At 61.2% G+C, this 54,970-nt stretch carries 56 protein-coding genes (1 of these 56 cut by a window edge); 27 read left to right on the forward strand and 29 right to left on the reverse strand.

Features of this window, described 5'->3' with window-relative positions; all coding sequences use genetic code 11:
• Positions 1–499, reverse strand: a 499-nt coding sequence (locus ACN0YJ_RS09870; RefSeq protein WP_417496088.1) for an aldo/keto reductase, incomplete at its 3' end; no start/stop codon positions are given.
• Positions 500–502: 3 nt separating this feature from the next.
• Positions 503–739, reverse strand: coding sequence for a BolA family protein (locus tag ACN0YJ_RS09875; RefSeq protein ID WP_091770638.1), 237 nt, complete (start codon positions 737–739; stop codon positions 503–505).
• Between the two features lie 229 nt (positions 740–968).
• Between ACN0YJ_RS09875 and ACN0YJ_RS09880 the strand changes: the two genes are divergently transcribed.
• Entirely contained in the window at positions 969–1,970 is a 1,002-nt protein-coding gene (locus ACN0YJ_RS09880; RefSeq protein WP_417489004.1) for a M28 family peptidase, read from the forward strand.
• A gap of 82 nt (positions 1,971–2,052) precedes the next feature.
• Here the strand turns inward: ACN0YJ_RS09880 and purL are convergent, their stop codons facing one another.
• A complete protein-coding gene (purL, locus tag ACN0YJ_RS09885; protein WP_417496089.1) occupies positions 2,053–4,278 on the reverse strand; it encodes a phosphoribosylformylglycinamidine synthase subunit PurL in 2,226 nt (741 codons plus the stop codon).
• Positions 4,279–4,373: 95 nt separating this feature from the next.
• Between purL and ACN0YJ_RS09890 the strand changes: the two genes are divergently transcribed.
• Both ACN0YJ_RS09890 and ACN0YJ_RS09895 read left to right on the forward strand, forming a co-directional pair.
• Entirely contained in the window at positions 4,374–4,580 is a 207-nt protein-coding gene (locus tag ACN0YJ_RS09890) for a hypothetical protein (protein WP_417489002.1), read from the forward strand.
• Positions 4,581–4,592: 12 nt separating this feature from the next.
• Positions 4,593–5,126 carry a type II toxin-antitoxin system HicB family antitoxin gene (locus ACN0YJ_RS09895; protein WP_417489001.1) on the forward strand — a complete coding sequence of 178 codons (534 nt, stop codon included), beginning with the start codon at positions 4,593–4,595 and terminating at the stop codon, positions 5,124–5,126.
• Between the two features lie 15 nt (positions 5,127–5,141).
• Here the strand turns inward: ACN0YJ_RS09895 and purQ are convergent, their stop codons facing one another.
• The 3 genes from purQ to purC form a co-directional block, all read right to left on the reverse strand.
• Complete coding sequence (gene purQ, locus ACN0YJ_RS09900) at positions 5,142–5,804, reverse strand: phosphoribosylformylglycinamidine synthase subunit PurQ (protein ID WP_417496090.1); 663 nt, start codon at positions 5,802–5,804, stop codon at positions 5,142–5,144.
• Positions 5,805–5,817: 13 nt separating this feature from the next.
• Positions 5,818–6,057: a phosphoribosylformylglycinamidine synthase subunit PurS gene (purS, locus tag ACN0YJ_RS09905; RefSeq protein WP_417478261.1), complete on the reverse strand. Its 240-nt coding sequence runs from the start codon at positions 6,055–6,057 to the stop codon at positions 5,818–5,820.
• Positions 6,058–6,214: 157 nt separating this feature from the next.
• Positions 6,215–6,982, reverse strand: a complete 768-nt coding sequence (gene purC, locus ACN0YJ_RS09910; protein ID WP_417478260.1) for a phosphoribosylaminoimidazolesuccinocarboxamide synthase — start codon at positions 6,980–6,982, stop codon at positions 6,215–6,217.
• A 221-nt stretch (positions 6,983–7,203) separates the two neighbouring features.
• On the opposite strand from purC, the gene ACN0YJ_RS09915 reads away from it, so the two are divergent.
• The gene (locus tag ACN0YJ_RS09915; RefSeq protein ID WP_417478259.1) at positions 7,204–7,527 is read left to right on the forward strand and encodes a DUF1476 domain-containing protein; all 324 of its coding nucleotides are present in this window, start codon (positions 7,204–7,206) and stop codon (positions 7,525–7,527) included.
• Here the strand turns inward: ACN0YJ_RS09915 and ACN0YJ_RS09920 are convergent.
• From ACN0YJ_RS09920 to ACN0YJ_RS09960, 9 genes are all read right to left on the reverse strand, one after another.
• Positions 7,524–7,973, reverse strand: coding sequence for a thioredoxin domain-containing protein (locus ACN0YJ_RS09920; protein ID WP_417496091.1), 450 nt, complete (start codon positions 7,971–7,973; stop codon positions 7,524–7,526). The two genes, ACN0YJ_RS09915 and ACN0YJ_RS09920, sit on opposite strands and share 4 nt — an antisense overlap.
• 227 nt (positions 7,974–8,200) lie before the next feature.
• Entirely contained in the window at positions 8,201–8,494 is a 294-nt protein-coding gene (locus tag ACN0YJ_RS09925; RefSeq protein WP_417496092.1) for a GIY-YIG nuclease family protein, read from the reverse strand.
• Positions 8,495–8,596: 102 nt separating this feature from the next.
• A complete protein-coding gene (locus tag ACN0YJ_RS09930; protein ID WP_417496093.1) occupies positions 8,597–9,151 on the reverse strand; it encodes a pyridoxamine 5'-phosphate oxidase family protein in 555 nt (184 codons plus the stop codon).
• A gap of 41 nt (positions 9,152–9,192) precedes the next feature.
• Complete coding sequence (purB, locus tag ACN0YJ_RS09935) at positions 9,193–10,494, reverse strand: adenylosuccinate lyase (protein ID WP_417496094.1); 1,302 nt, start codon at positions 10,492–10,494, stop codon at positions 9,193–9,195.
• 732 nt (positions 10,495–11,226) lie between these two features.
• On the reverse strand, positions 11,227–12,444 hold the full coding sequence (locus tag ACN0YJ_RS09940; RefSeq protein WP_417496095.1) for a threonine synthase: 1,218 nt from the start codon (positions 12,442–12,444) through the stop codon (positions 11,227–11,229).
• 40 nt (positions 12,445–12,484) lie between these two features.
• Positions 12,485–14,242 (reverse strand): amidohydrolase, encoded by a 1,758-nt coding sequence (locus ACN0YJ_RS09945; RefSeq protein WP_417496096.1) that lies wholly within the window; start codon positions 14,240–14,242, stop codon positions 12,485–12,487.
• 67 nt (positions 14,243–14,309) lie between these two features.
• The gene (gene radC / locus ACN0YJ_RS09950; protein ID WP_417496097.1) at positions 14,310–14,951 is read right to left on the reverse strand and encodes a RadC family protein; all 642 of its coding nucleotides are present in this window, start codon (positions 14,949–14,951) and stop codon (positions 14,310–14,312) included.
• 43 nt (positions 14,952–14,994) lie between these two features.
• A complete protein-coding gene (map, locus tag ACN0YJ_RS09955) occupies positions 14,995–15,831 on the reverse strand; it encodes a type I methionyl aminopeptidase (protein ID WP_417496098.1) in 837 nt (278 codons plus the stop codon).
• Between the two features lie 89 nt (positions 15,832–15,920).
• Positions 15,921–17,603 carry a M28 family metallopeptidase gene (locus tag ACN0YJ_RS09960; RefSeq protein WP_417478251.1) on the reverse strand — a complete coding sequence of 561 codons (1,683 nt, stop codon included), beginning with the start codon at positions 17,601–17,603 and terminating at the stop codon, positions 15,921–15,923.
• A gap of 220 nt (positions 17,604–17,823) precedes the next feature.
• On the opposite strand from ACN0YJ_RS09960, the gene ACN0YJ_RS09965 reads away from it, so the two are divergent.
• From ACN0YJ_RS09965 to ACN0YJ_RS09975, 3 genes are read left to right on the forward strand one after another with little or no spacing between them, the layout of a single operon-like run.
• On the forward strand, positions 17,824–18,396 hold the full coding sequence (locus tag ACN0YJ_RS09965; protein ID WP_417478250.1) for a DUF7010 family protein: 573 nt from the start codon (positions 17,824–17,826) through the stop codon (positions 18,394–18,396).
• Positions 18,397–18,423: 27 nt separating this feature from the next.
• Positions 18,424–19,512: a sensor histidine kinase gene (locus ACN0YJ_RS09970; protein ID WP_417496099.1), complete on the forward strand. Its 1,089-nt coding sequence runs from the start codon at positions 18,424–18,426 to the stop codon at positions 19,510–19,512.
• Positions 19,505–20,107, forward strand: a complete 603-nt coding sequence (locus tag ACN0YJ_RS09975; protein WP_417478248.1) for a response regulator transcription factor — start codon at positions 19,505–19,507, stop codon at positions 20,105–20,107. Before ACN0YJ_RS09970 ends, ACN0YJ_RS09975 begins: the two co-directional genes overlap by 8 nt.
• 7 nt (positions 20,108–20,114) lie before the next feature.
• Here ACN0YJ_RS09975 and ACN0YJ_RS09980 read toward each other — a convergent pair whose 3' ends face one another.
• Positions 20,115–20,579, reverse strand: coding sequence for an acyl-CoA thioesterase (locus tag ACN0YJ_RS09980; protein WP_417478247.1), 465 nt, complete (start codon positions 20,577–20,579; stop codon positions 20,115–20,117).
• The gene (gene sfsA, locus ACN0YJ_RS09985) at positions 20,579–21,283 is read right to left on the reverse strand and encodes a DNA/RNA nuclease SfsA (RefSeq protein ID WP_417496100.1); all 705 of its coding nucleotides are present in this window, start codon (positions 21,281–21,283) and stop codon (positions 20,579–20,581) included. Before sfsA ends, ACN0YJ_RS09980 begins: the two co-directional genes overlap by 1 nt.
• Positions 21,284–21,347: 64 nt before the next feature.
• On the opposite strand from sfsA, the gene ACN0YJ_RS09990 reads away from it, so the two are divergent.
• Together ACN0YJ_RS09990 and ACN0YJ_RS09995 are read left to right on the forward strand one after the other, a co-directional pair.
• The gene (locus ACN0YJ_RS09990) at positions 21,348–22,130 is read left to right on the forward strand and encodes a competence/damage-inducible protein A (protein ID WP_417496101.1); all 783 of its coding nucleotides are present in this window, start codon (positions 21,348–21,350) and stop codon (positions 22,128–22,130) included.
• Positions 22,131–22,260: 130 nt separating this feature from the next.
• Positions 22,261–24,057 carry a vWA domain-containing protein gene (locus ACN0YJ_RS09995; RefSeq protein WP_417478244.1) on the forward strand — a complete coding sequence of 599 codons (1,797 nt, stop codon included), beginning with the start codon at positions 22,261–22,263 and terminating at the stop codon, positions 24,055–24,057.
• 100 nt (positions 24,058–24,157) lie between these two features.
• Here the strand turns inward: ACN0YJ_RS09995 and ACN0YJ_RS10000 are convergent, their stop codons facing one another.
• On the reverse strand, positions 24,158–24,709 hold the full coding sequence (locus ACN0YJ_RS10000) for a hypothetical protein (RefSeq protein WP_417496102.1): 552 nt from the start codon (positions 24,707–24,709) through the stop codon (positions 24,158–24,160).
• A 295-nt stretch (positions 24,710–25,004) separates the two neighbouring features.
• Between ACN0YJ_RS10000 and ACN0YJ_RS10005 the strand changes: the two genes are divergently transcribed.
• The 3 genes from ACN0YJ_RS10005 to ACN0YJ_RS10015 all read left to right on the forward strand — a co-directional run bounded on the left by ACN0YJ_RS10005 (position 25,005) and on the right by ACN0YJ_RS10015 (position 27,850).
• On the forward strand, positions 25,005–26,549 hold the full coding sequence (locus tag ACN0YJ_RS10005; RefSeq protein WP_417496103.1) for a hypothetical protein: 1,545 nt from the start codon (positions 25,005–25,007) through the stop codon (positions 26,547–26,549).
• Positions 26,550–26,979: 430 nt separating this feature from the next.
• On the forward strand, positions 26,980–27,195 hold the full coding sequence (locus tag ACN0YJ_RS10010) for a helix-turn-helix transcriptional regulator (protein WP_417496104.1): 216 nt from the start codon (positions 26,980–26,982) through the stop codon (positions 27,193–27,195).
• A 91-nt stretch (positions 27,196–27,286) separates the two neighbouring features.
• Positions 27,287–27,850 (forward strand): hypothetical protein, encoded by a 564-nt coding sequence (locus ACN0YJ_RS10015; RefSeq protein ID WP_417496105.1) that lies wholly within the window; start codon positions 27,287–27,289, stop codon positions 27,848–27,850.
• Positions 27,851–28,291: 441 nt separating this feature from the next.
• On the opposite strand, the gene ACN0YJ_RS10020 is transcribed toward ACN0YJ_RS10015, so the two are convergent.
• Complete coding sequence (locus ACN0YJ_RS10020) at positions 28,292–28,498, reverse strand: hypothetical protein (RefSeq protein WP_417496106.1); 207 nt, start codon at positions 28,496–28,498, stop codon at positions 28,292–28,294.
• A 161-nt stretch (positions 28,499–28,659) separates the two neighbouring features.
• Here ACN0YJ_RS10020 and ACN0YJ_RS10025 point away from each other — a divergent pair, with 161 nt between their 5' ends.
• On the forward strand, positions 28,660–29,046 hold the full coding sequence (locus ACN0YJ_RS10025; RefSeq protein WP_417496107.1) for a hypothetical protein: 387 nt from the start codon (positions 28,660–28,662) through the stop codon (positions 29,044–29,046).
• A gap of 130 nt (positions 29,047–29,176) precedes the next feature.
• Here ACN0YJ_RS10025 and ACN0YJ_RS10030 read toward each other — a convergent pair whose 3' ends face one another.
• Positions 29,177–29,983, reverse strand: coding sequence for a metallophosphoesterase (locus tag ACN0YJ_RS10030; protein ID WP_417496108.1), 807 nt, complete (start codon positions 29,981–29,983; stop codon positions 29,177–29,179).
• A 2-nt stretch (positions 29,984–29,985) separates the two neighbouring features.
• The gene (locus tag ACN0YJ_RS10035) at positions 29,986–31,062 is read right to left on the reverse strand and encodes a hypothetical protein (protein WP_417496109.1); all 1,077 of its coding nucleotides are present in this window, start codon (positions 31,060–31,062) and stop codon (positions 29,986–29,988) included.
• Between the two features lie 327 nt (positions 31,063–31,389).
• Here ACN0YJ_RS10035 and ACN0YJ_RS10040 point away from each other — a divergent pair, with 327 nt between their 5' ends.
• Entirely contained in the window at positions 31,390–32,277 is an 888-nt protein-coding gene (locus tag ACN0YJ_RS10040) for a DNA adenine methylase (protein ID WP_417496110.1), read from the forward strand.
• Here ACN0YJ_RS10040 and ACN0YJ_RS10045 read toward each other — a convergent pair.
• Positions 32,240–32,965, reverse strand: coding sequence for an HNH endonuclease (locus tag ACN0YJ_RS10045; protein ID WP_417496111.1), 726 nt, complete (start codon positions 32,963–32,965; stop codon positions 32,240–32,242). The genes ACN0YJ_RS10040 and ACN0YJ_RS10045 overlap by 38 nt on opposite strands.
• A gap of 696 nt (positions 32,966–33,661) precedes the next feature.
• On the opposite strand from ACN0YJ_RS10045, the gene ACN0YJ_RS10050 reads away from it, so the two are divergent.
• From ACN0YJ_RS10050 to ACN0YJ_RS10060, 3 genes are all read left to right on the forward strand, one after another.
• Complete coding sequence (locus ACN0YJ_RS10050; protein ID WP_417496112.1) at positions 33,662–34,138, forward strand: MarR family winged helix-turn-helix transcriptional regulator; 477 nt, start codon at positions 33,662–33,664, stop codon at positions 34,136–34,138.
• Between the two features lie 53 nt (positions 34,139–34,191).
• Positions 34,192–35,277: a tyrosine-type recombinase/integrase gene (locus ACN0YJ_RS10055; RefSeq protein WP_417496113.1), complete on the forward strand. Its 1,086-nt coding sequence runs from the start codon at positions 34,192–34,194 to the stop codon at positions 35,275–35,277.
• A 931-nt stretch (positions 35,278–36,208) separates the two neighbouring features.
• On the forward strand, positions 36,209–37,345 hold the full coding sequence (locus ACN0YJ_RS10060; RefSeq protein WP_417496114.1) for a site-2 protease family protein: 1,137 nt from the start codon (positions 36,209–36,211) through the stop codon (positions 37,343–37,345).
• Between the two features lie 36 nt (positions 37,346–37,381).
• On the opposite strand, the gene ACN0YJ_RS10065 is transcribed toward ACN0YJ_RS10060, so the two are convergent.
• From ACN0YJ_RS10065 to ACN0YJ_RS10075, 3 genes are all read right to left on the reverse strand, one after another.
• Positions 37,382–38,869 (reverse strand): methyl-accepting chemotaxis protein, encoded by a 1,488-nt coding sequence (locus ACN0YJ_RS10065; protein ID WP_417496115.1) that lies wholly within the window; start codon positions 38,867–38,869, stop codon positions 37,382–37,384.
• Positions 38,870–39,214: 345 nt separating this feature from the next.
• Positions 39,215–41,311 (reverse strand): TonB-dependent receptor, encoded by a 2,097-nt coding sequence (locus tag ACN0YJ_RS10070; protein ID WP_417496116.1) that lies wholly within the window; start codon positions 41,309–41,311, stop codon positions 39,215–39,217.
• 63 nt (positions 41,312–41,374) lie between these two features.
• The gene (locus ACN0YJ_RS10075) at positions 41,375–41,887 is read right to left on the reverse strand and encodes a DUF2946 family protein (protein WP_417496117.1); all 513 of its coding nucleotides are present in this window, start codon (positions 41,885–41,887) and stop codon (positions 41,375–41,377) included.
• Here ACN0YJ_RS10075 and ACN0YJ_RS10080 point away from each other — a divergent pair.
• From ACN0YJ_RS10080 to ACN0YJ_RS10095, 4 genes are all read left to right on the forward strand, one after another.
• A complete protein-coding gene (locus ACN0YJ_RS10080) occupies positions 41,886–42,509 on the forward strand; it encodes a DNA-3-methyladenine glycosylase family protein (RefSeq protein WP_417496128.1) in 624 nt (207 codons plus the stop codon). The genes ACN0YJ_RS10075 and ACN0YJ_RS10080 overlap by 2 nt on opposite strands.
• A gap of 57 nt (positions 42,510–42,566) precedes the next feature.
• Entirely contained in the window at positions 42,567–42,809 is a 243-nt protein-coding gene (locus ACN0YJ_RS10085) for a type II toxin-antitoxin system ParD family antitoxin (protein WP_417478237.1), read from the forward strand.
• A gap of 76 nt (positions 42,810–42,885) precedes the next feature.
• Entirely contained in the window at positions 42,886–43,119 is a 234-nt protein-coding gene (locus ACN0YJ_RS10090) for a type II toxin-antitoxin system RelE/ParE family toxin (RefSeq protein ID WP_417496129.1), read from the forward strand.
• Positions 43,120–43,253: 134 nt separating this feature from the next.
• Positions 43,254–44,216 carry an NAD(P)H-dependent flavin oxidoreductase gene (locus tag ACN0YJ_RS10095; protein WP_417478235.1) on the forward strand — a complete coding sequence of 321 codons (963 nt, stop codon included), beginning with the start codon at positions 43,254–43,256 and terminating at the stop codon, positions 44,214–44,216.
• 5 nt (positions 44,217–44,221) lie between these two features.
• On the opposite strand, the gene ACN0YJ_RS10100 is transcribed toward ACN0YJ_RS10095, so the two are convergent.
• Complete coding sequence (locus tag ACN0YJ_RS10100) at positions 44,222–44,881, reverse strand: HAD hydrolase-like protein (RefSeq protein WP_417496118.1); 660 nt, start codon at positions 44,879–44,881, stop codon at positions 44,222–44,224.
• 82 nt (positions 44,882–44,963) lie between these two features.
• On the reverse strand, positions 44,964–46,082 hold the full coding sequence (ald, locus tag ACN0YJ_RS10105; protein ID WP_417478233.1) for an alanine dehydrogenase: 1,119 nt from the start codon (positions 46,080–46,082) through the stop codon (positions 44,964–44,966).
• Positions 46,083–46,317: 235 nt separating this feature from the next.
• Between ald and ACN0YJ_RS10110 the strand changes: the two genes are divergently transcribed.
• Positions 46,318–46,794: an Lrp/AsnC family transcriptional regulator gene (locus ACN0YJ_RS10110; protein WP_417478232.1), complete on the forward strand. Its 477-nt coding sequence runs from the start codon at positions 46,318–46,320 to the stop codon at positions 46,792–46,794.
• A gap of 69 nt (positions 46,795–46,863) precedes the next feature.
• The gene (gene queF, locus ACN0YJ_RS10115; protein ID WP_417488975.1) at positions 46,864–47,325 is read left to right on the forward strand and encodes a preQ(1) synthase; all 462 of its coding nucleotides are present in this window, start codon (positions 46,864–46,866) and stop codon (positions 47,323–47,325) included.
• A 189-nt stretch (positions 47,326–47,514) separates the two neighbouring features.
• Here the strand turns inward: queF and ACN0YJ_RS10120 are convergent, their stop codons facing one another.
• Both ACN0YJ_RS10120 and ACN0YJ_RS10125 read right to left on the reverse strand, forming a co-directional pair.
• Complete coding sequence (locus tag ACN0YJ_RS10120) at positions 47,515–48,702, reverse strand: OprO/OprP family phosphate-selective porin (protein ID WP_417496119.1); 1,188 nt, start codon at positions 48,700–48,702, stop codon at positions 47,515–47,517.
• A gap of 197 nt (positions 48,703–48,899) precedes the next feature.
• The gene (locus tag ACN0YJ_RS10125) at positions 48,900–49,526 is read right to left on the reverse strand and encodes a nitroreductase (protein WP_417478229.1); all 627 of its coding nucleotides are present in this window, start codon (positions 49,524–49,526) and stop codon (positions 48,900–48,902) included.
• A gap of 115 nt (positions 49,527–49,641) precedes the next feature.
• Between ACN0YJ_RS10125 and ACN0YJ_RS10130 the strand changes: the two genes are divergently transcribed.
• The 4 genes from ACN0YJ_RS10130 to ACN0YJ_RS10145 all read left to right on the forward strand — a co-directional run.
• Positions 49,642–50,283, forward strand: a complete 642-nt coding sequence (locus tag ACN0YJ_RS10130; protein ID WP_417478228.1) for a TetR family transcriptional regulator — start codon at positions 49,642–49,644, stop codon at positions 50,281–50,283.
• Positions 50,284–50,380: 97 nt separating this feature from the next.
• Positions 50,381–51,508 (forward strand): efflux RND transporter periplasmic adaptor subunit, encoded by a 1,128-nt coding sequence (locus ACN0YJ_RS10135; protein ID WP_417496120.1) that lies wholly within the window; start codon positions 50,381–50,383, stop codon positions 51,506–51,508.
• Positions 51,505–54,648: an efflux RND transporter permease subunit gene (locus ACN0YJ_RS10140; protein ID WP_417496121.1), complete on the forward strand. Its 3,144-nt coding sequence runs from the start codon at positions 51,505–51,507 to the stop codon at positions 54,646–54,648. Before ACN0YJ_RS10135 ends, ACN0YJ_RS10140 begins: the two co-directional genes overlap by 4 nt.
• 25 nt (positions 54,649–54,673) lie before the next feature.
• Positions 54,674–54,970 carry the 5' portion of an NUDIX domain-containing protein gene (locus ACN0YJ_RS10145; protein WP_417496122.1) on the forward strand. 294 nt of this gene lie beyond the right edge of the window, so only the first 297 of its 591 coding nucleotides appear in the window; the start codon lies at positions 54,674–54,676; its stop codon lies off the right edge, out of view.

Genomic DNA, 54,970 nt, shown 5'->3' on the forward strand with positions numbered 1-54,970 from the left:
CCCGCCCACCGAAGCCGCGGGCCTCGCCCGCCGCTCCGAGTCCCGGCCCGCGGCCCCCCCCGCCGACCCCGCGGATCATGCCGCGCCCGCGCAGGGCGTCGAGCCGCCGTAGCAGCCGGTCTGACAGTTCGGCCGCCGAGGGACCGTGCAGCAGCAGGAGGTCGATATAGGGCGTCTGCAATCGCTCCAGCGATCCGCGCAGGGACATCTCCACCGCGCCGGCGGAGAAATCGCGGTGGCGGTGGAGATCAATGCCGGCCTTGGTGGCGATGTAGAGCTTGTCGCGCGTCTGGCCGCGCAGGGCCTGGCCGAGCCGCCGTTCGCCCTCGCCGCGGCCATAGGCCGGGCCGGTATCGAACAGATTGATGCCCAGATCGATCGCCTCGGCGATCAGGCGTGCGGTCTCGCGCCGTGAGACGGCGGGCGAGGCATGCGGTCCGGTGACACCGAAGCCGAGGCGTGAAAAGGGTGTCGCTGAGGCGTGGGGGGTATCGCTCATGCGTCAGGCGTCGGGGGTGCGGGTTTCCAGTGCCAGGGCATGCAGCTCATTGCCCATTTTCGAGCCCAGCGTCGCATAGACCATCTGGTGCTGGGCAACGCGCAGCTTGCCGCGGAAGGCCTCGCTGGTGACGACCGCTTTCCAGTGATCATTATCGCCGGCCAGATCCTCCAGCTCGATTTCGGCGTCGGGCAGACCGGCCTTGATGTGGGCGATAATCTCTTCAGCGGGCATGGGCATGGTGGAGCATCCTGGTGGGGCGGTGATCACGAAATCCGGCGTCCGGCCGGTCAAGGCGTGTCCGCCTCTTACAGGAGCCGACGCTATCCGTCACCGTCGCCGAGGGGAAGCCCGTGATCTGTCGGGCAGCAGCGGCGCCGAATTGCGGGTCTGAGAGATTGCGGATATTTCAGTGGGGTTGGCGGTGCGTGCATGCCACTCTGGGGACAACGTTATTCGGGGAAATTTCATGCGCTATCACGCCTTGCTGGCAACAGCCGCTCTTGCCGTCTTCACCATCGCCTGCCAGTCGCCCCTCGGCTTTGCCGCCACCGGGCCGGCGACCGCCGAGTCACCACCATCGCCCGGCGTCAGTGCGCCGGCGATGGACCGGGCCCAATTGCTCGAGGATCTGCGCATTCTCGCGGCCGATGACATGGAAGGCCGTCTGGTCGCCACGGCGGGCAGCGAACGCGCCCGCGCCTATATCATCGCCCGCTTCGAGCAAATCGGGCTTGAGCCGATCGGCGACAGCTTTGAATCCACGTTCGAATTTGGCCGGCCCAATGGCTGGTCACCGACCACGACCGGCACCAATATCGTGGCGCGGCTGCGCGGTACGGGCGAGAGCGGCCGGGTGATGGTTGTCAGTGCGCATTATGACCATATGGGCATGCGCGGCGGCGAGATCTGGAATGGCGCCGACGATAACGCCTCCGGAGTTGCGGGTCTGCTGGCCACGGCGGCGAGCTTTGCCGCCGCACCGCCGCAGCACGATATCATCTTCGCGGCCTTCGACGCCGAGGAGCACGGCCTGCAAGGCGCGGAAGCCTTTGTTGCCAATCCGCCCGTGCCGCTCGAGACGATTACGTTCAACCTCAATCTCGACATGCTCGCCATGTCGCAGGAACGGATCCTCTGGGCGGTCGGAACCTATCACTACCCCTTCCTGATTCCGATCGTGGATGCGGTAGCGGCGCGCTCCAATGTCAATCTGCCGATGGGGTTTGATGAGCCATCCGAGGATCATGGCGCCGACTGGACCCAGGCCACCGATAGCGGTGAATTCCACGCCGTCGGCATTCCCTTCATCTATCTGGGCGTCGATTATCATCCGCATTATCACGAGCCGACCGATACTTACGAGAATATGACGCTGGACTTCTTCCAGGACGCCTCCGAGACGGTGGTCGATTTCGCACGCGAGGCGGATCGCCAGCTCGACATGATTGGCGAGGCCTCGGGGCGCTGACCGGGCACGGTGCCGCCCGACATGAAAACGCCCGGTCAATGACCGGGCGTTCTTGTTTTTGAGCTGTCAGGGGCGGGACGGTCTATTCCGCCGCCACCACGGCCTTGCTCATCAGGCCGGGCAGCCAGCCTTCCCAGGCACTGCGCAGGCGTGACAGTTCGAGATTGTGGGCGCCATTGACGGTGATCGCCGTGCCGCCACCCAGGCCGACCACCTGGATCGGGATATCATCGGCCTTGGCATCCTGCAGGATGGCGATGGCGTCTTCCTTCTTCGCAGCGATCAGATAGCGCGCCTGGTCCTCACCAAACAGGAAGCCGTGCATCGGTACATCGCCTTCATGCGCCAGCTTGATGCCGATATCCGAGGCCAGCGCCATATCCGCAGCCGCGCAGGCGAGGCCGCCATCGGACAGGTCGTGACAGGCGGTCAGGCGGCCGGAGCGGATCTGGCCGCGCACGAAATCGCCATTGGCTTTTTCCGCATCCAGGTCGACATGCGGTGAACCGCCATCTTCGCGGCCTTCCACTTCCTTGAGATAGATCGAGGCGCCCATCGCGCCGATGGTCTCACCGACCAGCAGCAGGATATCGCCTTCCTGGAGGCCGCCAAACTGGCCGCGCTTGTCGATATCAGGGATCAGGCCGACGCCGCCAATGGCCGGCGTTGGCGGAATGGCGGCACCATTGGTTTCATTGTAAAGGCTGACATTGCCGGACACGACGGGGAAGTCGAGCTTGGCGCACGCTTGCGCCATGCCATCGATACAGCCGACGAACTGGCCCATGATCTCGCGCCGTTCCGGATTGCCGAAATTGAGGCAGTCGGTGATCGCAATCGGATCGGCCCCGGCGGCGGTGAGATTGCGCCAGGCTTCGGCGACGGCCTGTTTGCCGCCCTCATAGGGATCGGCCTGACAATAGCGCGGCGTGCAGTCCGTGGTGATCGCCAGTGCCTTATTGGTGCCATGGACGCGCACAATGGCGGCGTCGGACGGGTTTTGCGAGCTGGCGACGGTGTCGGCCATCACATGGCGGTCATATTGCGACCAGATCCAGGCTTTCGAGGCCATGTCCGGCGAGCCCATCAGCTTGAGCAGGATCTCGCCCATATGCGCCGGCCTGGCGACATCGCTGGCGGTGATCTGAGCGCGCACTTCGGGCGCATGCCAGGGCCGGTCATATTTCGGCGCATCATCGGCGAGGGGCGCGATCGGGATATCGCAGACGGTCTCGCCCTTATGGGTGAGGACCATGCGCTTGCTGTCGGTGGTCATGCCGATGACGGCGACATCGAGTTCCCATTTCTCGAAAATGCGCATGGCGACGTCTTCGCGGCCCGGCTTCATGATGACCAGCATGCGCTCCTGGCTTTCCGAGAGCATCATTTCATAGGTCGACATATTGGTTTCGCGTTGCGGCACCTTGTCCATGTCGAGCTCGATGCCGATCCCGCCCTTGTCAGCCATTTCGACCGAGGAGGAGGTCAGGCCGGCCGCGCCCATATCCTGGATCGCGGCGATGGCATCGGTCGCCATCAGTTCGAGGCAGGCCTCGATCAGCTTCTTCTCGGTGAAAGGGTCGCCGACCTGGACGGTGGGGCGTTTTTCCGCGCTGTCATCGTCAAATTCGGCCGAGGCCATGGTTGCGCCGTGAATCCCGTCGCGGCCGGTCTTGGAGCCGACATAGACGATGGGCTGTCCCGGCTCGGCGCCGCGGGCGTAGAAAATCTTGTCGGCATCAGCCAGGCCGACGGCCATCGCATTGACGAGGATATTGCCGTTATAGCCGGCGTGGAAATTGGTCTCGCCGCCGACCGTCGGCACGCCGACGCAATTGCCATAGCCGCCAATCCCGGCAACGACACCGTCGACCAGCTGCCGCGTCTTGGCATGATCTGGCGCGCCGAAGCGCAGCGCATTCATCAGCGCCACCGGGCGGGCGCCCATCGTGAAAACATCGCGCAGGATACCGCCGACACCGGTCGCCGCGCCCTGATAGGGCTCGATATAGGAGGGGTGATTATGGCTTTCCATCTTGAAGATAGCGGCCTGACCATCGCCGATATCGATCACACCGGCATTCTCGCCGGGGCCCTGGATCACCTTGTCACCCTTGGTCGGCAGCTTGCCGAGATGCAGGCGCGAGGATTTGTAGGAGCAATGCTCCGACCACATCACCGAGAAAATCCCCAGCTCAACAATATTCGGAGCCCGGCCGACCCGGTCAAGGATGACCTGGTATTCCTCGGTCGAGAGCCCGTGTTCCTTGACGATTTCGGCGGTGATGTTTTCGGCGTATTGAGTCATAATGCAACCTCTGGGACATTTTGGCATCGACGCACACTTTTGTGCGCACAGTATTGCGTTTTATGCCGCGTGACCCTATATCGGAGGAAGGTCCAATGAACGGCAAGGAATTTCTACGTCGGCTGAGCATCTACGCGAAAGCCAATAGTCTGGATGTCGAACTTTCACCCCAACAGGGCAAGGGCGGGCATCAGTTGGTCAGGCTCGCCGGCCGACCGACCACGGTAAAGACCGGCGAGATTGGCAAAGGGCTTTTGGCCAAGATGCTCAAGGACTTGAACGTGCCGAAGGGTAAGTTTTGAAGGAGGCAGACCATGCCGGATACGAACTCTGTAGTCTTCGCCTATCCGATTTTGCTTGAACCAGATGAGGACGGACGCCTGGTCGCGACCAGTGTCGACTTCCCCGAACTGGCGACCGATGGTGCCGATATCGGCGAGGCGCTGGCTAATGCCAGCGACGCGCTTGATTTGGTGATTCGCGAACGCCTGCGGCAAGGCGAGCCCGTTCCCGATCCGTCGCCCCGTCGCACACCTGGATATGTGGCCTGTCCCGAACACGTGACTGCCTATCGTGTCGCCTTGTCGCGCTGGGCGCTTGGCCGTGGCCGCGGCGCGCAAAAAGAGTTGGCTCAGCTTTTGAACAAGGGTGAAACGCATGTGCGGCGCCTGCTTTCGCCTGAGGGCGGGGCATCGATGAAAAGTTTGGTGGGTGCGCTCGCGGCAATCGGATTCCGCGCTGAACCGACGCTGGCACTGACGCTCCATGGCCGCATGTTGGGCGCGCCGGGGACGCCGCGACCAAAACAGGCCCCCGTCGTTTCCAATCGCCAGAAACCCGCTGCCTGATGCACTCGGGGGAGCCTAAGCGCTCCCCAGCAAGCTCTCAAACAGTGCCAGCCCGTCCGTGCCGCCATGCTTGGCGTCAACGGCGCGTTCCGGGTGGGGCATCATGCCGAGGACATTGCCTTGCTCATTGATGAGGCCGGCGATGTCATTGGCGGAGCCATTGGGATTGGCGCCGTAGCGCATCACGACCTGGCCTTCATTCTCGATCCGGATCAGCGTTTCGGCGTCGGCGAAATAATTGCCGTCATGATGCGCGATCGGGATGCTCAGCTTGGCATTGGCCGTATAGCGCGAGGTGAAGCGCGTATTGGCGTTGGCGACGGTGATGGGCGTGTCTTCGCAAATGAATTTCAGCCGCGCATTGCGCATCAGCGCGCCGGGCAGCAGGCCGCACTCGGTCAGGATCTGGAAGCCATTGCACACGCCCAGGATTGGCGCGCCGGTGGCGGCGTGGGCGATGATCGCCGGCATGATCGCCGAATGTGAGGCCATGGCGCCGCAGCGCAAATAGTCGCCATAGGAAAACCCGCCGGGCACCATGACGAATTGCGTGCCTTCGGGCAGGGCGGTTTCCTGGTGCCAGACCATGGCGGGCGCACTGCCGGTGACGCGCTGGATGGCATCATGGGCGTCGCGGTCGCAATTGGACCCGGGAAAGACGATGACGGCGGATTTCATGGGCAGGCCGCTCCTATTCCAGCTCGATCGAGTAGCTCTCGATCACTGGATTGGACAGGAGTTTGGCACACATCTCGTCGACGCGGACCCGGGCGGCCTCGATATCCTCGCCGGTCAGGTCAAGCTCGATCAGCTTGCCCTGGCGCACGGAGGCGACCTCGTCATAACCCATATTGTGCAGCGCGCCGGCAACGGCGGCGCCCTGTGGGTCGAGAACGCCGGGCTTGAGGTAGACGTGGATTTTCGCTTTCACGGGAACGACTCGCTTCTTTTAAGGCCTGCCTTGGATGCGCCCTGCATAATGCGGGCGGCGGACCGATGCAATCAAGCTGAGCCGGTCAATGTGGCTGGCCGGCATGAAAACGCCCCCGGCGAAGCGGGGGCGCTCCCGATCCTGTCTTGCCGGCGGACTATTTGCCGGCTTCGTCCGGAGCATCGGGCACCGAGCGCGGCATATCCTTCATCACGCCGAGACGGCGGGCGACTTCGGCATAGGCTTCCGTAACATTGCCGAGATCGCGGCGGAAACGGTCCTTGTCCATTTTCTCGTTGGTTTCCATGTCCCACAGGCGGCAGCTGTCGGGGCTGATTTCGTCCGCCAGCACGGTGCGGACCATATCGCCTTCATAGAGGCGGCCGAATTCGAGCTTGAAATCGACGAGGCGGATATTGACCGCCGCAAACAGGCCGCAGAGGAAATCATTGGTGCGCAGGGTCAGCGCCATCATGTCGTCGATTTCCTGCGGCGTCGCCCAGTTGAACGAGGTGATGTGGTCTTCCGACACCATCGGATCGTTGAGCTCGTCCTTCTTGTAATAAAACTCGACGATGGCGCGCGGCAATTGCTGGCCTTCCTCGATGCCCAGCCGCTTGCTGATCGAACCGGCAGCAACATTGCGGCAGACCACTTCCAGCGGAATGATCTCGACCTGGCGCACCAATTGTTCGCGCATATTGAGACGGCGGATGAAATGCGTCGGGATGCCGATATGGCCCAGCTGGACCATGATATATTCGCTGATGCGATTATTCAGCACGCCCTTGCCTTCGAGCGTGGCCTTCTTCTCGCCATTCAGCGCTGTCGCATCATCCTTGAAATACTGCACCAGCGTGCCCGGCTCGGGACCTTCATAGAGGATCTTGGCCTTGCCTTCATAAAGTTTCTTGCGGCGGGACATGGGCGGCGCTCCAGTCGGGGTCCGGGTCATGTCCGGACCAAAAATGCGCGACGCGGCCCGAATCGGAGACCGGACCGCGCGTTGATGAGTTAAATTATCCGCCCTTTGACTTATTCGCAATGCCTTGCTGCGGTGCGGCATGGCCTGTGCCGGAGTGATTGATTTCAGGCGGTGGGCAAGCTAACCAATCACTCAACAACTCATCCCCAAGGAGAGCCGACATGTCTGGCATTGATGATCGCGAATCCGGTTTTGAAAACAAGTATGCCCACGACCAGGAACTGGACTTCAAGGCCAATGCCCGGCGCAACAAGTTGCTCGGTCTCTGGGCCGCTGAACTGATGGGCCTCGATAGCGAAGAAGCCCTGGCCTATTCAAAGACGGTGATCGTCGCCGACTTTGAAGAAGCCGGCGATGATGATGTCTTCCGCAAGGTGCGCGCCGATTTCGACGCCAAGAAGGTCGATGTCTCCGACCATCTCCTGCGCAAGCAGATGGATGAATTGCTGGCGACGGCCCGCCACCAGATCCAGACCGAAACCTAGGTCTGCTCTGACGCGGCACCGGTTGTCACCGACAGCCAGCGATCGATGGCCTCGCGGATATGGTCGCGGTCGTAATTGGTCGTGACAATCTCGAACACTGTGCCGGTCTCGCGGTCCATCAGGACCATGAAACCGGTGCGGCCGACCAGCTCGTCATAGAGCTCGGTAATGTCGGCCTCGATGGCCAGGTCGCGCACGCGTTCACGCTGGCCGAGGGTGAAGTCGAAGCGGACAAATTCGATCGCGGCGTCATTGTAGTCCGGACGGACATCATCGATGCGCGGCTCCAGTATCCGGCACGCACCACACCAGGATGAGCGAAACATCGCCGCCACCAGGCGCGGCCTTTCCTCAACCGCTTCGGCCTGGGCAGACCAGTCTCCCCGCAGGAAATTGGGACCGAGAAACACACCCAGCAGGGCGAGGACAACGAGGGCGGTGCGCATGCGACGGGCTCCGTTTGATGCTTGGGGGGACGATAGGGCATGAGCGAGCGAATACGAGTCGCATACCCATCACACATTCGTCACTTCCCACCCCGTCTTCCTGACGAAAGTCAGGACCTCGAGCCAGCAAGTGCGACACGCTATGACATCGAGGCCCTGACTTTCGTCAGGGTGACGGGGGGTGGTTTTTTGGGCGGTGCAGATTCGCTCGCGCAAAGATCGTCGACCTATTGATTGATCATCTCATACAGATCCCGCCAGCGCGGATTCTCCGTCTCCACCAGTTCAATCTTCCAGGCCCGGCGCCAATTCTTCAGCCGCTTCTCGCGCGTAATTGCATCGGCCATGGTCGCGCCAAATTCGAGCCAGACGAGGTTGTAGATCTGGTAGCGAGCGCAATGCTTCGAGCCGCGCCCCTCGCGATGCATCCAGACGCCCATGGCGATGTCATTGGTGACGCCGATATAGAGCGCGCCGCGACGGCGGCTGGCGAGCATGTAGACACAGGGCTGGGTACCCATTGGCTCGAGGTCCTGACTTTCGTCAGGAAGACAATATGGGAGGTGTCTTGAAAGGCAATTAAAAGTTGCAAATCTCAAAGCATAGCCATTTCGGCGACTGCTCTAGCCTTCCTCCGGCCGGACCAAACCCGGCAGGCCGTCAATCGAGAGTGCGTTGCCGGCATAGCGGCGTTCGCGCCATTCTTCATCGCTGCGGTGTTGGTTATAGCGCAGCAGCTGGTCGCGTTCGCCCTTGAATTCATACAGCGGCACGCCCCAGCCGCAGCTGTCCCGGATGAGCGAGATCCGGGCGGTGATGATGGCGCGGGCCTTGGGGAATTCACCGAAGAGGGCGAGCTTCTCGTCAAAGCCCGGATCGTCGAAACACACCGCATGGCCCTTGCCATAGAGCCGCAGGATATTGGCGGCGCCGTCCATGGCGCAGAACATGAAGGTGATGCGGCCATTCTGGCGCAGATGCGCCACGGTCTCGATGCCCGAGCCGCCGAGATCGAGAAAGGCAACCTCGTGCGGGCCGAGAATGCGGAATGTGTCATGGCCCTTGGGCGACATGTTTACATGGCCATGGCCCGAGGGCGCGGTGGCAACGAAGAACATTTTCTGCGCTTCGATGAAGGCCGTCAGCCGCTCGTCAATGCTGTCATAAACCTTGCTCATGAATGCCTCCTTCGGCTGGCCGAAGGATAGGCATAGTCGCGTCAGTCGGCAAACACCCGTGCGAAAATCGTCTCGACATGTTTGAGGTGATAGGCCTCGTCGAAACAGGCTTCGATTGCCGCATTGCTCATATGCGAGGTGACTTCCGGATCGGCCTTCAGATGGTCAACCAATTGCCCGCCCTCATCCCAGGTTTTCATCGCATTGCGCTGGACGAGGCGGTAGCTGTCCTCGCGGCTCACCCCGGCCTGGGTCAGGGCCAGCAGCAGGCGCTGGGAGTTGTGGATGCCGCCCTGGGCGTCGAGATTTTCCTGACAGCGATCAGCATGCACGATCAGGCCTTCGACCATGCCGGCACAGCGCTGCAGCGCAAAGTCGAGATGGCCATTGGCGTCCGGTCCAATCCCGCGCTCGACCGAGGAATGCGAGATATCGCGCTCATGCCAGAGCGCCACGTTTTCCATGGCCGGCGTCACGGCGGAGCGCACCAGGCGCGCGAGTCCGGTGAGGTTTTCGGTCAGGATCGGATTGCGCTTGTGTGGCATCGCCGAGGAGCCTTTTTGCCCCTTGGAGAAATATTCCTGCGCCTCGCGCACTTCCGAGCGCTGCAAATGGCGCACCTCAACGGCGAGGTTCTCGATTGCCGAGGCGATCAGCCCCAGTACGGCGAAATAATTGGCATGGCGGTCGCGCGGGATGACCTGGGTCGAGATCGGCTCGACCGACAGGCCCATCGCGCCGGCCACGTGCTCCTCGACGCGCGGATCGATATTGGCAAAGGTGCCGATGGCGCCGGAAATCGCGCAAGTGGCGATCTCGTCACGCGCCGCAACGAGGCGCGCCCGATTGCGTTTGAACTCGGCATGGAAGCGGGCAAATTTCAGCCCCATCGTCGTCGGCTCGGCATGGATACCGTGCGAGCGGCCGATACAGACGGTGAATTTGTGCTCCATCGCCCGCGTCTTCAGCGCCGCCAGCACGCGGTCCATGCCCTCAAGCAAAAGATCGGCACTGTCGCGCATCTGCACGGCGAGGCAGGTGTCGAGCACGTCGGATGATGTCAGCCCCTGATGCACAAACCGGCTCTGCTCGCCGACATGTTCCCCCAGATGGGTCAGAAAGGCGATGACATCATGTTTGACCTCGGCCTCGATCTCATTGATCCGCTCGACATCAAATTCGACATCCTTGGCTGACCATACCGCCGCCACAGCCGATTGCGGCACCACACCCAGCTCCGCCAGCTTCTCGGTCGCATGCGCCTCGATCAGATACCAGATCTTGTACTTGTTCTGGTCAGACCAGATGGCGGCCATTTGCGGGCGGGTATAGCGGGGGATCATGGGCGGTGCGCTCCGTGCGTGCGGGAGAAGCGCGGGAGATGCGTTATGGCGCGCGAAACGTCAAGGGGAGGGCGGCTTCCTTCTCCGTGAGGAGAAGGTGCCCCGGACTTGATCCGGGGCGGATGAGGCGGGCAAACGCCCACGTCCGCGATTGGCAATAGCGGTGCCAGTTCTGAGATGTGCACATGGCCCGCCTCACCCGCCCTGCCGGGCACCCTCTCCTCGCGGAGAGGGAAGGGGCGCGCCGCAAAGATGAACGCAATTATGTGAAATCGCGAGCACTGTCTGCCAGTCTGCCATTGTGTCACGGGCGGCCGTGGAGCCGCCTGCAGGCTTGTAATTCCGGGGTGGCAGAGGCCGTGGCAGCCTGTCACCGACTGTCACGCACTGCCACGCCCGGGAGGCGGTCCGGACGGGGAAATTCTTCATGCGCCAACAATGTCAAAGAGCGAAAGGCGCGCGATTATAGCGCAGGCTGGACTGGGGGCGGATAGGGGGTCGCTGGCCCCCTCGGGAGCGGGGCCGCACGTCCTTCTCCGTGAGGAGAAGGTGCCCCGGACTTGATCCGGGGCGGATGAGGCGGGCAAACGCCGAGATCGGTGATTAGCGAGAGCGGTGCCAGTCCGCAGATGTGTACATGGCCCGCCTCACCCGCCCTGCCGGGCACCCTCTCCTCGCGGAGAGGGAAGGGGCTGGCGTGCCCCGGTACAGAGGTGCCATTCCCTCCGCACCTCACATCGCCCCCCAATCCACCTCAGCGTTGCGATCCAGCACTCGCGACCCATCCGGCATCGCATACTTCAGCCCCGAGCCACAGTTGAACAACACGCAATCGGCGTCGCGCTCGATCAGCCCGTCATTCATGGCTTTTTCCATCGCGGCCAAAGTTGCGGCGCCTTCGGGGCAGAGCAGGAGGCCGTCTTCGCGGGCGCACCGCACGCGGGCGGCTTCGATGGCGGCCTCTGAGACGGCGATGGCGAAGCCTTCGCTCTCCTTGCAGGCGTCGATGATCAGGAAATCGCCGATGGCCTTGGGCACGCGGATGCCCATCGCGGCGGTTGTGGCGTCGAGCCATTCTTCGGCGTGGCGTTCGCCTTTTTCCCAGACTCTGACGATGGGGGCGCAACCCTCGGCCTGGACGGCGATCATTTTCGGGCGGCGTTTGCCGATCCAGCCCAATTGTTCCATCTCGTCGAAGGCTTTCCACATGCCGATCAGGCCGGTGCCGCCGCCGGTGGGGTAGAAGATCGCGTCGGGCATGCGCCAGCCGAGCTGGTGGGCGAGCTCGAGGCCCATCGTTTTCTTGCCCTCGATCCGGTAGGGCTCTTTCAGGGTGGAGAGGTCAAACCAGCCCATCTTCTCCTTGCCGGCGGCGACCAGGGCGCCGCAATGATGGATCAGGCCGTTTACGCGGAAGACATGCGCGCCCTGCAGCGCCATCTCGCGGATATTGACCTCGGGCGTATCGTCGGGCGCGAAAACATAGCTCTCCATGCCCATCCGGCTGGCATAGGCCGACATCGCGGCGCCGGCATTGCCATTGGTCGGCATGGCGAGGCGTTTGATGCCGAAGCGGTGGGCCATGGCGACGGCGAGCGCGAGGCCGCGCGCCTTGAAACTCCCCGTCGGCAGGCGGCCCTCATCCTTGACGCGCACGCGGCCGGTGGCGCCGGAGGCCTTCGCCGTGGCGGGCACATCGATCAATGGCGTGTCGATCTCGCCGAGGCGGCAGACATCCTTGTCATCGGTGACGGGCAGAAGTTCGCGCCATTTCCAGAAACCGCCGCCGCGCGCCGAGATGGCGCCGCGATCAATCACGCCCTTCGCCTTGGCGAGATCATAGCGCACCAGCAAGGGCTTGCCGGCTTCGGAGAGATTGTGCGGCTGGTCCTTGGGATAGTGTTTGCCGGTCTCGGAGCATTCCAGATGGGTGACATAGTCGTGGTGCATGAGGGCGGCTCCGAAGGGCAGGGGTGTCAGGACAGAGATGTCAGCGAGCGAGGCTGGATCTGATCGCGTCCAGCATCAGTGAGGCATTCTTGAGCGTGATGGTGCGGGTGTCGACCGGGCGGCCGGCGATCCAGGTGCCGCGTACTTGCAGGGCGCGGATTTGGGGCGCTGTGAGATGAAGCGGATCGCGGTCAAGCCAGGTGAAATCGGCGCGCTTGCCGACTTCGATCGAGCCGATCTCATCGTCGAGGTCGAGCTGGCGGGCGGCCTGGATCGTCATCGCTTCCAGCGCCTGCCGGCTGGTCAGGGCCTGGTCGGGCGCGATCAACGCTTCACCCGTCCGGGCGCGGCGTTCGATGGCGGTCGCCAGGGTGCGCATCGGCTCGACCGGTGTGGCCGGGTGATCGCCATGCAGGGTGACGACAGCGCCGCTCGCCATCGCCTGCCCGACCGGCATATAGCGCTGCGTGCGCGCCTCGCCGACGAGGTCGGGCAGGATATGGCCGTAATACCAGACATGATCGACGAAGAAGCCGAGGCTGACGCCGAGGCGCGCCGCGCGCTCGATCTGCTGCGGCGTGATCAGGGCGAGATGTTCCAGCCGGTGATGCAGGGCCGCATTGGGGGCGGCCGCTTGCGCCGCCTCAATCGCATCGAGCGCCATCTCGATGGCCGGCTCGCCCTGGGCGTGGATGGCGATCTGATAGCCGCCGCGCTGGGCGTCGAGCACACGGGCATTGACGGCCTCGGGTGTGTAGTTGACGGCGCCGCTCCAGCCGGGCGCCAGGCCCAGCACATCGCGGGTGAAGGGCGAACGCGCATAGGGTTCGGCCAGGGCTGCGCCACCGATAAAGGGCGAGCCATCCATCCAGATCTTGATGCCGGCGAGTGTGGTGTTCTGCGCATCGTCCCCGCGCCAAAGCGCCATCGCCGCGTCATACCGGTCCGGCGCCGTGTAGAGCACAGTGTTGAGACTGGCCCGCGCATCGCTGGCGACGCCATGCACCAGAGCAACAGGGTCGCGCGCCCGTCCAACCAGGCTGGCGGCGCCAATCGTGGTGTAGCCGGCGCGGGCATAGCGATCATATTGCAGGCTCAGGAGCAGGGTCAGCGCCGCGTCGGAAGCTTCCGGCATGGCGGCCATGACATGGCCAATCGCCTCGATCTCGATCAACCGGCCAGTCAGTGCGCCATTGGCATCGCGCTCAAAGGCGCCATGGGCCGGGTCGGGCGTTGCCGGTGTGAGGCCGGCGGCCTCCAGGGCGGCGGAATTGGCGAAGGCTTCGTGCATCATCTGGGTCAGGATGATCATCGGCCGGTCGGGGGCTATGGCATCAAGCTCTGCCAGGCTGGGCGGTGGCAACGGATCGAGCATCGCCGGGTCCCAACCAAAGGCGACAATCCACGGCGTCAGCCCGCGCTTTTGCGCGGCAGCGCGCAGGGTCGCCATCAATTCGGCGCGGCTGGAATGGGTCACGCCACTGACATCGGTGGCAGCACCCAGCAAGGCGGAGGCGAGCGGATGGGTGTGGGGCTCGATCAGTCCGGGCAGCAACGCGCCGCCATGCAGATCGACGCGGTGGGCATTCCATGGCGCCAGGGCGTCAATCTCCGCCCGGCTGCCGACGCCGGCAATCACGCCATCGACGACATAGACCGCCTCGGCCGGTTCATCGCCGGCCATGGTCACGATGGTGCCGCCATGAAAAACCTGGTGCCGGGCCGCAGGCGGGGACCGCAAGGACAAGCCCCAGCTGAGCGCCAGCAGGACGAGGATGAGGGCAATCAGTCGTTTCATCGGCGCGGGTCCTGAAAACTCCAGAGCCTTGTCAGCCTAGGCGAATACCGCGCCACGGCCAGCGCTTTTACATCAGCCCCAGCGTCTTGAAGCTCGCCGTGTTCTCGCGCCCGATCACGAGATGGTCGTGGATGACGATCTCGAAGGGTTTGCAGACATCGATCAGGGTGCGCGTCATCTCGATATCGGCCTGGCTGGGCGTGGCATCGCCGGAGGGGTGGTTGTGGACCAGGATGATCGCCGAGGCCTCGTTCGCGAGGGCCCGCTTGACGACTTCGCGCGGATAGACCGGGGCGTGATCAATCGTGCCGGTGCCGAGCACTTCATCGCCGATCACCTTGTTCTTGCGGTCCAGGAAGAGGACGCGGAATTGCTCGGTCGTGGCGTGTTGCATCGCCGTGCGGCAATAGGCGACCAGCGCGGCCCAGGAGGCGATGACGGGCCGGCCGATCACCTGTTCGCGGGCAAGGCGGGCCGAGAGCGCCTGGATCAGCTTGAGCTCGGCGGCACAGCGTTCCGAGACGCCATCAATGGTGATGAGTTGTTCAACCGGTGCCGCGGCGACGCCGCCGAGATCGCCGAATCGCGCGATCAGCGCCTTGGCGATCGGTTTGACATCACGGCGCGGGATGGAGCGGAAGAGATAGAGTTCCAGCAGCTCATAGTCGTGCAGGGCATCGCCACCCGCCAAGGTTAGTTTTTGGCGCAAACGTTCGCGGTGACCATCGTTTTGCGCGGGGCCGGCCATGGCGTCAGACGTTATAGGGGGGCTTGTCGAGGCCCTTGGGGGATTGGGTGAAAATCTCATGCCCGTCAGCGGTGACGCCGATGGAATGCTCGAACTGGGCCGAGAGCGATTTGTCACGCGTGACGGCGGTCCAGCCATCAGCCAGGACTTTGACATCGGCCCGGCCGAGATTGAGCATCGGCTCGATGGTGAAGAACATGCCTTCCTTCAGCACCGGGCCTTCGCCGCGGGTCCCGAAATGCAGCACATTGGGGCTGTCATGGAAGAGCTGTCCCAGCCCATGGCCACAGAAATCGCGCACCACGGAGCAGCGGCGCTCCTCGGCATATTCCTGGATAATGGCGCCGATCGTGCCCAGGGTGACACCGGGTTTGACGGCATCAATGCCGGCCATCATCGCCTCATAGGTGATGTCGATCAGGCGCTCCGCCTTACGCTTGGGCTGACCGGCCGTATACATGCGGCTGGTATCGCCATGCCAGCCATCGACGATGACCGTGACGTCGATATTGAGGATATCGTCATCGCGCAGCGGTTTGGGACCGGGAATGCCGTGGCATACGACATGGTTGAGCGAGGTGCATAGGGAGTGGCGATAGCCGCGATAATGCAGGGTCGCCGGTGTGGCACCATGGTCGAGGATGAATTCGCGGGTCAGCCGGTCGAGATGCTCCGTCGTGACACCGGCCCGCACTTCCGGCACCAGCATGTCGAGCACTTGCGCACCCAGCCGTCCGGCCTTTCGCATGCCCTCGAAGCCTTCTGCGCCATGCAGTTTGATGCGGCCGTCGCGGGGCGACGGGGCGTCGTAATCGGCGATGCTGTCATAGGCAGTGGTCAAGGCGCAGTCCTCCAGAATCCTCCCCCTATAACCAAAGCGCGCGCCGTTTGGAACGGCGCGCGCTTGATTTAGTGGTTTTTTGTGACCGCTTACTCGGATTGATCGCCATAGAGATTGCCGAAGAAGCTGTCCGCATTCCAGGCCGGACGCTCATCGCTATCAGCGATTTCGCGGGCGATCAGATAATTGATATTGGCAAATTTGGCGCCCTGTTCGAACAGAACCTCCAGTTCACCATCGAGCTGATCTGTCTGGCGGTGATAATGGGTGTTGAGAAAGCCCATGAAGCCTTCGCCCTCGTCCCAGCGCGGATCCGGCGAGGAGAAGCCGGTCATCAGGAAGAGGGAGGGGACGCCCTCGCGCACGAAATTATAATGGTCCGAGCGCACGAAGAGGGATTGTTGCGGGATTGGATCGGGGCTGACAGCAATATCCATTCGCGCCGCCGCGCGTGCTGCGATCGGACCGAGATTGGAATGATCGGCACCGAAGGCGATGACATCATCGAATTCATACACGATCACAGGCATGTCGAGATTGACATTGGCGACCATGGCTTCGGCCGGAACGGTCGGGTTTCTGGCGAAATGCTCGGAGCCCAGCAGGCCCTTTTCCTCACCGGCCAGCGCCACGAACAGGACCGAACGCCGCGGCGTGCCCTGTTCGATGAAGGCCCGCGCTGTTTCCAGCATGACCGCGACGCCGGAGGCATTGTCGACGGCGCCATTGCAGATCTGGTCGGCATCATCGCTCGAGCGGCAGGCTCCGCGGCCCCGCATAGCGTCATGGATGGAACCGATATGATCCAGGTGAGCCGTCAGCACGACGACTTCATCCGCCAGGGCCGGGTCGTTGCCCCGCAGCATGCCGACGACATTCGGTGCCGTGAACGGCTCGGATATCGTGCGCTGGCGCATCGTCACAGTGTGCGGCAGATCGAAAGTGGGGAAGCTGGCGCCGTCTTCCGTTGACATCGCAGCCTGAACGTCAGCCAGGCTCATGGGCGCATCGTCAAACAGGCTGGCGCCAAGATCAGCGTTGACACTGGCGCTGACTGTGACTGCGTCATAGCCCGATGGCCCGGTGGCGGTGGTCAGCTGGACTGCGGGCAGCGAGAAATAATTCCCGGCGAAGCCGGCGACCTGCTCTTCTGTCCATGCGGTCAGCGAGATCATTCCGACTGCGCCATGCGCGGCGGCGACCTCGAGCTTGGTCCGGCCGGAGATGTGATGCGCGCGTTCTTCGGTCGGGAAGCCATCGGGCACCCCGTTCATCACGACGACAATCTTGCCGGCCGCATCGATGTCCGCATAGTCATCATGGTCGCGATTGGCCGCCGAGACGCCATAGCCGACAAAGACCAAGGGGGCCGTGACCTCGGATTCGAGCACGGCGGGATTGGAGCCGATCAAGGCCTGGCGCCCGATTTCAGCCTCGATGCCGTCAATCGCCAGATAGGCGGAATCGAGGTCGGCGCGCACATCCTGCAGCGGGACCTGCGCATAATAGCCGCCATTATCGCCTGCCGGTTCCAGCCCGAGCAATTGCATCTGGGCGGCGACATAATTGGCGGCGATTTCATAACCATCGGTGCCGACATCGCGGCCCTGCAGGTAATCTGAAGCGAGGAAGCGGATATGCGCTTCGATATTTCCGCTGAGGACATTCGGCATGAATTCGGCGGGCGTTTCGATGGCGCTGTCGACAGGTGTATCGGTCGGGCCGCAGGCGACAAGCGCAAGACTGGCCAATGCAGGTGCCAGGAATTTCATGGAGGCCTCCCCTAAGCTCGGTGATTGTTGGCGCGGACTATAGCGGGCGAAGGTCTGGGCACAATGTGGGCGGATGTTAATTATCCGTGAGGTGGGCGAGGGCCGCGCGCCGAGCCGGCCATGACAGGTGTCACGGGCGATGCGTGACGCCTGTGTCTGCCGGTCGGCGGGGCCGGGCGGCAAGGTGAGGGCATATTCACGGCAAGGAACGGACCTCATCATGACCGATTTGAAACAGACCATCGACCACGAACGCAAACGCTTCTGCGTTGCCGCAGGCGGCGGGATCTCCCTGCCGGTCGCCGGCGCGATCTGCTGGACCGCCGGCGGTATTGCCGGTTTCTTTCTGGACGCGCCCGACTGGGCCTTTGCGGCAGCCGCGGGCTCGGGTGTGATCTTCCCGCTCGGCATCCTGTTGCAAGGCCCGTTGCGCTCGCCCTTCATGAAAGCGAAATCGCCGCTCTCGGGCATCACGACGGCGGCGATCATTGCGATCAATCTGCTCTGGCCGATCCATTTCCTGCTGATCGGGGGCTTCCCGGAGGCGGCGCCGCTCAGCCTGGCCATCGGGATGAGCTTGCACTGGCCCATTATCGGCTGGTCCTATGCCAGCCGGGTCAGCCTGGTGCATGCGCTGGTGCGCGTCGCTGCCGTCACGGCGATCTGGATCGGTTTCCCTGAATTGCGGCTGACAGGCATTCCGTTTGTTGTCGCGGGCCTCTACCTTCTCGCCGCGGCAGGCTTGCGCTGGGAAACGGTGCGCTTTCGTCGGCAATTGGCGCTGGACGCGTGACGTGTGCGGGGCGGGAGACCTGAAGCAATGACAAACCGGACACTCGCCCTGCTTTCGCCCAACCGGCCCTGGTTGCACCTGGTCTATCTCGGCTTTTTCTTCTTTGGCTGGCTTTATACGGCCCCGACGCCGACGCAGGCCGCGCTGTCACTGGCGGCGATGGCGCTCTTCATCGCGGCTTATGTCTTCACATTGCGCCGCGGCGACTGGACGGTCTATCTGGCGGCGCTGGGGGCGGTGACGTTGAGCTTTGCCCTCCTGCCGGTCAATATGGGCGGTGCGGTCTATCTGGTCTTCGCCGCTGCGATGCTGGGCTGGCTGCCCGGAACGCGGCTGCGCAATGCCGGGCTTGGCCTCTTGGTCTTGCCGCTGGCGATAGCGGTCTGGCAGTTTGCGCTTCCCCTCTATGCCGCGATTGCGGTCGGCCTGCTCGGCATGCTGGCCGCCGGCGGCGCCATGATGGGGGCGAGACGCCAGAGCCAGGACGCGACCGCCCAAGAACGCCAGGTGCGTGCAGCCGCCAATGCGGCGGAGGCGGAGCGGCAGCGCATCGCCCGCGATCTGCACGACCTGCTCGGTCATACCCTCTCGGTCGTTGCTCTGAAGGCCGATCTGGCGACGCGGTTGTTCGATGCCGACCCGGACCGGGCGCGCGGCGAACTGGCCGAGATCCAGAGCATTTCGCGCCAGGCCCTGGCCGAGGTGCGTGAGGCGGTGACCGGCCTGCGCGAGCGCGGCCTCGCGGCGGCCGCCGATGAAGCGTGCCAGCGTCTGCGTGCCGCCGGGCTCAAGGTCTCAACCGACCTCGATGCCGAAGGCCTTCCCGCCGCCCAGGCCACGGCCCTGGCGATGGTCGTGCGCGAGGCGGCGACCAATATCCTGCGCCATGCGGAGGCCGGTCAGGCCAGCATCGCGCTGACCCGTACGGACCATGGGGTCGAGCTGAGGATTGGCGATGATGGGCGTGGCGGCGCCCGCATCGGGGCTGGCGGGCTGGGCGGTCTGGCGGCGCGGCTGCTGGCCCTGTCCGGCGAACTCATCGTGCAGGACGGGCCCGGCGCGCGCGGCTGCGTGGTCATCGCGCGCTTGCCAACCAGAGGAGCGACCGATGCTTAAACTCGTCCTGGCCGAAGACCAGACCCTGTTGCGCGAAGCGCTGGTCAGCCTGCTCGGGCTGGAAAACGACCTGGAGATCGCCGGCGCCGCCGCCAATGGCCGCGAGGCGCATGACCTGGTGCGCCGGCACGATCCCGACGTGGTCATCACCGATATCGAAATGCCCGACATGACGGGGCTGGAACTCGCGGCCCTGCTCAAGCGCGACGGATCTCGTGCCCGGGTGCTGATCGTCACCACCTTTGATCGTCCCGGCTATCTCCGCCGTGCGCTCGAGGCGGGCGTTGCCGGTTTCATCATGAAGGACGGGCCATCCGCCAATCTCGCCGATGCCGTGCGCCGCATTGCGGCTGGAGAGCGGGTGATCGCCCCGGAGCTGGCCGAGCGGGCCTGGAGCGAAACCGATCCGCTCAGCGATGCCGAACGGCGTCTCCTGCGCCTGGCTGAAGCGGGACTGGAAAGCCCTGCCATGGCCGAGGCGACCGGGTTGGCGCGCGGGACGGTACGCAATTATCTGCACAGTGCGATCAGCAAGCTGGGCGCCGCCAACCGGATCGAGGCGGCGCGTCTGGCCCGCGCCAAGGGCTGGCTCTAACGCCCGGTCAATCTTGCGCCGCCAGCGCGGCCGCCACCGAGGGCAGCACCGAATAGTGCGCCTTGAAAATTTCCGTCATTCGCGCGGGCTTGCCGGTCGAGAGCTGGAAACAGACGACCTTGGTCAAGGCGCGGAACACCGTTGCCCCGTCTGCCACGCGGACGAATTGATAGCGCCGCTCGGCGCGCAGGCGGCCGTCTGACTTCGAGATCCAGACCGCGCAGTCCAGCGCGTCGCCCTCGCGGACATGGCCGAGATAATCGGCTTCGGTGCGGATGATGGCGATGCCGCGATCATCGGCCTCGCAGACCGCGCGGGAAAATCCCTTTGAGGCCCAGTGCGTCCAGGCGGCGGCATCGGCCCATTCCAGATAGCGCGCATTATTGGCATGACCAAAATCATCGATATCGGCGGCGACAACCTTGATGCGGTGGATATAGGGATCAGGCAAATCCCACTGGACATCGCTCATCAACTCAACTCCACGCTCATCGAATGGGTAATCGCGATGCCCGCCGGCGTCACCTCGCAGCGATAGGCGAGGATCTCGACCCCGGCCTTGTGCGCGGCGCGCAGGGCTTCGCCATAGACCGGGTCGGTATCGTCGGCCGGACGCAGCCTTGTGCAATCGCTGCGCTGGACGATGAAGAGCTGGACAGCGCGCTCGCCGGCGAGCGCCTTGGCGGACAACTCGCCCAGATGCTTGGTGCCGCGGCTGGTGACGCCGTCGGGGAATTCGGCCAGGCCGGGCTGGCGCATCCAGTGGACATTCTTGACCTCGACCCAGCAGGGCGGGCGGTGATCGCTTTCAAGCAGAAGGTCAATGCGGGAATTATCACCATATTTCACTTCGCGTCGCAGCGAGCTATAGCCGCCAAGTTCGGCAAGAATACCGGAATGGACCGCTTCTTCCGCCAACTCATTGGCCCGGCCGGGCAGGGCACCGATCAAAGTGTCCTGCGCCTCGACGATCTCCCAGGTGAATTTGAGTTTGCGCTTGGGATTGTCGGCACGCGACAGCCAGACGCGCAAACCGGCGTCCTTTATCCCGGCCATGGCGCCGGTATTGGCGCAATGCGCGGTCACGACCTCGCCGTCCGACAGTTCGACATCGGCGAAGAAGCGCTTATAGCGCGAGACCAGTCGGCCCTCGATCAGCGGCGTGGCAAATTTCATCGCTTGGCATTCTCCTGTTGAGCCACCTATACCCGAGGCAAAGCGGGAAACGAGGTTGAATCTCATGGGCAAGACATCGGGTGTGACGGCGGCCGTGGTGCTGATTGGCGATGAGGTCCTCTCCGGCCGGACCCAGGACAAGAACCTGCAGCAAATCGCGCAATTCCTGGCGCCGCTGGGGATTAATGTCGTCGAGTGCCGCACCATTCCCGATGATGCCGCCATGATCGCCGATACAGTGAACACGCTGCGCGCCCGGGTCGATTACGTCTTTACCACAGGCGGGATCGGCCCGACCCATGACGATATTACCGCCGACAGTATCGCTTTGGCCTTTGGTGTCGCGATCGATGTCCGTCATGATGCGCTCGAGGTGATCGAGCACTGGTATGCCAGGACCGGGACGCCGCTGACCGAGAGCCGCAAGCGCATGGCGCGCATTCCCGACGGCGCCTCGCTGATCATCAATCCGGTGACCGGAGCGCCGGGCTTCCAGATCGGCAATGTCTTCGTGATGGCCGGTGTGCCCTCGATCACCCGCGGCATGCTCGAAGATGTCGCCCACCGTCTCCATGGCGGCGCCGTCACCCGGTCGCGATCGGTCAAGGCTGACAATCTGCGCGAAGGCGATATCGCCCTGCCGCTCGGCGAGATGCAGAGCCGATATCCGCAGGTCTCGATCGGCAGCTATCCCTATTTCCTCGAGGTCAAGGACGGGGAGGTCAAACGCGGCACACATTTGGTGGCACGCGCCACGGATGATGCGGCGCTGGACGCCGTGATCAACGAGATCGCCGCCCTGGTGGCGTCACTGGGCTTTGACGGGCGCATCGATCCGCAGGACTGAGGCGCCATGCCTTTGTTCAGTGTGGCGCGGGGATGAACAAGCGCGCCTTGAGATCGCCCCTATCTTGCCTTGCCTCCGATCAATTCATGCGTGCAAATGCTGCAGCTGGGAACGGGAAGGGGAGACAGACATGACTCGGAATTTGAAGATGGGCACCGCGCTTGCGGCGCTGGTGGCCGCTACCTCTATACAGTCGGCACCGATGGCGCTGGCGCAGGACGAGGCCGCCAAGCAGGAACAACTCAATGCCATACCGGCCGCTTGCCGCAATCGCGGTCAGGGGGGCTATGGAGTGGATGAGATTGTCGTAACCGGTACGCGGATCGCCGGCGCGGTGCAGGCAGAAGCGCCACTCAATGCCGTTCCGCCGCCCCCGCCGCCTCCGCCCCCGGCCACGACGGGCCGGACGGCGATGTTGGCCGCGCCACTCGAACAGAATATGCGCGGCTATGCCCCTCTGCCCATGAGCCCGCCCCCCGGCGCGGTCGACCGCGAGCGCTATGAGCATGTCGAGCTCAACACGGTGCATGCGACCGCCGACGAGCCGGTCTCGACCTTTTCCATCGATGTCGATACGGCGAGTTATGCTGTCGTGCGTGACTATCTCAATGATTGCACCTTGCCGCCCCAGGATGCGGTGCGTATCGAGGAGATGGTCAATTATTTCGATTATGATTACGCGCTGCCGGACAGTCTCGACGAGCCGTTTGCGACGCGGGTGCAGGTCACGCCCAACCCGTGGAATGCGCAGACCCAGCTGATGCATGTCTCGGTGCAGGGCTATGAGATGGTGGCCGAGGAACGGCCGCGCTCCAATCTTGTCTTCCTGATTGATGTCTCCGGTTCGATGAATTCGCCCGACAAACTGCCGCTGGCCGTGCAGGCGATGCATTTGCTGGTCGACGAACTCGATCCCGACGACACCGTCGCCATCGTTGTCTATGCCGGTGCGGCCGGTGCCGTGCTGGAGCCGACACGGGCGCGCGATTCGCGTCAGATTCATGAGGCGCTCGACCGGCTGAGTGCCGGCGGCTCGACCGCTGGCGGCGCCGGCCTGGCGCTGGCCTATGACCTGGCCGAGCGCAATTTCGACGAGGACGCCGTCAATCGCGTCATGCTTTTGACCGATGGCGATTTCAATGTCGGCGTCACCCGGGATGAGCGTCTGGAAGATTTCGTCGCCCGCAAGCGCTCCAGCGGCATCTACCTGTCGGTGATGGGGTTTGGCCGCGGCAATTATAACGACCAGATGATGCAGACCATTGCCCAGGCCGGCAATGGTACTGCGGCTTATATCGACAGCCGCGCCGAGGCCCGGCGCATGTTGGTCGAGGAAAGCTCGAGCGCCCTGTTTCCGATCGCCAATGACGTCAAGATCCAGGTCGAGTTCAATCCGGCGCGTGTCGCCGAATACCGTCTGATTGGCTATGAAAGCCGCATGCTCGAACGGGCCGATTTCAACAATGATGCGGTTGACGCCGGCGAGGTCGGGTCCGGTCATGCCGTGACCGCCATCTATGAGATCGCGGCACCGGGTTCGGAAGGCGCTCTGCTCGACCCGCTGCGTTATGGCGCTGCGTCGCCGGCACCGGCCGATATCTCGACGGAATACGGCTTGTTGCGCCTGCGCTATAAACAGCCCGGCGAGGATGAGAGCCGTCTGATCGAACACGTGATCACGGCGCAGGATGCCGTCGCCGATTTTGCCGCAGCCGATCAGGAGACCCGCTTCTCGATCGAGGTCGCCGGCTTCGCGCAAATGCTGCGCGGTGACCCCTATATCCGTGAGGGCTATGGCTATGACGAGATCCTCGACCAGGCCAGCGCGGCGCTGGGGCCGGATGAATATGGCCACCGCGATGAATTCCTCGAACTGGTCCGCATCGCGCGCTATGCCGCCGATGCTGATGGCCAGAAGGTGGATTAGCGTGTCTCGGATCGCTCAGGATAGCTGGCCTCTGGTTCAACTGTCCTGGGCGATCGATGCCTTTGAGACGGGTTGATCGGGGGGCTTGCTGCAGGCCGCCCTAGCCGACAGCGCAACTATTCCCGCTCGGTCGCAGCTGAGGGTAGACGGCGCCAAGCCTGGCCTCGAAGGCATAGCCTGCCTCGATCCTGCAACCCGCCTTGCAAGGGGTGTATTGGCAATCGCCCTTGTCAGAATCATACCGGCAATAGCTCTTCGACAGGCGCTTGGCGTGACGCGCCCAATGCACCATTTCATGCATGGCGGTGACGACGATGATGTCGGCAACTCCCATATTGCCGTGCTCTTCTTGGTGATTGCGCAGGTATGGCCCGGGCGTTTCGAAGGCGTTGATGAGTGCCATGTCGAGGGTGACAAACTTGCTCTCGTTGGCGTCGAACCGGCCCAATGTTCCTGCCCCCAGGCCCCGGATACGCAGTCTGGGCAAGGTGCGCGGGCTAAATGCGGCAGCGGTTTCCCGGGCATCCAGACCGGAGACGGCGCTGAAGGCCTGCAGGACTTGAGGCTCAGTCTGTCGAAAATTGACCAGCGCCTTTTCCAGCATCGCCATGGCGCCGCCGAATTCGCCTCTCAGAGTCTTGCTAATCAGCATTCTATGGCCCCCGTCCGATGCCCCGTCCGGCGTCTCGTCTTTCCGTCCGCCGCGAAATACCAATCAAAAATAGCGAAAAGAAATTTTGCAGACAAGGATAGGCATGAACATTGGTGGTGTGTATGCTGCCGCCGGGGCTATCAGGGGTTGCGAGATGGTTGACTTGCGAATTTTGGCGGTGAGCTTGACGGTCGCGGCAGGGAGCCTGGCGGCTTGTGCCAACACGGGTGTCCCGGGCGGTGGGGACACGCGCTACTCTGCAGCCGACTGCCAAGGAATAGCCTCTGACGCGCTATTGCCATTGAACACGGCGTTGGGCTGCGTCGAGACAGTGCGGCAATCCTATCATCAAGCGGCGCTGGGCAACCGGCAATTGCGGGGCAGCTTGCGCCAGGGAACGCTGGTCGCGTCTATCGGCGCGCTGGCCAACACGCTGACCGACGGTGCCGATGGTGCAACAACAGCACTCGGTCTGATCGCGGGCACTTCGGCGACATTTTCCACCATGATTGCGCCGCCGGCACGGGTGCCGATCTATCTTGACGGACAGCAGGCGCTGGTCTGCGTGCGTCGGGCCGTGCAGCCCTATCTGGTCTTCAGGCAGGGCTTCGCAGATGTGGGCGATGACCAGTTCGTGGCGCGCTATGCGGCGCTTGAAGCCGAGCTTGACGCGCTGGCCTTGCCAGCCGGCCTGGTCGGGCGGGACAGAGAGGAGGCCTTGGGCTTTGTTGATGGCCTGAAGCAGGCCTTGCGCGCCAACCGGGCCGTGCGTGATGCGGTGGTTCTGGCCGATCTTGACACCCGGCTGAGCGGTGAGCGCGTCTATGCCGCCTTGCAGGAGGTGGATCTTGCGGTGGAATTGCGCCTCCACAGGCTCGACGTGGCAATTGACGCCACGGCCGCCTCGGCGGGGCAGTCCACGCTGGCCCTGGCGGCGCAATCGACACAGCGGCCAGATCTGTTCCAGCGTACAGATACGCCAGCGCCGACGTTGAGTAACGCCGAGGTGCGACTCTTTCTTGTATCACTTCAGGCGCTCATTACCCGTGTCGAGGACCTGAACAGCACGGCCCGCCGCCTGCAGGCCTTCATCAACCTTCTGGGCATGAGCGAGACGGCCGCCGACATGGCCCATTGTGTCGATCTGGCTGCCGGGCGCGCGGGCGACGCACTGGTCCTGCGCCAGCCGCCCGCCACGATCGACCTTGCCGATGCCTCGACGCACACGATCGAATTGGATGTCGAGGGCGGCAATGCGCCCTATAGCGTGCAGTGGGTCGGCTCGGCGCCGGATGGCCTGACCCTGGAGACAGACGATTCCGGGGCGGGCCAATACACGGTCACGGCCGATCCCGCCAAGCTCCAGCCGGATAATTACCAGCTCATCCTGCGTGATGAAGACCTCCGGCCCTTGGTGGTCACCCTCCGCGTCACCGGCACCGCGAGCGCGCAGCCGCCTGCCTTGGTTGGAGGGCCGGGCGCCGAGGGTGATGCCCTCCCTGCGACACCGCGTCCCTTCACCATCAACGGGGAGGCCCATCAGGTTTGCGTCGAAGACGGCGATAGCGCTGGAAGCAATGCCGATGTGCGCCAGGCCCAGGAATTGATTTGCAGGGCATTGGAGTCCGCAGCGGATTTCGGTTACGCGGCCGGCCAGACTTTCCTGATTGACGGCAAGAGCGGTACGGCGACCCTCGCGGCCGCACGGCTTGCACTGGCCGCGAACGAGCCCACCGCGGCAGAGGAGAATGTCGAGGGCTATATTGCCGACGCCGATCTTCCGGACAACCAGTTTCTGACCCGGGTTCGCGCGCGGCTGGGCAATGAAGCTGGCGACTGAACCGACCGCTATCCTCCCCCGCGAACGCGTGTAGGATCACGCTTTCGCGCCGTGCGGGCGTGGCGGAATGGTAGACGCAACAGACTTAAAATCTGTCGCCGCAAAAACTATCAAAGTTGATAGTATCACGGTGACCCGTAATTCATGCGTCGAAAATGCCGGATTCACTTGATACCGCATGTGAAATCAAATTTTCAAAATTTCGAATTTTGACCTGAAATGTGACCCGATGGGTGCCGTTTCGTTCTTGCTGCGATTAGCTGGCGACAATCGGCAATGCCAAGCCGCCCAACTTGATGCGAGATCGACGCGCCGTTGTTGAGGCTACCCATTATTATTTCGATGAAGAATAAATTTGTTGAATTGGCGAGACTGGAGCATTGAATGCCACTTGTTGCCATAAGTAATAATATAATTTGGAGCAATAATTATGTTATTATCAATCGGCGACGTTTCGTCAATAACTACTTTAAGTCGTACATCAATTCGCAGGTCAGTGTCTTCTGGCCGCTTCCCAAAACCCGTTCGGTTACTTGAGCGACGTCAGGCGTGGCTGGAAAATGATATCTACGACTGGCTGGATACTGCTGTAGCAAAACAAAAGGCTGCGGACGGCTCGACCTCGATGACAGAGGCGGCACAATGATCCCGTTGGCGATGGCTGTGGTGCAGCTGGCTTACGATCATCCCTACTCAATCCAGCCCATCATGGCTTGGATCAGTTCTTGGTGGTTATCATGATGCACCAGCCGGACTTCTTCGAAAGCTGCTCATGGGCTGCCAACGAGATCGCAACACTGGATTGGCCCAAGCACGGCGTGTTCATCACATTGGGTCTTGCGCCCACAAATGGCGTTTCTTCGATATCAGGATTCAATCGTGCTCATCAGGAAAACGTTAAAAAGTTGATGCGCTTGGTCAAAGATGTTTATCACGAGACCGTTTTCACCAAACGATCCTACCGGCTTGGTGATGAGTGGTCCCCGTGCATCATCGTTCCGGAACAACGAAGCAAGGAGACAGGGGCGATAATCCCTGTTCACATTCATGCTGTTTTCACTGACCGTAGAAAACATGTGATCACCAAATTCATGAATCACCAGCAGGAGTTTCGTAGAAGTATTATGAAGCCATGGTGTTGGCGTCCTGAAGGTCAGGCGGTGTTTCCCGGACTCAGTATCGATATCAAGCGGATCGAGCCGGGAGAGATCGAGCAGACAGTGCAATATTGCGCAAAATATTCCTATGACGTGATTGATCAGGTCCACGGAAAGATGCCGGATGGGAAAGTCTACGCCTAAACGGAAAACATAAAGAGCGCGTCTTCAGTGACGCATTGCGGCAAATGCTGGGTGGTCTGCGTAATGTAAGTGACCCAGCAACTAGCCACGGTCATGAGATGTACGTAATGACGTCCACATGCGATTTATGTATCAGCTGCTCACCAGCGGCATATCGACATATCGAGGTGTTTTGAAAAAGTGCGCCAAATAGTATAACTATGTTTGAAATGATATTATAAACTGTTTCAAAATAGTCATAGAAGGTTACGATGTTAGTATATGATATTCGTATTGTAGTAAATACAAAATAGGTCAACATTTATTACAATTTAATGCGATCAATACTACTTAATAATTATTCAGTATATGCATCACTATTTGTAGGTAGTTCTGAAACGCATGATAGCGAATGTTGTGGATGGTTTCGTATGCACAGTTTGTTCAGTGCTTGCAGCGATCCTAACCATCGTCACTATCGGCATCATATCCCAGCTCTTTTTTCAACTCTGGTGACATGTAAATGATCTTGATATCGCCCGCTTCTATGCCCGGTAATTCCTGATTTATACGTGCTTCGAGTTCCGCATTCTTGGTAGCCGAATCTGATCTGCCAGTCCGGCTGATAGCCTTGAACTTCGCGGCCAGTTTCTTCTGATCGATATCCATCAAGACATCCTTCCTCTGGTGTGTTTCGCACCAAGGCATCATGCCGGATGGTTGTGTTGAAATCAGGGAATTACGGAGAACGGTGCAACGATCTCGCATTGAGCCATAAGTAACTATGCAGGCCTTTCGAAACCAATGGGCCCAAGCATCGGAGAATTAGAATGAATATCAGTGAAGTATTACATGGCGGTGCAGACGCTCGAGCCAAGAAAGTCGTGCAGGCATTTATCAATAAGATGTTTGATGACGTGTCGGCAACGCAATTAATATCGATACCGCGTCAATTGGCGATTGGTGATATCGAAGCCGAGGCGGATGAGTATGGCGTGGCCGAATTTGTGTTGCCGCCATTTGAGTATAGCAATGGCTATATGCGGGAGTGGACGGTTGCTGGAGAGATGCGTTGTTTCGAAGCCGAAAACGTGGATGGAACAGAATGTCCAATGGCGGCTGGAATCGTCAAAGATTTTATTCTGCAGCGGGATAAGGTCTGGATGCGGCTTCATTCGGGAAAGGTTAATCAGCAGTCTGCTGACCCTGACAACTGACTGCAGAACACATTGTTGAACTAAACGGGATTGAGGACGCTGATACCGTCCTCTTTTTCGTGTTTGGGGTCGTTTTCACTATGGTCTGCCGTTGGAGCGGGGATCAAGCCGGATCAGCAACAACAATCCATCAGGTAGACAGAAACCCGTTCAGTTCACCGCATACAAAACGGGCTGCAGTAAGAACACCGGTTTCAAAACAGCCGGTATCAACACCGATACGACGATTGCGGATTCTCGGCTCATCGGCCGGTGTGTGACCGTGCACGACAGTATATGGCTCAACCCAGTCAGCATCAGTATCCAGAAGAAACGACGTATCGCGTGACCATAGAAAGTCCGGCGTGTCGTGTTCTTCGAGCGGCTTCTTCATGATTATACCGGCATGAACAAAGATCAACTTATGCTTTTCATCAATATAATACGGCTCATCACCCTGCAGCATATCTTCAAGAGCGCGGATATGGGCAACGGGAATGCGATCAATCACGTCACGCCATACGGACTGCTTCATCTGTTCAACCGGATCGAAAATCGGGTGGTTCTGCTCGTTGGCCACATATGATTGCAGAGTTTGAAGGCCGCCGTTTTCAAGCCACCACAGACCCTGTCGCTCAATAGTTGCCCTATTCGCTTTTTCGTCAAAAAGCTGAATCAGATCGAGAAAAAGCTCTTCATGATTACCGGGCAGGGCGATGATCGATTGCGGATTTGCCGATGTAACCGGACCCCATCCATAGCCAGACAGCTGTTGGCGTTTCATCTTGCAAATCAGATCGAGCACGCCTTTTGAATCCGGGCCGCGATCAACATAATCACCCAACAGAACAATCTGACAGGCACCGGGCCAATTCTCGTGATCTTGTAAGATAAGGCCCAGCAGGGTTTTCAATTCATCGAGGCAGCCATGTAAATCGCCAATGGCATAATGGATCATGATTATGCCCCTTCGCCGGCAGACGGTTGGAACATCGTCTGAATCAGGTTGATCGCGGTATCGGCCTCACCGTCGATTGCGTCTGCGTCGAGTTGGCTACGACCAATAGAGAAGAAGGCGTGATAAAGGCCGTCGTAGCAGCCACCGAACATGTTGTCCGACGCGTCGATAATACCGTGTTGCGCAAAAGCGGTTGCAATGATCCGGCGTGTTTCATCTGAAAGTCGAGCGTTCCCAACCCCTTTCATTTCTTCAATGGCGGCCGAATTGCCACCAAAACGGCTCTTCAGTGCGATAACGGCGGGTTCGGTCGGATGGGCGTAATGGTAGTAGGCGGTAGACCCGGTAATGCCGTCCCCGACGCAACCCTTCAAGCAGTTCCGAAACTTACGTGCGAAGCTAACCAGATCGGTCGGTTTTACGATCTGGTGAATAGATGGGTGATCAATTTTTGGTCCGATTGGGAATTCGAACGCGCGTGCAATCAGGTATGTTGTTGCATCAGTCCAGAACTCTCCCCGTGAAGGAATATCGCGAACCTTGTCCAGAAAACACGATGCCGCTTCCGAATCCGCACACAGCATAGCTATGATTCGGGCTTCCTTCGTGTGATCGATAAACTTCACGACACCCGGAACACGCAGTTCAACCGGCAATTCATGCAGGATTTCGATGGTGTTGCCGGTGATATTATTGTCGTGCTGCAGGAACTTCTTCGCTGCCGGGCAATTCAACAAATCGAACAGCTTTTTATACTGATCGACCGTGAGCATCGGCAGTGGAATCTTGCTGAAAATCTTCCGGCATCCATGCCACTGGTTTGGCAACGTTTCTTTGAGCTGCACCGACCATTTTTGATTCAGAAAATGGTTGTCGATCTGCGTGTCACCGACCGCCAGAGCAAGGCCAGTGAGGTGCATAACCTGCCGCGGCTGGTTCAAAAAAACGCTGCTGGGCGACGGAAAAAGGCAAGCGAGTTCGAGTGCGTTTTCGCCCGCGACAATCCGCAACGAATCCGTGATTTCGGGATAGAAACACACCGGCTCGTAGTCGAAACCGGCTTGGGAAACATGAAGCATGTGACGATCCTTCAGTGGTGGGTCATCTCATGCTTGGTCTCCAATGTGTCTGAAGCCGGCAAATTGACCGGCACCGTCTAATAGCCGGTATTTCGGGCGGATTTCAGGCGGGTTTCAGAAAGGAATAAGGCAGAATAAGGCGATCTTGGGCGTCTCGCGGCCAATCCCGTTTTGACGTTTATGTAATGTGTGACCGTCGTCTGGCGCGCTCACTCGTTGACTTTCTGTCGGCGGACCGTGCGCTAAGCTCCAGCTGTAAACAGAATTGAGGGCGAGCTTTACGTTGCTCGACGGCGCACGCTACAAAGGAAGGAGAGGATTTCCAATATGCGTCTACCCCATCCGATTCCTTATCAAGGAAGTAAGAGAAAACTCGCGCATTTGATCGGCCGCTATGTTCCCAAATCGGCCACGTTCTACGAGCCGTTCTGTGGATCAGGGGCGATGACAATTTATGCGGCGCACAAGGGGTTGGCGAACCGTTTTGTCTTGGGTGACAGTCTCGAGCCGATTGTGCGCCTGCAACAGGCCATAGTAGAAATGCCCGCGAAAACTGCTGACCGGTATCAAACAGTTTGGGAGGGGCAGACATCGGACAATTTCGGCTACTTCAATGACGTGCGTGCCCGATATAATGCCGACCGCGATGCCGTTGATCTGCTCTATCTAATATGTCGATGCGTCAAGAATGCTATCAGGTTCAACAAGGCCGGCAACTTCACACAATCGCACGATAAGCGTCGCCTTGGAACTCATCCGGAAAAGATGCGGGCAGCGATCCATGGGGTTTCACAAATCCTAAAAGGCAAAGTCGAATATCGTGTGGGCGATTGGCTCGAGACTACGTTCGACGCAGACCCCGACGACTTTGTATACATGGACCCGCCGTACCTCGGCACGTCAGTTGGGCCTGATAAGCGTTATCATCAGCAAATGACCCAAGAGCCGTTGATTGCAGGACTTGCCAAACTCAACGCACGTTCGGTCCCATTCGTATTGTCCTACGATGGCATGACCGGCGACAAGGAATATGGGCCGCCGCTACCTGATCACTTGGGCATGACGCGATTATTGCTCCATGCAGGAATGTCATCACAGGCAACGCTATCCGGACGCAAAGAAGAAACAGTTGAGAGTCTTTACCTGTCCGCTGATTTGGCTGAACCCGTGGACGGTGTTATCCGCGCGCCAGCGCAGCTTTCACTAACTCTTTGATGTAGGCGCTCAGGCCTTTGCCTGCCGCAACGGCGCGTGTCTTCAGCGTGTCATGTATCGCGACCTCGTCGCCTTGCCATTGAAGGTCTACGCGCCGAACCTGTTGCATGGCGATGTGGTCATAGGCCTCAGGAAATGCCCACATGCAGGTCTTGCAGATCGATTGATCTTGAACTGTTTGCCAATTCTTGCAGGCTTCACACGACCACGACTTCGCACGCTGGCTGGAAGCGTCGAGCAGCATGTAGGCTGCTGGGTCACCTTCATCGTGCACCTCGTCACCTGCAACCTCGTATGGGATGCGGTGGTCAATTTGCAGATATCGTCCTTCGATCACCTCATTGGTGAATGCCTCACGAGACCCGTAGTGGGCGAGCAACGTGTCCTTGAACGATTTCGAAAACGCTTTACGTCCACCGATTCGACCCTTCTTAATCTTGGTGGGATCACCGAAGATATATGCGCCGATCTTTCGGCCAGACGTCTCGCTGACGACTTTGATCGTATCGAGCGGAATTCCTTGTTCCCGTACGTCACGAGCTGCACGAGGCCCGTGGGTATAGCCGTATAGGTCCTGCAGTTCCTCGTTGTTAACGGAGCCGTGTTGCAAGATATGGTCGATCACTGTCCGCGCACGTTTCGCCGTAACATTCTCGCATAGTTTAAGAATTTTTGGATCAACTGTCATGGCGCCACGCTAGATGATCTATCACCGTCAGTCACCTCAATAGGGCGCAGCTCTAGTTCGGGCCTGAACTATGCCGCTGTACAACGGCACTACGTGATGTCGCGGGTGACCATGATGGTAGTGCCGATGACTTCAAGCGGATGCTCAGCGAGTATCACTTCACCGGCAGGGCGCCGCCTAGTGATGCCGTGATCGACGCGCTGAATGAGAAGCCGAAGATATTGGAACGCAAGACGGTCGTGGAATGGGTTATCGACTGGTTGCGTGACCTGATCCAGACCTTCGATGAAGGAATGGGGTGGGCGCCGATCCTAGAGTGTCGGAATCCAAAGCCGATATCGCCGCTTGGTTTGCGTGTCGGGTCACGGTCGGGGGCACAATTTCAACGGCCGGCTTACTAAGTCACTGATAAACATCAAAATAAAACAGATCAAACATCTTTCACCAATTCGGCCTACTGAATTTTATTGTGCGAAAATATCATTCAAAATCAATGAATTAAAGAATTATACACCCGAATTGTAAATTAATTGCTTGCCAAATAATACCTAATATGAAAGTAATGTTTACGCGTCCTCTTCATTGGGAGGGGGGCCGGGTTGGCGGCTGCGTTGTGGCGGTGGCATTCAGCATCGCTGCTTAGGTCGCGGTTGAACTTGTTGAACTGAATTATTGGCGGAAGAAGGCGAAGAGCGAATGGCAACGATGGATGAGTTGGCCAGTTTGCATCTGATTTTTAATGAAATCAGAGGGGTGGATGCTGATCTCCCAGTCAGTCATCCCGCCGCATTGGTGTTCATAGCTGCACACCAGAAGAAGAATAAGAGCCCACGCGTGTCCGACATCACAACCGGCCTCGGCATGATGCCATCGTCCGTGACCCGTATGTTGACGAGCCTCGAACGCCGGAAGCTGATCAGTCGTAAGAAGGACCGTGCTGATGCCCGGACAACGCGAATTTTAATTACCAACCGTGGACTCGAACTGATCGAACGGATGCTCGGTCACGCAACGCCAGAAGCAAACGTTAGTGACTGGTCGCCAAGAACCGTTCCGCTGCCCGCCAAAGGCTTTATCATCAAAATTAGTCAGGATCGTGAGGGCCAATTGCAGAGGCTTGAAAGATTGGAAGCCGAGATGATTTCCCTGAAAGACGATCTGCAAAACGACTAGAAATCACGACCAGCCGGACCAACATTATGTCTATTAGAATGCGAAATAACGGATTGCAGATTGACGTCTCACTGACCACGAATGGGCAGAAAGTTCGCTATAGAGAAACCTTTCACGGCACGATGCCGGCGGCCACGATCCGTGAAGCTGTCATCAAGGCAGCCCTAATGGAGGGCAAAGACCCTTCGGCGCAAAACGACAATTCGAAGGCCTGCCGAAAGAAATTAAAGAAGAGCAAGAAGAAGTCCAAGGAGGATGCCCGCACAGAGCTGCCGTTGGAAGCCACCTTGGAGGCCGTGTGGGGCAGATACTGGAAGGGGAACGGGCAGGAAGTGGCTGTCAGATCGCATATGCGGCAGGCCGTCGAATTCTTTGGACCAGATACGTGCATCCGCACGATCAAGACTGTTGAGGCCGACGAATATATTGATGCCATGAAGGACCGTGGCCTCGCCCCTTCAACCATTCGCGGACGGTGTGCAGCCTTATCCAAGATGTTTCGGCATTGCGTGAATCGCGGGCTGCTTAAGGATATGCCATTTTTCGATACGCCACCCGTTGGTGATAATTCGCGTCATCGCTTTCTGTCTCTCGAAGAAGAGGAAGAATTGTTGACCATCTTGCGTGTGGATTGGGATTGTGGGTTCAAGACCAAGCGGTCAGATCGGATTGAAGGTTCGATCTATGTCAGTCTTTTTGAATTCCTCCTCGACACCGGTGTTCGCCCAAGTGAAGCGCGTGACGTGAAGATGAAGAATCTGAACGGCCGTTTGCTGACTTTGATCCACACCAAGAATACTGTTCGGCGCACAATTCCGTTGACAGTCCGGGCCTTGGCGGCGTTGAAGCGTCTCGCCGAACATTTCGGTGATGAACCATTGGCTTGGGCCACGGCTTCGAGGATCACGCGAGGGTGGAATTTCGCTCGCGATCAAATGGGCCTCGCCGGCGACAAGGACTTCGTGCCGTACTGTCTGCGCCATACCTGTGCCACTCGGTTGTATGACAAAACGAGAGACCTATTGCTGACGAAAGAATGGCTTGGTCACAAGACGATCCAGATTACCCTTCGTTATGCCCAGTTGCAGCCCGACGATTTGGAAAAGGCGTGCGATCTTATGCAAGCGCAAGCGGCTTAGTGAAGCTTCTTTTTGCTATGATCGTCGGCATGATATAGCCATCGCATATGTGCGGACGTGGCGGAATTGGTATACGCAACAGACTTAGGCGAAACTTGAGTGCCTGATGGGAAACCGTCAGAGTAGAACTGATCAAAGTCGGGGAAACCTGTAAGATGGCAATCCCGAGCCAAGCTTCTTTCGAAAGAAAGTTGAAGGTGTAGAGGCCTGATGGTCAGCATCTAAACCGGGCAGCCGGCATGATGAAGGGAAGGTCCAGACCACAAAGCCGGGTTTCCGGTGGCGGCGAAAGCCGTAGTTGGTAAGAAAATCTGTCGCCCGTAAGGGATTGAGGGTTCAAGTCCCTCCGTCCGCACCACACAAAATAATCGTGCATGACAAGATGAGATCGAACATCGGCCTCTTCGTGTCTTATGCCGAGATTGACCCGCTTCAAGCTGCGATTTTCCTTTTGATACGCGGACCACCGCCTTGGTTGTTTCGGACTGACTGCCGTCGGGTCACCGGCACGCCCGAACGGTGACCTCATGGCGCTGTCTAGGTCACTGTCCGTGACCCAAAAATTCATGAGACGTCAATTTGTTAGTGCCAAATAATTTTTATATTCAATAGCTTGCTGCAGATTAATTTCAAATATGAAATCAATGTGGGATTGACTTAAAATCTGTCGATTGAAAGATCGTGCCGGTTCGAGTCCGGCCGCCCGCACCAGCCTTCGCTGCGAAGTAGCGAAGGCTGTCACGCCATAGCCCAAAGGGCGAAGGCGGACCGCTCGCCATCTCGCAGCTACGGCTGGGCAAGCCTCAACATCCGGTCTGCTCGCGGAGTGGCGATCCCGCCCGACGCCCGGCACCCTGCGCTCCGCGCCACCACCCTTGAGGCCCGCCGCGCACTGGTGCAGTGTGCCCCTTCACTCAAAGGTCCCCCAGCCATGCGCCCCTATCTCTTCTCGTTCAAAATCGGCGGTGTGGTTGTTCGCGCCGAGCCGTCCTGGCTGTTTCTGGCGCTTCTGGTCGGGTGGTCGCTGGCCGTTGGCTTTTTTCCTGATCAGAACGCGGCGCTGGGGACATCGACCTATGTCTTTATGGCCATTTTGGGTGTGTTTGGCCTGACCTTCTCGATCATCGCGCATGAACTCTCCCACACGTTTGTCGGCCGTGCGCTCGGCATGCCGATCAATCGCGTCACCCTGTTCATCTTCGGCGGGGCAGCCGAGCTTGAGGAGGAGCCAAAATCGCCGATGATCGAGCTGGTGATGGCGCTGGCCGGGCCCTTGATGAGCCTGTTTCTCGCCCTCGTCTTCAGCCAGCTGGCCATGCTCGATGCTACCGGCGGACCACAGGCGCCGCTCGCCATGGTGCTGGCCTATCTGGGATTGATCAATCTCTTGCTCGGCCTGTTCAACATGTTGCCGGCCTTTCCGCTCGATGGCGGCCGTGTCCTGCGGGCCATTCTATGGCTGCTGGGCGGTGACCGGCGCAAGGCGACGCGCTGGGCCAGTCTGGCCGGGGAGGGGTTTGCGGTCTTCTTCATTATCTCAGGCATCTATCTGTTGATCGCCACCGGCTCGCTGGCCGGGCTGTGGTGGATCGTGATCGGCTTCTTCCTGCGCAGCGCGGCGAAATCCTCACGGGTCGAGCTGGAGACGCGGCTCGCGCTGGGCGATATCAGGGTGATTGATCTGGTGGCGCCGGGTATCGAGACTGCTGATGCCGGGATGACGGTGGCCGATTTCATCGCCGGCAAGCTGGTGCGCCATCACCGTGACTGGTTTGCCGTCACCGATGGCGAGCGGCTGGTGGGCCGGGCCGGACTGGCGGAAGCCCGGGCCGTGCCGGTTGACGCGCGCGCCAGCACCCGATTGTCGGCCATCGCGGTCAAGCCGGGTGCGAATGAGCTCCTGCCGGCTCACGCGGGCGCCGACCGCGCCTTTGCCCAGATGCAGAAGCATCATTTGCTGCGCGTCTATCTGGTCGACGGCGAGCGTTTTGCCGGCACGCTGTCGATGGCGGATCTGCTGGAATATGCGCGCCTGCGCAATTTGTTCGCCGATGCGAAACTGGGCTGATGCCCGGCGCTGATTGTCTCAGCGCCGGGCCAGGCCCTAGCCCATCGCTTGCGAGGCCTGGCGCACATTGCGGGTCGCTGCGTCGATGCTGCGGCTGGCATTGGCGATTTCGCGAATGCCCGAGGTTATCTGATCCACGCCGACCGCGACCTCCTGCATATTGCCGGAGATTTCCCGGGTGACGCAGGATTGTTCCTCGACGGCGCTGGCGACCGAGGAGGCCACTTCATCGATTTCCGAAATCGTCTTGCTGATCGAGGCGATCGCGTCGACCGCGTCCTGGGTCGCCTTCTGGACGTGAGCGATCTGGCTGGCAATCCCGTCGGTCGCCTTGGCCGTCTGATTGGCCAGGCCTTTCACCTCCGAAGCGACCACCGCAAACCCCTTGCCCGCTTCACCCGCACGGGCGGCTTCGATCGTGGCGTTGAGGGCGAGCAGATTGGTCTGTTCGGAAATATCATTGATCAGCGAGATGACTTCATTGATCCGCGCGGCAGATTCCGCCAGCCCGCCCATGACGCCGCTGGTTTGCGTGGCCATGTTGACCGCATTGCGGGTGATCTCGGTGGCACGCACGAGCTGGCTGCCGATCTCATTGGCCGACGCGGCCATTTCCTCAATGCCCGCAGCGATAGACTGGACTGAGGCGGAGGTCTGTTCCGAGGTGGATGAGACCGTCGTCGCCTGGCCAGCGGCCTGGGTGACGCTGGCGGCAATCCCGTCGAGGTCGGAATCAATGCTCTTCTGCGCGGCCGCACGCTGGTGGCGCAGCTCGACCTGGGCCGTGATGTCGGTCGCGAATTTGATCACACGATAGACAGCACCATTCATGTCGCGGATCGGATTATAGGTGGCCTGGATCCAGACCTCCCGTCCGCCCTTGCCGATGCGCAGGAATTCAGCGGATTGAAATTGACCGGCCCGCAGCTCGTCCCAGAACTTCCGGTAGGCATCGGTGTCACGCTCATCAACCGGGACAAAAATTGAGTGATGCTTGCCGGCGATCTCATTGAGCGGATAGCCCATGGCGCCGAGAAAATTCTCATTGGCGGTCAGAATAGTGCCATCGAGTTCGAACTCGATCACGGCTTGCGAATTATGGATCGCGTCGATCTGTCCCTGGGCATGCGCCGCGTCGAGTTTTTGCTGGGTTATATCGGTCGCGAATTTGACGACTTTGCAGACCTTTCCTGCGCGGTCGAGAACGGGATTATAGCTGGCCTGGATCCAGATTTCCTTGCCGCCCTTGGCGATACGCCTGAATTCGGCAGCGTTGAACTCGCCCTTTGCCAGATTCGCCCAGAATTGGCGGTAGGCCGGGGACGCCCGCTCGGCCGGGTCGACAAACAGGCTGTGATGCTGGCCGCTGATTTCCGCGAGGCTATACCCCATGGCGTCGAGAAAATTGGCATTCGCGGTGAGAATGGTCCCGTCCGGCTTGAACTCGATAATGGCCTGGGATCGGCCCAGGGCTTCAAGCGTGGCACTGGCAGTGCCGCCGCCGGGATTGAATACGGATTTCATGACTGGCTCCCCCGAATGCCGCCCCCAAAACGGGCAGGCAGGCGGGGAAAATGCATCAAGCAAGGTTAACGGAACGCTACGTCCCGGACGATGGTCTTTTCGTAAGGCTTTATAATTGTGAGGAAAAACACCCGTAACATGTGTTAATGCCATCGCTCTCGCGTGGCGTGTGGTCGACCGCTCCGCATAACCCTGTGGTTGTGTTAGACTCTTTGGGGCGCTTGCGGTTGGCCTGGTTTATGCGCGCCATCGACCCGGTTTCGGCCTGGGGTTCGGGGTCCATTGAGCGGCGCGCCAGACCGCCCGCACCGGGGTGCAGGCGGTCTGGCTCAAGGCCCGGGCGGATCAGCCTTGCAGGCTGAGCCGCAAACCGAGTGACCGGCCACTGCCCGGCAGACGCTCACCGAGGCCGACATCCGATCCGGCATTGCGGTTATAGCCGCCCAGATGCTGGCGATAGGTCTGGTCGAACAGGTTCTCGACCCCCGCCGACAGGCTGACGCCTTCGCGAGGCGTCCAGCTGCCATAGAGATTGACCAGCACGAAGCCCGGCGTCTCAACTTCCGAATTGGAGGTTGAAACCTCGCTCTGCCGCGCCACGGCGACGGTCTCCAGGGTCGCCGACCAATGGGCGGCATCGCGGCTCAGGCCAAGCCGCAGGCTGGGAGGGGCGATACGGTAGAGATTATCGTCGATATCGCGTCGCTCGCCGCGCACCCAGGAGGCGGTGCCGTCGAGATGCCAGTCCGTATTGAAGCGATAGCCAAAATCCAGATCGAGCCCGTAAAGCCGGGCATCGGTATTGGCAAAGCGCAGCGGTGTCGGATCACCATTCATGGCCGAGACCATCTCGACGGGCGTATCGATCACGCCCGGCGTGGTGTCATAGGGCACGCCCTGGATGAAATCATCGACCGAGCGGTAAAACACGGTCGGCCGGGCATAGGCAGCGCCCGAGGCCCAGTCCAGACCCGCCTCGGCGATCCACGCGGTTTCCGGTGTCAGGTCCGGGTTGCCGACATAGGTATTGCCGTCGGCCAGCCCTCCCGAGGCTTCGGTCGGCAGCCAGGCAAAGCGTTCGACATAACCGGGTGCCCGGGTCTTGCGGGCCAGGGTCAGGCGTAGCGTGGTGGTTTCGCTGACCGGGTGCCACAGGCGCGCGACGGCGTCGAGCGTGGTGTCGTCCAGGCGCCGGTCCGTCGCATTGAAGGCCATCGCCAGCATGCCCGGCATGGCCGGGGCGGCGGTGCCGACCGAGGCCGGGCCGGCTTCGGCCCTGTGCCGGTCGGCGCGCAGACCCAGCTCGGTCTGCCATCCGCCGACCTCGCCGGTCCATTCGGCAAAGGCGCCGGTGCGTTCCATGGTGATACCGGACAGGGAATTGAGTACGAAATTGGCATTGTTCGGGTTGGTGATGACGAGGTCGTGTTCAGCCTGTTCGCCGTCGACGCCGAGGCGCAGTGAGCCGCCCAGCGCCGCAAATGCGGCATCGCCGCCGCCGGACAGGGTGCGCGCTGTTGCCAGGGATTCGCGATACATTGCGGCCATGGCCGGTGCGGGGCGGAGGTCGTAATTATTCATCGCATGCGCGATATCGGCGATGGCGAGATGCGCACTCACATTCACACCATCCCAGTCACCGCGATAGCCGATACGGGCGAAATCGGTGTCGAAATAGCGGATATCCATGGCGAAGGGCGGATTGCCCGTCGCATTGGTTTCCTGGCGCCGCAGGTCGAGACTGAATTCATGCACGCCGGTGCGGTAGCCGAGCCCTGCACCGTAGACGAGCCGTTCATGGGCCGAGTCGCCAATCATGCCACCGGGCCAGCTGACATCATCGCCGGATTCGCTCGAGCCGAGCAGCTGGACACGGAACTGGTCATTGGCGATCCCGACCACGCCGCCGATCGAGCGGCTGTCGTCGGCGGTCCGGCCGGCCACGGTCAGGTCATAACGGGTCTGCCATTGCCCGGTCTCGCCAAACCCGACCTGTTTGAAGACCGTATTGACGCCGCCAGCGAGGCCAGGGCCGCTGCGCACCGGGCTGACACTGCGGTCGACCTCGATCCGTTCGATCAGGGCGATCGGCGCATAATGCAGTGGCGGATCCATCAGGTTGGGGCCGCCGGATTCAAAATTCTGGCCATCAATGCGCAGATTGATCCGCCCGCCGGACAGGCCGCGATACTGGACCTGGCTGGACAACACGCCATTGCCGACGGCTGCGGCGCCGGGCAGGCGGGCGATCAGGGCTGCGGCATCCGGGCCGGAGGGCGGCAGGGTCGCCGGGTCGAGCCGGTCGATCTGGCCGGTGTCGAGCTGATGGCCCGAAACACTGATGATATCGGTGAGGGGAGAGGCGTCCTGGGCGAGCGCCGGCATGGCGGCCAGGCAGGACAGGGCGAGCACGCTCGCCGAATTCAGGATAATACGTGACATGAATAGCTCCGCGGCGACCCGCTCGGGCCGCCCTCTGACGGTCAATCTGAAGGGTTTGAAAACTCAGAGACGTGCAGGTGGGGCCCGGACAGGCGGGCCAGGACGGCGGAGGGGCGCCGGGGCAATCGTGTCGGCTGGCAGAGCCCCCCGTGTGAGGGGCAGGACATGGACCAGGGTGGACGGCGTTTGCGGCAGGGCGGCGATGGCTGCGCTGGCGCTGGCAAAGGCGCAGGGCTGGCTCGAGCCGGCATCATTTGAGGGCAGATTACTGCCGGTCCGGGTTTCCCCGGTTGCCAGGTCGATCCAGCGTTGTTCGGCGCCATGGCCGGTACAGAAGACGACCGAAATCGTGCCCGATGCGCTGTCGCGATCGAGCATAAAGCCCTGGGGCAGGCTGGCCTGGATGCCAGCCGCCAGCAGCGCAAGGACCAATATCCCTTGCGCCCACAATGTCCGGCCCTGGCGCAGCATCGTCAGCATAGGCGCGGCGGTAACATGACCGCTGGCCTGCTGCCATGCGACAAAGGCGTCACCGGGCTTCCACGCCTGTCGCGGGCGCGCTAGCGTGACTGCCATGACACATCACGCCATACACCATCACCTTGTCGCTGCCGCCGGCGATCTTTCGCCCGCGCTTGAGGCGGCGCTGATCCGGCTCGGCCCGCTGGAATTTCCACGCCGCGACAGCCAGCCCTTCCCGCACTATCTGTGCCGCGCCATCTCCGGCCAGCAGATCTCGGTCAAGGCGGCGCAGAGCATTTGGGCACGGGTCGAGGACAGCGCTGGCGACGCGCCGCTGCTCGATCATTTCGTACCGGAAAATACCGATGTCTTGCGAGCCTGCGGCCTGTCGGGTGCCAAGACGAGAACCATTATCACGATCGCTGATACCCACAGGAATGTCGGGCTCGATACCGATGAATTGCGGGCCTTGAGCATTGCGGAACGCACCGCCCGGCTGACCGCGATCTGGGGCGTGGGGCAATGGACCGCCGACATGATGAATATGTTCTATTTCGGCGAACCCGATATCTGGCCCGATGGCGATGTCGCCGCCCGCAAGACACTGGAACGCCTGACCTCGAAACGCCGCAAGACGGTGCGAAGCGCGCAACGTTTCAAGCCCTACCGGTCCTGGCTGGCGCTCTATATGTGGGCCCATGCCGACGCGCCGCCGGACGGGCAAGCTGTGGGGTAGGGTGGCGATTGGCGGCTGTACCAAAATTTGGTATTGTGGCCATCACAGGAGGCTCCGATGGGCAAGAATACCAGTTTTTCGGTTGGCGAACATTTCGCCGACTTCATCCACCAGCAAGTCGAGCACGGCCGCTTCGGATCCGCCAGCGAAGTGGTGCGCGCCGGTTTGCGATTGCTGGAGAGTGAGGAAAACCAACTTCAGGCCCTGCGCCAAGCGTTGGCTGAAGGTGAAGCGAGTGGCAGGGCCGTTCCCTTTGACATTGACCGGTTCCTGGCCAGAAAACATGCCGAGCGATCGTGAACCCGGCTATTTTCTGAGCCGCGCCGCCGAGCGCGATCTCGACCTCATCTGGGATTATACGTCGCAGCAATGAGGGATCAGCCAGGCCGATACCTATCTCCGCCGAATCCATGCCGCCCTGGCAAGGCTCCCCGACTTCCCTGGCGCCGGTCATGCGGTGGACGAAATTCGACAGGGCTATCGTGTCCTGCCGATTGAAGCGCGTTGCGCCTTCTACCGGACCATGAAAGATGGCATCGAAGTCGTTCGGATCCTGCATGGGCGGATGGCTGCGCGGGGGAAGTTTGCGGTGGCCAAACAGGGCGAATGAGCCAGCTACAAACCTCACTCGACACGTCCCGTGCCCGCCCCTAATCTCGACCTGAACAGTGTTCACGCCTGCGGCCAAATCCAACGAGCCGGGCGGAACCGGTCGATAAATGTCGATAGACAAGGGACGATATCATGGCTGAACCAGACATCCTGAAGGGCAGACTGCGGCTGCCAGTGATTGGCGCACCGCTTTTCATCATCTCCAATCCCGACCTCGTGATTGCCCAGTGCAAGGCCGGGATCGTCGGTTCCTTTCCCTCGCTCAATGCGCGGCCCATCAGTCAGCTCGACGAATGGCTCGACCAGATCACGTCCGAGCTGGACAGCTATAATCGCGCCAATCCGGACAAGCCGGCGGCGCCATTTGCGGTCAATCAGATCGTCCATCGCTCCAATGGACGCCTGCAGGAAGATCTCGCCCTGTGCGAGAAATACAAGGCGCCGATCGTCATCACCTCGCTGGGCGCCCAGGCCGAGCTGAACCAGGCCGTGCAGTCCTGGGGCGGTATCACCCTGCATGATGTGATCAATCAGCGCTTTGCCCACAAGGCGATCGAAAAGGGCGCAACCGGCCTGATCTGCGTTTCAGCCGGGGCTGGCGGTCATGCCGGCGCGCTGTCGCCCTTCGCCTTCGTGGCGGAAACCCGCGCCTGGTTTGACGGACCGATCCTGTGTTCCGGCGCCATCTCGACCGGCGGCGGCGTCCTCGCCGCCCAGGCCATGGGTGCCGATTATGCCTATATCGGCTCGGCCTTCATCGCGACCGCGGAGGCGCGCTGCGAGCAGGCCTACAAACAGGGCATTGTCGAAGGCAGTGCCGAGGATATCGTCTACACCAACCTCTTCACCGGCGTGCACGGCAATTATCTCAAGGCTTCGATCGCTGCCGCCGGGCTCGATCCGGACAATCTGCCCGAAAGCGACCCGTCAGCGATGAATTTCGGATCCGGTGGTGGATCCGATGCCAAGGCCTGGAAGGATATCTGGGGCTCGGGCCAGGGGATTGGTTCGATCAAGTCCGTGCAATCAGCCGGCGATTATATCGACCAGCTGGTGGCGGAATATGCCGCGGCGAAGGCGAAAGTCTGCGGCTAGGGCGATCAGGCGCGCTGTGTTGCCGGCTCTGCCGGGGCAATGCAGCGCGCAATTTCGCCCGGCGTTTCATAGAGATGGTCCGGCCCGCTGGCCGCGAGGATTTCGGGCGTCGCGAAGCCCCAGATGACCGCGCCGCAGCCGCAACCGGCTTCGCGGGCGGCGTCGATATCGCGCACTTCATCGCCGATGCACAGGGTGCGGGACGGTGTGCTGCCGGCCTTGCGGATGACTTTGCGGAACACGGCGGCCTTGCCAAACAGCGCCGCGCCACAGGCGAAATGGCTGACCAGGGCGACGAGGTCGGAGCCCATCACCTGCCGGATTGCGTCCTCGCCGTTCGAGCTGACCACGGCAATTGTGATCCCGGCCGCGTGCAATTGCTGCAGCAGCTCGGCAATCCCCTCGAACAGGGTAATCTGGTCGATATTGTCGGCGGCGCGCGCGCGGACATCGGCGGCGATGAAGGGCAGTTTCCAGGCCGGAATTGCCAGCTCGTCCATGATGGCCTTGGGCGTCATGCCGCGCAGCGTTTCGGCGCGGTCCTCGCAGATCGGGTTGAGGCCATGCTTTTCGACGACGTCGGACAAGGCGGTGCGGAACCAGGTCAGGCTGTCGGCCAGCGTGCCGTCGAAATCGAAGACCACAAGGTCGTAACGCAAGGTCAAATCGAAACTCCGGCGGGCAGCAAAAAGGGGCCAGCTGGCGCTGACCCCTTCAGGCTTGCAGATTCTTCTGGCGCTTGCACCCTTAAATGGATGTCAGCCAGTCCGGCTTGATGTAGTGCATGCCGAGATCGCGGGCGACCGGCTCGCAACAAATCTGTCCATCGGCGACATTGAGGCCGCGGGCCAGATGCGGGTCGGCATTGAGCGCGGCGCGCGTGCCCTTGTTGGCGATTGCCAGGGCGAAGGGCAGGGTGGCATTGTTGAGCGCGAAGGCCGAGGTGCGCGAATAGGCGCCCGGCATATTGGCGACGCAATAATGCACCACGCCGTCAATGATATAGGTCGGGTCATTGTGGGTCGTGGCCTTGGAGGTCTCGAAACAACCGCCCTGGTCGATGGCGATGTCGACGAGCACGGCGCCGTCCTTCATCTCTTTCAGCATCTCGCGCGTGACCAGCTTGGGCGCCGCGGCACCGGGGATCAGAACGGCACCGATCACGACATCGGCCTGCAATACCGCCTGGTCGAGCGCGACCTGGGTGGAATAGGCGGTCTTCACAGCGCCGGCGAATTGCGCGTCGAGTTCGGACAGGCGTTTGGCCGAGCGGTCAAAGACGGTCACGTCGGCGCGGGCGCCGATCGCCATTTCAGCGGCATGGCTCCCGGCGACACCGCCGCCGATGATGACGACCTTGGCGGGCAGCACGCCCGGCACACCGCCGAGCATCAGGCCGCGTCCGCCCTGGGATTTCTGCAGGCAGTGGGCGGCGACCGAGACCGACATCCGGCCGGCGACCTGGCTCATCGGGGTCAGCAGCGGCAGGCGGCCCTCATTGTCGGTGACGGTCTCATAGGCGATGGCGATACAGCCGGACTGGCGCAGCCCCTCGGCCTGGACCGGATCGGGAGCCAGGTGGAGATAGGTGAAGAGCGTGTGATGCGGTTTCAGCATCGCCGTTTCGGACGGCTGGGGTTCCTTCACCTTGACGATCATCTCGGCAAAATCGAACACATCCTGCGCCGTTTGCACGATGCCGGCACCGGCCGAGACGTAATCTTCATCGCTGCAGCCAATGCCTTCGCCGGCGCCGCTTTCGATGACGACTTCATGGCCGGCGAGCACGAGTTCACCGACGCTGGCCGGTGTCAGGCCGACGCGGTATTCGCGAACTTTGATTTCTGTGGGGACCCCGATACGCATGATGTTTTCCGCTTCTGAGTGCTCGATGTGGAGAATCCGGCGTTCAGGGCGTTCCTGCGATCCAGAAATAGAAGAATCTTCAAGATTTACGGCATTTCGCTTGAGTTATCGTGCGCGTCACACCATAAAGCGCGTCATATATCGTTTGATCGGGCGTAAATCCAGAATATTTTGCGTCCGCCCGAATTGTAGCCGCCCAAGCTGTGGCAGGCCCTGTCTGCAAGGAGAGTGTTCCGTGCGCCTTGATGATGTTGATGTCGCGATCCTGACCGAATTGCAGGAGCATGGCCGTCTGACCAATTCCGAGCTCGCCGAACGGGCCGGCTTGTCGGCCTCGGCCTGTCACCGGCGGGTCAAGACGCTGGAAAGCAGCGGTGTGATTGACCGCTATGTGGCCATCCTGTCGGAGAAGGCGTTGGGCCGCGGGATCACCGTCTATGTCCAGGTCACGCTCGACAATCAGAAACGCGAAACACTGGTCGCCTTCGAGACCGCCGTTGAAGCCGTACCCGAGGTGATGGAATGCTATCTGATGAGCGGCGATGCCGATTATCTCATCCGGGTCCTGGTGCGCGACGCCAATGATTATGAGCATGTGCATCGCGAGGTCCTGTCCGGCCTGCCGGGCGTGGCGCGGCTGGTCTCCTCTTTCACCATTCGCCGCGTGTTTTCGCGCACGACCATGCCGGTACCCGACGAATTGCGGATCTAGTGGATGAAAGCGGCCCCGGCAGGGCGTTTGCCGATTGCATCGCGGCCGCGCCGGGGTTAATTGCGCGGCATGACCGATAACCGCTATCAAGATCTCGGCCAGCTCGGCGCTTCGACGCCGCTGCCCGATCATCCCGACACGGCTGCGCTTGAGCGCGTCGCCAATCCCTGCGATGCGCCCTATATGATCCGCTTCGCTGTGCCGGAATTCACCTCGCTATGCCCGGTGACCGGTGCGCCGGATTTCGCGCACCTGGTGATTGACTACGTGCCGCGTGACTGGATCGTCGAATCCAAATCGCTCAAGCTGTTTCTCGGTTCTTTCCGCAATCACGGCGCGTTCCACGAGGCGTGCACGACTCAGATCGCCCAGCGTCTGGTCAGGGAGCTCGACCCGGTCTGGCTGCGCATTGGTGGCTATTGGTACCCGCGCGGCGGCATTCCGATCGATGTTTTCTTCGCAACGGGTGAGGCCCCGGCCGGGGTCTGGATCCCCGAGCAGGGCGTTGCCAGCTATCGCGGACGGGGCTGAGCCCGTTCCAGGAATACAAGCCAATGCAGGCGCAGGCACCCACACTCACGCTGCTTCGCCGCTGCCGGCGCATACCGCTCGTCGCGGAGGGCAAGCAAAAAAATAGGCGCTGTTCCTTGAGGGGGGAGGGAGGAACAGCGCCAGTGCCGGATCAGCAGGGGGGTGCTGACCGGGCGGGGTGTGGGGTCTCTAGAAGCCGACTTGGAGCCGCAGCTGGGCCACGTCACTCGTCTCGGTATAAGTTGGGGCGTCGTGCTCGCCGGAGACATAGTTGAACATCACGCGGGCATAACGTTCGACATACCAGTTGATGCCCAGGGTGAGGGTCTCGATCGTGCCCAGACCGGCATCGCCCATATCGGCGTAGTCGGCCCGTGCCGCGATTTCCCAGGCGCCATGGCCGCCTGCGGACAGCGCCGAGTTCGGCGAGATGCCGCCGAACACGCCGGACGAGCCGCGATAGCCGCGCGTTTCGCCGGTCAGAATATAGCCCAGCGAGGCAAAACCGCTATCGAAGGCCGGGTCGCCAGCGGGACCGTCCAGCGTCATGCGGGCAAATTCACCATGAGCCCAGAACGGGCCGCGAATGATGGCCGCTTCAAGCGCGATCAGATCGGAGTTCTCGGCTTCGCCAAGTGGCTGGCCGGTGCGGTAATCAGCGGTGGCGAAATTATTGGCCAGGTGAGCCTGTGGCCGGTCGCGCAGACGGGCTCCGCCATCATAATCGAGGCTGCGGAATGAGGCGCCCAGATGGAGCGTGGTGCCGGCGTCCGTCTCGGTGTGCCAGGTGAGGCGGCCCGCGAAGGCGCTGGAATCATCGGCTTCGGCGAGCTGGAAATTGTCTTCCATCTTGCCGCCATAAAGGCCGGCCGAGGCCGTGAAATTATCATTGGACCAGAAATAGGCGGCACCAAGACGGCGGTCGATCCCGAAAATATCGGTGAGCAGGCCGCGCTCCATGAAGCTCATATTGAGCGAGGAGGTCTGTTCCTCCATCGAGTTCATGGTCTTGAAATTACCGACCCGGACACTGCCCTGAGGCAGGCGGTAGGTCAGATGGACATCGGTCGGCGCTGGATCATCGGGCAGCCAGTCATATTCAGCCACAAGCTTGAGATTGCCGATCTGGCCTTCAATGCCAAACCAGAGTGTGCGCCATTCTTCATCATCGGTTGGCGCCGCGCTTAGCGGGCTCGACCAGTCGACATCGGCGATATCGAAATAGGCGCGGCCGCGAAACTTGAAGTAATCGCTCGTCGTCGGGCTGTCCCAACGCGGTCCGGGATTCATGGAGAATTCCCAGCTCTGCGACAGGGCGGCAGGTGCCGTTGTCGCGAACAGGCCCAGGATTGCAGCTGCGAATTTCAACGCTTTCATGTCACTCGTCTTCCCCGCTTCGCCCGGTCAGGCGTTGACTGGTTCGGGAAAGCAGGGCGGGACCGCCACAATTGCGGCAGGCCAGATGCCCAGGCGCATTTCCCGAGACTTCAGCACCGGTTCTGGCGGGAAGACCGGGAATTGGACAGTATTATGAAATCTGGGCGGTGTTAGGCGTCCCTTAACCTTGTTTGGCCTCAGGCTTTCCAGCGTCCGACATGGGCGCGCGGCCGTGGCCGCTCCATGACCTCGCTCGCGGATGAGCCAATATAGATATAGCCGGCGATACGCTCGCCCGACCGCAGACCGAGCGCGTCCTTGATGTCGCAGTCATAGGCATACCATTCGGTCAGCCATTGCGCTGCGAAGCCCATGGCCGAAGCGCCAATCAACAGGTTCTGGCAAGCGGCGCCGGCTGATAATTCCTGCTCCCAGAGCGGAATCTTGTGATGTTCTGTCACGGTCGAGATGACCGCAATCACCAGCGGCGCGCGTTCGAAGCGTTGTTGCTCGCAACGGATCTGATCCGGGGTCGCGTCCGGGTTCTTCACCGCCCAGACCTTGCCGAGAATCATGCCGAAACTGTTGCGGGCCTCGCCTTCGAACAAGATGAAACGCCAGGGCGCAAGCTTGCCATGATCGGGAACCCGCGAGGCGATTCCCAGCAAATGCTCGACCTGGTTCGCATCCGGTCCGGGCTCGGCCAGGCCGATGGCCGGGGTTGAGCGGCGGCGGGTCAACAGGGCCAGCGTGTCGGCGCTGGCGTGTGATGGGGCCAGCGGCTCGCCGGGCGCCGGAAAATCGTGAGAAATCTTGTTGTTCATCGGACGCCTCTTGGGGGGTGAGAGATTGTCGCTTTGACGTTTGGGTTCGGTGATCGTTATATCTATCGGGTATACATGTAATGACACCCCGTCGCTGCGGGAGGGAAATCTACCAATGACTGTGGAAATCGCTATCGATGATGACACGCCCGCTGATCGCCGACGCCGCAAGGTGCGCGATGCGATCATCGACGCCGCCGAAGTCATTTTTACCGCTGAGGGCGAAGAGGGCATTTCCATGCGCCGGCTGGCGGATTCGATCGATTACAGCCCGGCGGCGATCTACAAGTATTTCGCGTCCAAGGATGATCTGTTCGAGGCCATTCGCGACACATTCTTCGAGCGCCTGATGGAGCGGATTCGCGGTGCGCAGGAAGAGGGCGGCGAAACGCCCAGTCTGTGTGCCCGTTGTATGCGCGCCTATATCGAAACCGGAATTGAAGAGCCCAATCATTACATGATGGCGTTTTCCTCCGGCAAGAAAATCGCGCCACACGTCCACGACGAGCAGGATGTGGCCTTCCAGGCCGAACATGCCCTGGTGGGCATGATTGAAGCCGGCATGGCGGAGGGAATATTCCGCACGGTCGATCCCAGGCTTGCGTCCAAGAGCGTCTGGGCCAGCTTGCATGGGCTGACAACGCTGATGGTCTCGATGGAAGGCTTCCCGGCCGGCATGCCCGGGTCGGAACATGTCACAGCGGATGCGGTGATCGATTTCCATACCGACATGATGCTGCAAGGGCTTAAAGCCTGACGCATAGCGGTTATGCAAAATCAGTGAACAGCGTTTACTTTTCAAACGACATTTAACACCCTATATGAAGCTGTGAGTTTGCAGCAAGGGTGGGCACATGTCCGGAAAAAGTCGGCGACTGGGTGCGAGAACGAGCGTGGCGTTGGCCGCGATCGGCGTTGCCATACTGGTATTCGGGGTCTCGGCACTGCGCGCCGAAGCGACACTGCAGATCAGTGCGCCACCACCCCTGCCGGTTGCGGTCATCGAAGCTGAATATGCTAGCGATGCCAGTATCGAGGAATTCTTTCCCGGACTTGTCGCGGCGCGGCGCCAGAGCTCGCTCGGCTTTGAGCGCAGCGGCCGTATCGATGCGATCAGCGTCGACGTCGGTGATCAGGTCCGCGCCGGTGATGTCCTGGCCGTGCTCGATACCCGCGCTGTAACTGCCCAGATCGCGGCGGCCGATGCCCAGACCGCCGAGGCCGTAGCCCAGACCGCGCTCGCCGCCGAGACCGAGGCCCGCCAGGCGCAATTGCTCGAACGCGGCCATGTCTCGCAGCAACGCCTCGATGAGGTCCGCACGTCAACCCGCGCGGCCCGGGCGCGTCAAAGTGCAGCCGCCGCGGCCGCCGATGCGATCCGGGTCCAGCTCGACCTGGCCCGCATGACAGCCCCTTTCGACGGGGTGGTCACCGCCCGCCTCGCCGATGAGGGGACGATTGCCGCGCCCGGCCAGCCCTTGCTCGAACTGATCGAGAGCGGTTCGCTGGAAATCCGGGTCGGTCTGCCGCCTGTGCTGGCCGCCAGCCTGGGCGCTGATCGCAATTATCGCTTCCTCGCCGATAGCGGCCCGATTAATGCCCGCTTCCGCGCCTCAACCGGCGTGGTCGACCAGCATAGTCGCACCGTCACCGTCCTGTTCGACATCGAACCGGGTGCTGTCGCGGTCGGCCAGGTTGTCCGCCTTGCCATGGCGACACCGATTGCCGCCGATGGTTTCTGGGTGCCCACATCGGCGCTCGCCGAAGGCCGGCGCGGACTGTGGACCGTGTATGTCCTCAATCCCGATGCGGGCGACTACACGCTCGAGGCACGCGTCGTCGAGACTGTGCGTATCGAGGCGGACCGTGTCTTCGTGCGCGGCGCCGTGACCGATGGCGAGCTGGTTCTGGCCTCCGGCATCCAGCGCATCACGCCCGGCCTGCGGGTGACCCCCGCCGTGCTCGAGGCCCGCGCGCAATGAGCACGATCTTCTTTCGCTATTCCCGCCTGACGATTCTGGCCGTCATTCTGCTGGTCGCCGCCGGGATGGGGGCTTTCATGTCGCTCGGGCGCCAGGAAGACCCCTCACTCGTCGAGCGCTATGGCCTGGTGGTCACCGCCGCTCCGGGCGCTTCGGCCGAGCGCGTCGAAGCCCTGATCACCACTCCGCTCGAGGATGCGATCCACGAATTGGCGGAGGTCGAATCGACCTCCTCATCCTCGCGGTCCGGGATCTCGATCATCCATTTGCAGATCCGCGAAGACCTCACTGCGACCCAGGTCGACCAGGCCTGGACGCAGATCCGCGAACAGGTCGAGAGCGTGCGCCCGACTTTGCCGGCCGGGTCCGGAGCGCCCGATGTGCGCCGCCAGTATCTCGGCGCTGCGACCATGATTGTCGCGCTGTCCTGGGGCGAGCAGGGCGCGGAGAACCTGCCCATTCTCTCCCGCCTGGCGACGGACCTGGAAAGCCGGTTGCGCAATCTTTCAGGCACCGAAGAAACCGCGATTTTCGGTGAGGTTGAGGAAGAATTCCGCATCATCGCCGATCCCGACACCCTGGCGGCTCTCGGCCTGACAGTCGCCGATGTCGCCCGGCTGACGGCCAGTGCCGATGCGCGCGCGCCAGCCGGAGAACTGCGGTCGGGAACGGTCGACCTCAATATCGAGATTGATGGCGAATTCGACAGTATCGACCGGATCCGCGCGATTGCGCTGGGTCAGGGGCCAAATGGTGAATTCATCCGCGTTGGCGATGTCGCGGACGTGGAAAAGGGGGCTCGCACCCCGGCCTCGGCGATGGCGATGATGGATGGAAACCGCTCCGTGCTGGTCGCCGCCTACCTCCAGCCCGAATTGCGCGCCGACCTCTGGTCGCGGGACGCCGACGCGGTGGTCGCCGAATTTGCCGACTCGGTTCCGGGTGTCGCGGTCGAGACGATTTTCCGCCAGGGCGATTATGTCGAGAGCCGGCTCAATGGTCTGGCCCAGAATCTGGGCTATTCCGGCTTGATCGTGTTTGCAGTCCTGTTCGTCATGATGGGTTGGCGCTCGGCGCTGATCGTCGGCACGGCCCTGCCGCTGACCGTGCTCGCCGTGCTGCTGCTGACCCGGATTTATGACGAGCCGCTGCATCAGATGTCGGTGACCGGGCTGGTCGTGGCGCTGGGCCTGCTGATCGATAATGCGATCGTTGTGGTCGACGAATACCGCTTGTACCGGGCGCGGGGCCGATCGCCGGTCGATGCGCTTGATGCCTCGCTGAAACATCTCTTCGCGCCGCTCCTGGCTTCGACCATGACCACGGTCTTCGCCTTTGCACCCATTGCCCTTATGCCGGGCGCTGCGGGTGAATTCATCTCGATGATCGGGATTTCGGTGATTTTCGCCGTCGTTTCCTCCTTCATCCTGGCGATGACGGTGGTTGGTGCTTTCGCGGCCTGGTTTGACGATGCCGGGGCGAGTGAAGAACCCCGGCGTTTCTGGCGCCATGGACTTGGTGCCGGGCCTTTTGCGCCGCTCTATCGCCGCCTGCTCGACACGATCACGGCGCGGCCCTGGATCGGGATTTTCGGCAGTATCCTCCTGCCGATCGCCGGTTTCGCAGCCGCCTCGGCCCTGCCGGTGCAGTTCTTCCCGCAGACCGATCGCGACATGTTCCAGATCGAACTGGAATTGCCGTCCTCCGCCTCGATCGAGGAGACCCGGCGCCAGACCGAACGGGCGCGCGAAATCATCGAGCGCTATGACGGCGTGGAACGCGTCACCTGGGTGCTGGGGCAAAGCGCGCCGCGCACCTATTACAATGCGATCAGCAACAAGTCCGGCGTGTCCAACTATGCGTCCGGCTTTGTGCACACCCGGTCGAATGCCGTGACCCGGCGTATCCTTCCGGCGCTGCAGCTGGAAATGCTCAATGCTTTCCCGCAGGCGCGTTTTCTCAGCCTGCCGTTCGAACAGGGCCCGCCCATCCCGGCTCCGATCGAACTGGTCCTGGTCGGGCCGGAACTGACCGAGCTCAACCGGCTCGGCAATGAAATCCGCAGCGTTCTGGCCAGGACGCCGACCATTACCCACACCCTGGCCTTGCTTGAAATGGGCGAACCCGTCGCCCGCATCATGGCCGATGAAGCGTCGGCTGAACTCTCCGGCATGCGCCTTTCCGAACTCGCCGACCGCTTGCGCGGCGATCTGGATGGTGTCGTCGGCGGCAGTGTCCTGGAAGGTGTCGAGGAACTCCCCGTTCGCGTCATCACACGGGATAATCGGCGATCCAACCTCGCCTCTGTCGCCGGCGCGCCACTGCGCTCCAGCGGCGGCAATGTGTTCGCCGCGCCGCTGGCTTCGCTTGGCGACGTCACGCTGGCGCCGCAGGTGTCCATCATCCCGCATGAGGATGGCCGCCGGGTCAATTCGATCTATGGATATCTGGAGCCCTACACCTTGCCGGCACCGGCGCTGGAGCATTTCTTCACGGCGCTGGACGCGGCCGATATCGCGCTGCCGCCGGGCTATGAATTGCAGGTCGCCGGCGAAGCCGCCGAGCGCGGCGATGCGATGGCAGGCCTGTTCTCGACCGCGATCCCGCTCTTGGTGCTGATGGTCGGCTCGGTCGTGCTGGCCTTCAACAGTTTTCGCTATGCCGGGATCATCCTGATCGTCGCCGTGCTCTCGGTCGGGCTGGCCATGTTTGGCGTCTGGCTGTTCGGGACGCCGCTGGGTTTCAACGCCATTGTTGGCTCGATGGGGCTGATGGGGTTGTCGATCAATGGTGCGATTGTTGTCCTGTCGGCGCTGCGCACCAATCCGGCCGCTGTCGCGATGCAGCCCGGCGCCGTGCAGGCGACGGTGATGGATGCGACGCGGCATATCCTGTCGACGACCCTGACGACGATTGGCGGTTTTGTGCCGCTTCTCCTGTCGGGCGATGCCTTCTGGCTGCCCTTCGCCGCGGCGATGGTCGGCGGGGTGGCCGGCTCGGCTATCCTGGCGCTGGTCTTCGCGCCGTCCGCTTTCGCGCTCCTGGCGCGGCTCGAGGATCGCAAGCGGCGCATTGCCGAGAAGGTTCGGAATTACAAACAGCGGCGCGGTGACTTGATGGCGCGGGCGAAACAGGCTTAGAGCGCTCCAGAAACGGGAGCAGGACATGCCTCACACACGCGGTCCCTGGACCATTCACGGCGAACGTATTGCGTTTGAAAGCCCCTGGATGCGGGTGCACGAATTCGAGATTACCCAGCCCGACGGCAAGCCGGGCGTCTATGCGGTGATGTCGCCGCGCAATCTGGCGCTGGTGGTACTGCCGATCCATGCCGATGGCTCGGTCACGCTGGTCGGGCAGCATCGCTTCGCACTGGATCGCTATAGCTGGGAAATTCCCGCGGGCGGCGGCCAGCTCGAGGGTGAGCCGCTCGCCGATGCCCGGCGTGAGCTGAAGGAAGAG

Origin of the sequence: Maricaulis sp. (assembly GCF_048270095.1) — a bacterium.
Lineage (GTDB): Bacteria > Pseudomonadota > Alphaproteobacteria > Caulobacterales > Maricaulaceae > Maricaulis.

Coding starts and splice junctions, on each gene's coding strand:
- ACN0YJ_RS09875 (WP_091770638.1), bottom strand. CDS start 739: ATGCCCATGCCCGCTGAAGAGATTATCGCCCACATCAAGGCCGGTCTG.
- ACN0YJ_RS09880 (WP_417489004.1), top strand. CDS start 969: ATGCGCTATCACGCCTTGCTGGCAACAGCCGCTCTTGCCGTCTTCACC.
- purL (WP_417496089.1), bottom strand. CDS start 4,278: ATGACTCAATACGCCGAAAACATCACCGCCGAAATCGTCAAGGAACAC.
- ACN0YJ_RS09890 (WP_417489002.1), top strand. CDS start 4,374: ATGAACGGCAAGGAATTTCTACGTCGGCTGAGCATCTACGCGAAAGCC.
- ACN0YJ_RS09895 (WP_417489001.1), top strand. CDS start 4,593: ATGCCGGATACGAACTCTGTAGTCTTCGCCTATCCGATTTTGCTTGAA.
- purQ (WP_417496090.1), bottom strand. CDS start 5,804: ATGAAATCCGCCGTCATCGTCTTTCCCGGGTCCAATTGCGACCGCGAC.
- purC (WP_417478260.1), bottom strand. CDS start 6,982: ATGTCCCGCCGCAAGAAACTTTATGAAGGCAAGGCCAAGATCCTCTAT.
- ACN0YJ_RS09915 (WP_417478259.1), top strand. CDS start 7,204: ATGTCTGGCATTGATGATCGCGAATCCGGTTTTGAAAACAAGTATGCC.
- ACN0YJ_RS09920 (WP_417496091.1), bottom strand. CDS start 7,973: ATGCGCACCGCCCTCGTTGTCCTCGCCCTGCTGGGTGTGTTTCTCGGT.
- ACN0YJ_RS09925 (WP_417496092.1), bottom strand. CDS start 8,494: ATGGGTACCCAGCCCTGTGTCTACATGCTCGCCAGCCGCCGTCGCGGC.
- ACN0YJ_RS09930 (WP_417496093.1), bottom strand. CDS start 9,151: ATGAGCAAGGTTTATGACAGCATTGACGAGCGGCTGACGGCCTTCATC.
- purB (WP_417496094.1), bottom strand. CDS start 10,494: ATGATCCCCCGCTATACCCGCCCGCAAATGGCCGCCATCTGGTCTGAC.
- ACN0YJ_RS09940 (WP_417496095.1), bottom strand. CDS start 12,444: ATGCACCACGACTATGTCACCCATCTGGAATGCTCCGAGACCGGCAAA.
- ACN0YJ_RS09945 (WP_417496096.1), bottom strand. CDS start 14,242: ATGAAACGACTGATTGCCCTCATCCTCGTCCTGCTGGCGCTCAGCTGG.
- ACN0YJ_RS09960 (WP_417478251.1), bottom strand. CDS start 17,603: ATGAAATTCCTGGCACCTGCATTGGCCAGTCTTGCGCTTGTCGCCTGC.
- ACN0YJ_RS09965 (WP_417478250.1), top strand. CDS start 17,824: ATGACCGATTTGAAACAGACCATCGACCACGAACGCAAACGCTTCTGC.
- ACN0YJ_RS09970 (WP_417496099.1), top strand. CDS start 18,424: ATGACAAACCGGACACTCGCCCTGCTTTCGCCCAACCGGCCCTGGTTG.
- ACN0YJ_RS09975 (WP_417478248.1), top strand. CDS start 19,505: ATGCTTAAACTCGTCCTGGCCGAAGACCAGACCCTGTTGCGCGAAGCG.
- ACN0YJ_RS09980 (WP_417478247.1), bottom strand. CDS start 20,579: ATGAGCGATGTCCAGTGGGATTTGCCTGATCCCTATATCCACCGCATC.
- sfsA (WP_417496100.1), bottom strand. CDS start 21,283: ATGAAATTTGCCACGCCGCTGATCGAGGGCCGACTGGTCTCGCGCTAT.
- ACN0YJ_RS09990 (WP_417496101.1), top strand. CDS start 21,348: ATGGGCAAGACATCGGGTGTGACGGCGGCCGTGGTGCTGATTGGCGAT.
- ACN0YJ_RS09995 (WP_417478244.1), top strand. CDS start 22,261: ATGACTCGGAATTTGAAGATGGGCACCGCGCTTGCGGCGCTGGTGGCC.
- ACN0YJ_RS10000 (WP_417496102.1), bottom strand. CDS start 24,709: ATGCTGATTAGCAAGACTCTGAGAGGCGAATTCGGCGGCGCCATGGCG.
- ACN0YJ_RS10010 (WP_417496104.1), top strand. CDS start 26,980: ATGTTATTATCAATCGGCGACGTTTCGTCAATAACTACTTTAAGTCGT.
- ACN0YJ_RS10015 (WP_417496105.1), top strand. CDS start 27,287: ATGATGCACCAGCCGGACTTCTTCGAAAGCTGCTCATGGGCTGCCAAC.
- ACN0YJ_RS10020 (WP_417496106.1), bottom strand. CDS start 28,498: ATGGATATCGATCAGAAGAAACTGGCCGCGAAGTTCAAGGCTATCAGC.
- ACN0YJ_RS10025 (WP_417496107.1), top strand. CDS start 28,660: ATGAATATCAGTGAAGTATTACATGGCGGTGCAGACGCTCGAGCCAAG.
- ACN0YJ_RS10030 (WP_417496108.1), bottom strand. CDS start 29,983: ATGATCCATTATGCCATTGGCGATTTACATGGCTGCCTCGATGAATTG.
- ACN0YJ_RS10035 (WP_417496109.1), bottom strand. CDS start 31,062: ATGCTTCATGTTTCCCAAGCCGGTTTCGACTACGAGCCGGTGTGTTTC.
- ACN0YJ_RS10040 (WP_417496110.1), top strand. CDS start 31,390: ATGCGTCTACCCCATCCGATTCCTTATCAAGGAAGTAAGAGAAAACTC.
- ACN0YJ_RS10045 (WP_417496111.1), bottom strand. CDS start 32,965: ATGACAGTTGATCCAAAAATTCTTAAACTATGCGAGAATGTTACGGCG.
- ACN0YJ_RS10050 (WP_417496112.1), top strand. CDS start 33,662: ATGGCAACGATGGATGAGTTGGCCAGTTTGCATCTGATTTTTAATGAA.
- ACN0YJ_RS10060 (WP_417496114.1), top strand. CDS start 36,209: ATGCGCCCCTATCTCTTCTCGTTCAAAATCGGCGGTGTGGTTGTTCGC.
- ACN0YJ_RS10065 (WP_417496115.1), bottom strand. CDS start 38,869: ATGAAATCCGTATTCAATCCCGGCGGCGGCACTGCCAGTGCCACGCTT.
- ACN0YJ_RS10070 (WP_417496116.1), bottom strand. CDS start 41,311: ATGTCACGTATTATCCTGAATTCGGCGAGCGTGCTCGCCCTGTCCTGC.
- ACN0YJ_RS10080 (WP_417496128.1), top strand. CDS start 41,886: ATGACACATCACGCCATACACCATCACCTTGTCGCTGCCGCCGGCGAT.
- ACN0YJ_RS10075 (WP_417496117.1), bottom strand. CDS start 41,887: ATGGCAGTCACGCTAGCGCGCCCGCGACAGGCGTGGAAGCCCGGTGAC.
- ACN0YJ_RS10085 (WP_417478237.1), top strand. CDS start 42,567: ATGGGCAAGAATACCAGTTTTTCGGTTGGCGAACATTTCGCCGACTTC.
- ACN0YJ_RS10095 (WP_417478235.1), top strand. CDS start 43,254: ATGGCTGAACCAGACATCCTGAAGGGCAGACTGCGGCTGCCAGTGATT.
- ald (WP_417478233.1), bottom strand. CDS start 46,082: ATGCGTATCGGGGTCCCCACAGAAATCAAAGTTCGCGAATACCGCGTC.
- queF (WP_417488975.1), top strand. CDS start 46,864: ATGACCGATAACCGCTATCAAGATCTCGGCCAGCTCGGCGCTTCGACG.
- ACN0YJ_RS10120 (WP_417496119.1), bottom strand. CDS start 48,702: ATGAAAGCGTTGAAATTCGCAGCTGCAATCCTGGGCCTGTTCGCGACA.
- ACN0YJ_RS10125 (WP_417478229.1), bottom strand. CDS start 49,526: ATGAACAACAAGATTTCTCACGATTTTCCGGCGCCCGGCGAGCCGCTG.
- ACN0YJ_RS10130 (WP_417478228.1), top strand. CDS start 49,642: ATGACTGTGGAAATCGCTATCGATGATGACACGCCCGCTGATCGCCGA.
- ACN0YJ_RS10135 (WP_417496120.1), top strand. CDS start 50,381: ATGTCCGGAAAAAGTCGGCGACTGGGTGCGAGAACGAGCGTGGCGTTG.
- ACN0YJ_RS10140 (WP_417496121.1), top strand. CDS start 51,505: ATGAGCACGATCTTCTTTCGCTATTCCCGCCTGACGATTCTGGCCGTC.